54 protein-coding genes and 1 tRNA gene (1 of these 55 only partly in view) are annotated in these 57,453 nt (G+C 65.3%); 27 read left to right on the forward strand and 28 right to left on the reverse strand.

Going from position 1 to position 57,453, the window contains the following annotated elements; genetic code table 11:
• Nucleotides 1-1,694, reverse strand: a 1,694-nt coding sequence (locus GV790_RS10200; RefSeq protein WP_163812977.1) for an AMP-binding protein, incomplete at its 3' end; no start/stop codon positions are given.
• 173 nt (nt 1,695-1,867) lie between these two features.
• The gene (locus GV790_RS10205; protein WP_228805988.1) at nt 1,868-2,725 is read right to left on the reverse strand and encodes an RNA polymerase sigma factor SigF; all 858 of its coding nucleotides are present in this window, start codon (nt 2,723-2,725) and stop codon (nt 1,868-1,870) included.
• Nucleotides 2,726-2,949: 224 nt separating this feature from the next.
• On the opposite strand from GV790_RS10205, the gene GV790_RS10210 reads away from it, so the two are divergent.
• Nucleotides 2,950-3,522 (forward strand): DJ-1/PfpI/YhbO family deglycase/protease, encoded by a 573-nt coding sequence (locus GV790_RS10210; protein ID WP_163812978.1) that lies wholly within the window; start codon nt 2,950-2,952, stop codon nt 3,520-3,522.
• An 8-nt stretch (nt 3,523-3,530) separates the two neighbouring features.
• Here the strand turns inward: GV790_RS10210 and GV790_RS10215 are convergent, their stop codons facing one another.
• Complete coding sequence (locus GV790_RS10215; protein WP_163812980.1) at nt 3,531-3,848, reverse strand: MerR family transcriptional regulator; 318 nt, start codon at nt 3,846-3,848, stop codon at nt 3,531-3,533.
• 134 nt (nt 3,849-3,982) lie between these two features.
• Here GV790_RS10215 and GV790_RS10220 point away from each other — a divergent pair, with 134 nt between their 5' ends.
• Genes GV790_RS10220 through GV790_RS10230 form a run of 3 tightly spaced genes read left to right on the forward strand, consistent with a single transcriptional unit; the run spans nt 3,983 to nt 5,089 of the window.
• Nucleotides 3,983-4,417 (forward strand): Hsp20/alpha crystallin family protein, encoded by a 435-nt coding sequence (locus GV790_RS10220; protein ID WP_280211720.1) that lies wholly within the window; start codon nt 3,983-3,985, stop codon nt 4,415-4,417.
• 38 nt (nt 4,418-4,455) lie between these two features.
• A complete protein-coding gene (locus tag GV790_RS10225; protein ID WP_163812984.1) occupies nt 4,456-4,875 on the forward strand; it encodes a hypothetical protein in 420 nt (139 codons plus the stop codon).
• A gap of 4 nt (nt 4,876-4,879) precedes the next feature.
• Complete coding sequence (locus tag GV790_RS10230; protein ID WP_163812986.1) at nt 4,880-5,089, forward strand: hypothetical protein; 210 nt, start codon at nt 4,880-4,882, stop codon at nt 5,087-5,089.
• A gap of 19 nt (nt 5,090-5,108) precedes the next feature.
• Here GV790_RS10230 and GV790_RS10235 read toward each other — a convergent pair whose 3' ends face one another.
• A complete protein-coding gene (locus GV790_RS10235) occupies nt 5,109-6,281 on the reverse strand; it encodes an alkane 1-monooxygenase (RefSeq protein ID WP_163812988.1) in 1,173 nt (390 codons plus the stop codon).
• Between the two features lie 568 nt (nt 6,282-6,849).
• On the opposite strand from GV790_RS10235, the gene GV790_RS10240 reads away from it, so the two are divergent.
• Nucleotides 6,850-7,674, forward strand: a complete 825-nt coding sequence (locus GV790_RS10240; protein WP_163812990.1) for a hypothetical protein — start codon at nt 6,850-6,852, stop codon at nt 7,672-7,674.
• 414 nt (nt 7,675-8,088) lie between these two features.
• On the opposite strand, the gene GV790_RS10245 is transcribed toward GV790_RS10240, so the two are convergent.
• Both GV790_RS10245 and GV790_RS10250 read right to left on the reverse strand, forming a co-directional pair.
• A complete protein-coding gene (locus GV790_RS10245; RefSeq protein ID WP_163812992.1) occupies nt 8,089-9,690 on the reverse strand; it encodes a serine hydrolase in 1,602 nt (533 codons plus the stop codon).
• Nucleotides 9,691-9,772: 82 nt separating this feature from the next.
• Nucleotides 9,773-10,270, reverse strand: a complete 498-nt coding sequence (locus GV790_RS10250; RefSeq protein WP_163812994.1) for a MarR family transcriptional regulator — start codon at nt 10,268-10,270, stop codon at nt 9,773-9,775.
• Between the two features lie 100 nt (nt 10,271-10,370).
• Here GV790_RS10250 and GV790_RS10255 point away from each other — a divergent pair, with 100 nt between their 5' ends.
• Nucleotides 10,371-10,814 carry an SgcJ/EcaC family oxidoreductase gene (locus GV790_RS10255; protein WP_163812996.1) on the forward strand — a complete coding sequence of 148 codons (444 nt, stop codon included), beginning with the start codon at nt 10,371-10,373 and terminating at the stop codon, nt 10,812-10,814.
• 7 nt (nt 10,815-10,821) lie between these two features.
• On the opposite strand, the gene GV790_RS10260 is transcribed toward GV790_RS10255, so the two are convergent.
• Nucleotides 10,822-11,796 (reverse strand): helix-turn-helix transcriptional regulator, encoded by a 975-nt coding sequence (locus GV790_RS10260; RefSeq protein WP_163812998.1) that lies wholly within the window; start codon nt 11,794-11,796, stop codon nt 10,822-10,824.
• A 165-nt stretch (nt 11,797-11,961) separates the two neighbouring features.
• Between GV790_RS10260 and GV790_RS10265 the strand changes: the two genes are divergently transcribed.
• On the forward strand, nt 11,962-12,315 hold the full coding sequence (locus GV790_RS10265) for a RidA family protein (RefSeq protein WP_163813265.1): 354 nt from the start codon (nt 11,962-11,964) through the stop codon (nt 12,313-12,315).
• Between the two features lie 60 nt (nt 12,316-12,375).
• On the opposite strand, the gene GV790_RS10270 is transcribed toward GV790_RS10265, so the two are convergent.
• The gene (locus tag GV790_RS10270) at nt 12,376-13,032 is read right to left on the reverse strand and encodes an SDR family oxidoreductase (RefSeq protein WP_163813000.1); all 657 of its coding nucleotides are present in this window, start codon (nt 13,030-13,032) and stop codon (nt 12,376-12,378) included.
• Between the two features lie 285 nt (nt 13,033-13,317).
• Between GV790_RS10270 and GV790_RS10275 the strand changes: the two genes are divergently transcribed.
• Nucleotides 13,318-13,402, forward strand: a tRNA-Leu gene (locus GV790_RS10275).
• A gap of 86 nt (nt 13,403-13,488) precedes the next feature.
• Here the strand turns inward: GV790_RS10275 and GV790_RS10280 are convergent.
• Complete coding sequence (locus GV790_RS10280; RefSeq protein WP_163813003.1) at nt 13,489-13,863, reverse strand: hypothetical protein; 375 nt, start codon at nt 13,861-13,863, stop codon at nt 13,489-13,491.
• On the opposite strand from GV790_RS10280, the gene GV790_RS10285 reads away from it, so the two are divergent.
• Nucleotides 13,862-14,578, forward strand: coding sequence for an MmyB family transcriptional regulator (locus tag GV790_RS10285; protein ID WP_163813004.1), 717 nt, complete (start codon nt 13,862-13,864; stop codon nt 14,576-14,578). The genes GV790_RS10280 and GV790_RS10285 overlap by 2 nt on opposite strands.
• A gap of 258 nt (nt 14,579-14,836) precedes the next feature.
• On the opposite strand, the gene GV790_RS10290 is transcribed toward GV790_RS10285, so the two are convergent.
• The 4 genes from GV790_RS10290 to GV790_RS10305 form a co-directional block, all read right to left on the reverse strand.
• A complete protein-coding gene (locus GV790_RS10290; protein WP_178127773.1) occupies nt 14,837-15,589 on the reverse strand; it encodes an MBL fold metallo-hydrolase in 753 nt (250 codons plus the stop codon).
• 1,201 nt (nt 15,590-16,790) lie between these two features.
• The gene (locus tag GV790_RS10295) at nt 16,791-17,018 is read right to left on the reverse strand and encodes a hypothetical protein (RefSeq protein WP_163813008.1); all 228 of its coding nucleotides are present in this window, start codon (nt 17,016-17,018) and stop codon (nt 16,791-16,793) included.
• A gap of 446 nt (nt 17,019-17,464) precedes the next feature.
• Nucleotides 17,465-18,349 carry an SDR family NAD(P)-dependent oxidoreductase gene (locus tag GV790_RS10300; RefSeq protein WP_163813010.1) on the reverse strand — a complete coding sequence of 295 codons (885 nt, stop codon included), beginning with the start codon at nt 18,347-18,349 and terminating at the stop codon, nt 17,465-17,467.
• Nucleotides 18,350-18,626: 277 nt separating this feature from the next.
• Nucleotides 18,627-19,622, reverse strand: coding sequence for an alpha/beta hydrolase (locus GV790_RS10305; protein WP_163813012.1), 996 nt, complete (start codon nt 19,620-19,622; stop codon nt 18,627-18,629).
• A 176-nt stretch (nt 19,623-19,798) separates the two neighbouring features.
• Between GV790_RS10305 and GV790_RS10310 the strand changes: the two genes are divergently transcribed.
• The 4 genes from GV790_RS10310 to GV790_RS10325 all read left to right on the forward strand — a co-directional run bounded on the left by GV790_RS10310 (nt 19,799) and on the right by GV790_RS10325 (nt 24,708).
• Nucleotides 19,799-20,794 carry a TetR family transcriptional regulator gene (locus GV790_RS10310; protein ID WP_256673182.1) on the forward strand — a complete coding sequence of 332 codons (996 nt, stop codon included), beginning with the start codon at nt 19,799-19,801 and terminating at the stop codon, nt 20,792-20,794.
• Nucleotides 20,779-21,831, forward strand: a complete 1,053-nt coding sequence (locus tag GV790_RS10315) for a hypothetical protein (RefSeq protein WP_163813016.1) — start codon at nt 20,779-20,781, stop codon at nt 21,829-21,831. The genes GV790_RS10310 and GV790_RS10315 overlap by 16 nt, the downstream gene beginning before the upstream one ends.
• Before the next feature lie 706 nt (nt 21,832-22,537).
• Complete coding sequence (locus GV790_RS10320; protein WP_163813266.1) at nt 22,538-24,046, forward strand: LVIVD repeat-containing protein; 1,509 nt, start codon at nt 22,538-22,540, stop codon at nt 24,044-24,046.
• Nucleotides 23,986-24,708, forward strand: a complete 723-nt coding sequence (locus tag GV790_RS10325; protein ID WP_163813018.1) for a DUF305 domain-containing protein — start codon at nt 23,986-23,988, stop codon at nt 24,706-24,708. Before GV790_RS10320 ends, GV790_RS10325 begins: the two co-directional genes overlap by 61 nt.
• Nucleotides 24,709-24,994: 286 nt before the next feature.
• On the opposite strand, the gene GV790_RS10330 is transcribed toward GV790_RS10325, so the two are convergent.
• The 5 genes from GV790_RS10330 to GV790_RS10350 all read right to left on the reverse strand — a co-directional run bounded on the left by GV790_RS10330 (nt 24,995) and on the right by GV790_RS10350 (nt 30,848).
• Complete coding sequence (locus tag GV790_RS10330) at nt 24,995-25,987, reverse strand: NADPH:quinone oxidoreductase family protein (protein ID WP_163813020.1); 993 nt, start codon at nt 25,985-25,987, stop codon at nt 24,995-24,997.
• On the reverse strand, nt 25,984-27,195 hold the full coding sequence (locus tag GV790_RS10335) for an acyl-CoA dehydrogenase family protein (protein ID WP_163813022.1): 1,212 nt from the start codon (nt 27,193-27,195) through the stop codon (nt 25,984-25,986). Before GV790_RS10335 ends, GV790_RS10330 begins: the two co-directional genes overlap by 4 nt.
• 8 nt (nt 27,196-27,203) lie before the next feature.
• Nucleotides 27,204-27,938 carry an SDR family NAD(P)-dependent oxidoreductase gene (locus GV790_RS10340; RefSeq protein ID WP_163813024.1) on the reverse strand — a complete coding sequence of 245 codons (735 nt, stop codon included), beginning with the start codon at nt 27,936-27,938 and terminating at the stop codon, nt 27,204-27,206.
• Nucleotides 27,926-28,948 carry a phosphotransferase family protein gene (locus GV790_RS10345; protein WP_306042941.1) on the reverse strand — a complete coding sequence of 341 codons (1,023 nt, stop codon included), beginning with the start codon at nt 28,946-28,948 and terminating at the stop codon, nt 27,926-27,928. Before GV790_RS10345 ends, GV790_RS10340 begins: the two co-directional genes overlap by 13 nt.
• Nucleotides 28,949-29,243: 295 nt before the next feature.
• The gene (locus GV790_RS10350; protein ID WP_163813028.1) at nt 29,244-30,848 is read right to left on the reverse strand and encodes an MFS transporter; all 1,605 of its coding nucleotides are present in this window, start codon (nt 30,846-30,848) and stop codon (nt 29,244-29,246) included.
• A 1,091-nt stretch (nt 30,849-31,939) separates the two neighbouring features.
• On the opposite strand from GV790_RS10350, the gene GV790_RS10355 reads away from it, so the two are divergent.
• The 4 genes from GV790_RS10355 (at nt 31,940) to GV790_RS10370 (ending at nt 35,772) form a co-directional block, all read left to right on the forward strand.
• Nucleotides 31,940-32,974, forward strand: coding sequence for a phosphotransferase family protein (locus GV790_RS10355; protein WP_163813030.1), 1,035 nt, complete (start codon nt 31,940-31,942; stop codon nt 32,972-32,974).
• Nucleotides 32,956-33,426 (forward strand): hypothetical protein, encoded by a 471-nt coding sequence (locus GV790_RS10360; RefSeq protein WP_163813032.1) that lies wholly within the window; start codon nt 32,956-32,958, stop codon nt 33,424-33,426. The genes GV790_RS10355 and GV790_RS10360 overlap by 19 nt, the downstream gene beginning before the upstream one ends.
• Complete coding sequence (locus tag GV790_RS10365; RefSeq protein ID WP_163813034.1) at nt 33,423-34,511, forward strand: TIGR03857 family LLM class F420-dependent oxidoreductase; 1,089 nt, start codon at nt 33,423-33,425, stop codon at nt 34,509-34,511. The genes GV790_RS10360 and GV790_RS10365 overlap by 4 nt, the downstream gene beginning before the upstream one ends.
• 523 nt (nt 34,512-35,034) lie before the next feature.
• A complete protein-coding gene (locus tag GV790_RS10370) occupies nt 35,035-35,772 on the forward strand; it encodes a hypothetical protein (RefSeq protein ID WP_256673187.1) in 738 nt (245 codons plus the stop codon).
• Nucleotides 35,773-35,952: 180 nt separating this feature from the next.
• Here the strand turns inward: GV790_RS10370 and fadD5 are convergent, their stop codons facing one another.
• Entirely contained in the window at nt 35,953-37,560 is a 1,608-nt protein-coding gene (gene fadD5, locus GV790_RS10375; protein WP_163813036.1) for a fatty-acid--CoA ligase FadD5, read from the reverse strand.
• A gap of 234 nt (nt 37,561-37,794) precedes the next feature.
• On the opposite strand from fadD5, the gene GV790_RS10380 reads away from it, so the two are divergent.
• The gene (locus tag GV790_RS10380) at nt 37,795-38,988 is read left to right on the forward strand and encodes a cytochrome P450 (RefSeq protein ID WP_163813038.1); all 1,194 of its coding nucleotides are present in this window, start codon (nt 37,795-37,797) and stop codon (nt 38,986-38,988) included.
• Nucleotides 38,989-38,996: 8 nt separating this feature from the next.
• Complete coding sequence (locus GV790_RS10385) at nt 38,997-39,224, forward strand: ferredoxin (protein ID WP_218586398.1); 228 nt, start codon at nt 38,997-38,999, stop codon at nt 39,222-39,224.
• Between the two features lie 538 nt (nt 39,225-39,762).
• Here GV790_RS10385 and GV790_RS10390 read toward each other — a convergent pair.
• A complete protein-coding gene (locus GV790_RS10390; RefSeq protein WP_163813040.1) occupies nt 39,763-40,746 on the reverse strand; it encodes an NAD(P)H-dependent flavin oxidoreductase in 984 nt (327 codons plus the stop codon).
• A gap of 482 nt (nt 40,747-41,228) precedes the next feature.
• On the opposite strand from GV790_RS10390, the gene GV790_RS10395 reads away from it, so the two are divergent.
• The 3 genes from GV790_RS10395 (at nt 41,229) to GV790_RS10405 (ending at nt 43,912) form a co-directional block, all read left to right on the forward strand.
• Entirely contained in the window at nt 41,229-42,014 is a 786-nt protein-coding gene (locus GV790_RS10395; RefSeq protein ID WP_163813042.1) for an enoyl-CoA hydratase-related protein, read from the forward strand.
• On the forward strand, nt 42,011-43,111 hold the full coding sequence (locus GV790_RS10400; protein ID WP_163813044.1) for a CaiB/BaiF CoA transferase family protein: 1,101 nt from the start codon (nt 42,011-42,013) through the stop codon (nt 43,109-43,111). The genes GV790_RS10395 and GV790_RS10400 overlap by 4 nt, the downstream gene beginning before the upstream one ends.
• 117 nt (nt 43,112-43,228) lie before the next feature.
• The gene (locus tag GV790_RS10405) at nt 43,229-43,912 is read left to right on the forward strand and encodes a TetR/AcrR family transcriptional regulator (RefSeq protein WP_163813046.1); all 684 of its coding nucleotides are present in this window, start codon (nt 43,229-43,231) and stop codon (nt 43,910-43,912) included.
• A gap of 541 nt (nt 43,913-44,453) precedes the next feature.
• Here the strand turns inward: GV790_RS10405 and GV790_RS10410 are convergent.
• Entirely contained in the window at nt 44,454-45,623 is a 1,170-nt protein-coding gene (locus GV790_RS10410; RefSeq protein WP_163813048.1) for a serine hydrolase domain-containing protein, read from the reverse strand.
• Between the two features lie 262 nt (nt 45,624-45,885).
• On the opposite strand from GV790_RS10410, the gene GV790_RS10415 reads away from it, so the two are divergent.
• Nucleotides 45,886-46,713, forward strand: coding sequence for a mycofactocin-coupled SDR family oxidoreductase (locus GV790_RS10415; RefSeq protein WP_163813050.1), 828 nt, complete (start codon nt 45,886-45,888; stop codon nt 46,711-46,713).
• Between the two features lie 129 nt (nt 46,714-46,842).
• Here GV790_RS10415 and GV790_RS10420 read toward each other — a convergent pair whose 3' ends face one another.
• Complete coding sequence (locus GV790_RS10420; RefSeq protein ID WP_163813052.1) at nt 46,843-47,703, reverse strand: enoyl-CoA hydratase-related protein; 861 nt, start codon at nt 47,701-47,703, stop codon at nt 46,843-46,845.
• A 28-nt stretch (nt 47,704-47,731) separates the two neighbouring features.
• On the reverse strand, nt 47,732-48,874 hold the full coding sequence (locus GV790_RS10425; protein ID WP_163813054.1) for an acyl-CoA dehydrogenase family protein: 1,143 nt from the start codon (nt 48,872-48,874) through the stop codon (nt 47,732-47,734).
• Nucleotides 48,875-49,221: 347 nt separating this feature from the next.
• Here GV790_RS10425 and GV790_RS10430 point away from each other — a divergent pair, with 347 nt between their 5' ends.
• Complete coding sequence (locus GV790_RS10430; RefSeq protein ID WP_163813056.1) at nt 49,222-49,377, forward strand: hypothetical protein; 156 nt, start codon at nt 49,222-49,224, stop codon at nt 49,375-49,377.
• Nucleotides 49,378-49,394: 17 nt separating this feature from the next.
• Nucleotides 49,395-50,156, forward strand: a complete 762-nt coding sequence (locus GV790_RS10435) for a FadR/GntR family transcriptional regulator (RefSeq protein WP_163813059.1) — start codon at nt 49,395-49,397, stop codon at nt 50,154-50,156.
• 59 nt (nt 50,157-50,215) lie between these two features.
• Here GV790_RS10435 and GV790_RS10440 read toward each other — a convergent pair whose 3' ends face one another.
• From GV790_RS10440 to GV790_RS10450, 3 genes are read right to left on the reverse strand one after another with little or no spacing between them, the layout of a single operon-like run.
• Nucleotides 50,216-50,968 (reverse strand): SDR family NAD(P)-dependent oxidoreductase, encoded by a 753-nt coding sequence (locus GV790_RS10440; RefSeq protein ID WP_163813061.1) that lies wholly within the window; start codon nt 50,966-50,968, stop codon nt 50,216-50,218.
• A gap of 32 nt (nt 50,969-51,000) precedes the next feature.
• A complete protein-coding gene (locus GV790_RS10445; RefSeq protein WP_163813063.1) occupies nt 51,001-51,900 on the reverse strand; it encodes an alpha/beta fold hydrolase in 900 nt (299 codons plus the stop codon).
• A 2-nt stretch (nt 51,901-51,902) separates the two neighbouring features.
• A complete protein-coding gene (locus GV790_RS10450) occupies nt 51,903-53,075 on the reverse strand; it encodes a thiolase family protein (RefSeq protein WP_163813065.1) in 1,173 nt (390 codons plus the stop codon).
• 174 nt (nt 53,076-53,249) lie between these two features.
• On the opposite strand from GV790_RS10450, the gene GV790_RS10455 reads away from it, so the two are divergent.
• Nucleotides 53,250-53,546: a putative quinol monooxygenase gene (locus tag GV790_RS10455; protein ID WP_163813067.1), complete on the forward strand. Its 297-nt coding sequence runs from the start codon at nt 53,250-53,252 to the stop codon at nt 53,544-53,546.
• A 95-nt stretch (nt 53,547-53,641) separates the two neighbouring features.
• Nucleotides 53,642-54,103 (forward strand): hypothetical protein, encoded by a 462-nt coding sequence (locus tag GV790_RS10460; RefSeq protein ID WP_256673191.1) that lies wholly within the window; start codon nt 53,642-53,644, stop codon nt 54,101-54,103.
• A 234-nt stretch (nt 54,104-54,337) separates the two neighbouring features.
• Here GV790_RS10460 and GV790_RS10465 read toward each other — a convergent pair whose 3' ends face one another.
• On the reverse strand, nt 54,338-56,512 hold the full coding sequence (locus GV790_RS10465; protein WP_163813069.1) for a 3-hydroxyacyl-CoA dehydrogenase NAD-binding domain-containing protein: 2,175 nt from the start codon (nt 56,510-56,512) through the stop codon (nt 54,338-54,340).
• Nucleotides 56,513-56,544: 32 nt separating this feature from the next.
• Nucleotides 56,545-57,453, reverse strand: partial view of an acetyl-CoA C-acetyltransferase gene (locus tag GV790_RS10470; RefSeq protein ID WP_163813072.1) — the 3' portion only. The gene runs 303 nt beyond the window's last position; 909 of the gene's 1,212 nt are visible here — the last part of the coding sequence; the start codon falls outside the window, past its right edge; it ends in the stop codon at nt 56,545-56,547.

Below are 57,453 nucleotides of genomic sequence, written 5' to 3' on the forward strand. Positions count from 1 at the left end.
GCGATCGACGCCGTGAGCTCACCGGTGTTCGCTGCCGCGTCGATCGCGGCCTCGGTCGGCACCACCACCGCGAGCAGATAGGCGCGCACGCTGCTGCCGTAGACGAAGATCTGCCGGATCAGCGGGCTGCCCGCGAACACCGCCTCCAACTGCGCGACAGCGACGAACTCCCCTTGGGACAGCTTCAGCACATTATTGCGCCGATCCAGATACCGCAGCCGATCCGGGCCGATCTCGGCGACGATGTCGCCGGTGCGGTAGAAACCGTCGGCGTCGAAGACCTGCGCGGTGATATCGGGGCGCCGGTAATAGCCGGGGATCATGGTCGTGGTCTTGAGCAGCAGCTCACCACGCGGATGGGGGGTATCGGTGGTGCGGTAGCCGAGTTCGGGGACGTCGACGAGCTTGTAGTCGATCACCAGCGGCCTGCGCACCCGGTTGTCGACCACCAGACCACCACCGGCCTCGGTGGACCCATAGGCGTCGTGCACCTCGATCTCGAGCAGCGACTCCAGGAACGTCTTCAGCTCCGGCGCCAGCGGCGCGCTACCGGTCGACGCCGAAATCAGCCTGCCGCCGAGCACTTCGCGCCGCAGCTGCGCCCGCACCTGCTCCTCGGACCGGCCACCCGCCAACTCGCTCTGATACCGCTGGTAGATCATCTCGCTGACCCGCGGCACCAGCACCATCTCGGTGGGCCGCACCAGCGTGATGTCGTCGAACAACGTCGACATGTCCGCCGCGGCGGTGAAATACGCGGTGCCACCGCGCACCAGCACCCCGGCCAGGGCCAGCCGTCCGGCGAGATGACTCAACGGCATGTAGTTCACACTGATGGCCGGCGGGTTCGAGCCCGCCTTACGGGCCAGCCCCTGCAACCAGATCCCCGCGGCCAGCCGATCGGTGTACATCGCGCCCTTGGGCGTGCCGGTGCTGCCAGAGGTGTAGATCAGCATTGCCAGCGGGTCGGTATCCCGGTCCGCGAAATACGGTGCGACCCTGGGCATATCGCGGCCCGCCTCGATCACCTCGGCCAAGGTTTCGAGCGTGATCGACGTGCCGGCCAGTCGCTCCCGAGCCGTGGCCAGCGCGGACCGGTGCGCATCGAGCTCGGCGACGTGATCGATCACCACCAGCCGCCGCAGCCCCGGGCCGGCCAGCGCGCAGTCGACCGCACGGTCGAGCAGTTCGGGCGTGGATGCCAGCACCCGCGGTTCGGTCTCCGCGACGATCTGGGCCAGCGCCGGACTCGGCGCCCCTGCCTGCAGCGGCACCACCACCGCCCCGAGCCGCACGCAGGTCAGATCGACGATGGTCAACTCGACGCCGGTCACGCCGAGAACCGCGATCATCGTGCCTGCCTCGACTCCGGCCGTGCCCTGCCACGCGGCGGCTATCGCCTCGACTCGATCGGCCACTTCGGCATAGCTGAGGGTCTCGAAACGGTCGAGCCAGCGGCGTTCGGGCTGCCCGGTGACCGGATCGCGCACGATGTCGAACGCGCGCTGCCCGAGCGCGGGACGTTCGGCGTAGCCGGTGAGCACACTGGCCACGATCTGGGCGACACCGGTGCCGGGCGTCCGCACGGCATCGAGCACTGTCTCATCCGGCGCCGCCGCGCGGGCCTGGTGATCATCGCTGTACAGCTGAGCGATGCGCTGCCTGCGCCGAGCAGCCGGCGTCTCGATCGACATGGTGTTGGTGCCTCCCCTGGCCGGCCGAGCACGTCCTGAACGTTAGCGTGCCTAAGCAAGATGCCAGCCGGGGAGCGCTTACGCAGCCGCAATCGGGTGTGATACCAGTCACAAGGGTGCTGATGTCTCAAACGCGGCAGGGGGACCGGTCATTCGACCGAGCCGGGCACGAGCTAAGCGGCAGCCGGTTCGGCCAGTGCCTGCTCCCGCAGGCTCGCCAGCGTGCGCGACAAGATCCGCGACACCTGCATCTGGGACACACCGAGCCGTTCGGCGATCTGGTTCTGGGTCATCGACCCATAGAACCGCCACACCAGCACCTGACGTTCCCGCCGCGGCAGCGCGGCGATCAGCGGCCGCACCGCCATCGCATCCTCGAGCAGGCCGTAGCAGGGTTCCTCACTACCGAGCCTGCGCTGCACCGCACTGCCCGCGTCATCGTCGTCACGAGCGATCGACTCCAGCGAATTGCTCGTATGCCCATTCGCGGCGACCATCGCCTGCGTCAGCTGAGCCAGCTCCACCCCGAGCTCGGCGGCGACCTCACGGGCGGTCGGCACCCGTCCCAGCCGCTGCGACAGCGCTTCGGTGGCCGGACCTATCCGCAACTGAATGTCTTTCATCGTGCGCGGCACCCGCACCGCCCAGGTGCGGTCGCGGAAGTGGCGGCGCACCTCACCCATCATGGTTGGCACCGCATAAGCGAGAAACGTACTGCCGCGGCTGAGATCGAAACGATCCACGGCCTGGATCAAGCCCACCCTGGCCACCTGCTGCAAATCGTCGAAGGACTCACCGCGTCCACCGAAACGACGCGCGATGTGCTCGGCCAGCGGAAGGCACAGCTCGATGATTTCGTCGCGAACATGCGCGCGATGCGGATCGTCAGGGTCCAATGACTCGAGTTTGTCGAACCACGGCTCGATGTTCTCGTAACTGTCCGAAGAATCTCCGTATTTCCCCGCACCGGCACCGACTGATCGGGCCGCAGGAGCGGTTGTGGTGGTCTGAGCGTGCTTCGACTGGTTCATTGGGCCTCCTCGGTTCCCCAATCGGCTGACGTTCGGCTCGACCTGACTGAGGGGTACCCAATTTCCCGTAATCGAAAAGTGATCGCCCACGCCGCCGTTCGCCCCCGCGACGAACTGCACGGACGTGTCGGCGCCGCACACCCGGGTATGCCGGAAGCGAGTCGCATGATCCGCGACCAGAGCGCCGAACACGCGCACCGGGCATCGACAGGAAGGAACCGCGCATGGCAGGCACCGATCTCACCCAGCGCCGCATTCTGGCGATCGTCACCAATTACGGCGTCGAACAGGACGAACTCATGGTTCCCGTGCAGCATCTCCGCGACGCCGGCGCCACGGTCGACATCGCCGCCGAATCCGGCGACGCCATCCAGACCCTGGTGCACGACAAGAATCCCGGCACCACCGTCCAACCCACCGTCACCCTCGACGCGGTGAACCCGGCCGACTACGACCTACTGCTGATCCCCGGCGGCACCATCAACGCCGATTCGCTGCGCCTCAACGCCGCCGCCGTCGACATCACTCGCCGGATCGCGGCCGCGGGCACACCGATCGCCGCGATCTGCCACGGACCGTGGCTGCTCGTGGAAGCCGGCATCGTCGGCGACAAGACCCTCACCTCGTTCCCCTCCCTGAAAACCGATATCCACAACGCGGGCGCCGCCGACTGGGTGGACCGATCGGTCGTCTTCGACGACACCCACGGCTACCCGCTGATCACCTCACGCTCCCCCAAGGACATCGGCGACTTCATCGAACGCATCGGCCTCACCCTGGCCGAGCGAGCGGCCTGACCGCCCGCTCAGCCGTTGCCGCGACGACGCAGCCGCGCCAGATCGGCGTGCAGGGCGGCATTGGCGTCTTCGAGTTCGAGAATGCGGCCGATCCCGGCGAGGTTCACCCCATCGGCGGCCAGCGCCGCGATCCGATGCAGCCGCGCCAGATCGTCGCCGCTGTAGCGGCGGGTTCCGCCGTCGCTACGGGCCGGGGTGATCAGACCGTGCCGCTCGTACAGGCGCAGAGTCTGCACGCCGATGCCGGCCAGGTCGGCGGCCACCGAGATCGCATAGACCGCCTGCGTCGAGTCGGGGAGACGAGGCTCGAAACTCTCCTGCGTCATCCGTTCTCCTCACTCCTGCCATTCCTTTCAGATTTTCTATCCTAAGCCCTTGCGTTCATCTCACCGCCGAGCTATAACGAATCTATGTCAGATGACATAGGTTATCTGCTCATCGATACAGAGAATGGAGTGATCTGGAGGTGGCGACCATGCTGATGCGCACCGATCCGTTCCGTGATCTGGACCGACTGACGCAGCAGGTGTTCGGCACAGTGGCCCGCCCGGCCGTCATGCCGATGGACGCCTGGCGTGCGGGCGACGAATTCCTGGTCGAGTTCGACCTACCCGGCATCGACCCCGAATCGCTGGATCTCGATGTCGAACGCAATGTCGTGACAGTCCGCGCCACGCGTCCAGAACTGCAAGGCGACCGCGAGATGATCGCCGCAGAACGCTCCCGCGGCGTCTTCAGCCGACAGCTGTTCCTCGGCGACGGCCTCGACACCGACCACATCCGCGCCGACTACACCGACGGCGTACTGCGCCTGTCCATCCCGGTCGCGGAGAAGGCCAAACCCCGCAAGATCGCGGTCGAGCGGGCCGAACGGCGTCAGGCCATCGACGCCTGATCCGGCACGGCCCGGCACTCCTTCGAGGAGACAGGGCAATGATCGGAACGGACTCGCGCGAGGACCTGCTCGACACCGAACTGCTCCTGCTCGACCCCGACATCGAGCAGCTCTTCGCCGAAATGGACGCCATTGTGGCCGAAGCGCTGGCCCGTTGGCCCGCACCACAGCACCCCGGCCAACGGGTCCGGCCCGAGCGACCACCGCGCGCACCGACGCACCCCGCGCTCGTCGCGACGCTACGCCGGCGCATCCCGCCCGGCGTGCAGCCGACTCAGCGCGGCCCGCCGCACCGCGCGGTGTCCCCGCAACCGGCCGAGATCGACACGAGTGAGGTGATGCCCCTGTTCGACACGGACTCACAGCAACCCATCTCGAACACAGTCACTCTTCGCGGGGCGACCCGGAACCCTCCGGGCCGCCCCTGGCCCGTCACCCGATCGGACGCAGGGAGGTAACGCGATGACCCCGTTCCCCACCGGCAGCGACGCCGACCGCAGCGACCAGCACACCCTCGCCTACGCCACCGACGTCGACGCCGGACTCGACACCGCGGTACCCCCACTCACCACTCGCATCCGCGAAGCCTTCGACAACGCCGATACCGCCGACCGCATCGATCAAGCCTGGATCACCCCGCTGCCCGACGACGAGTACCCCCTCGCCTACTGACCGCGGGGACACCGGGCCATCAGCGATTCCCGGCCGCGACCCCGTGCTCCGCCAGAATCCGTTCGCGCTTACGCGGAGCGATATTGACCTTGGTGACATCACCGCCGTAATGCGCGAGCACCCGCGGATCCATCACCCGCCGCCACAGTGGAGGGACAGCGGCCAGCAAGATCATGGTGGCGTACCCCGCGGGCAGCTGCGGGGATTCGGCGGAACTACGCAGCGTCTGATACCGCCGCCCCGGGTTCGCGTGATGGTCGCTGTGGCGCTGCAAATGGAACAGGAAGATATTGGTCACCAACCGGTCGCTGTTCCAGCTGTCACGCGGCGAGCAGCGCTCGAACCGGCCGTTGGGGCGGCGCCTGCGCAGCAGACCGTAGTGCTCGACATAGTTGACCGTCTCCAGCAGGGCCGCGCCGATCACCGCCTGCAACAGCAGCCACGGCAACACCTCGAGCCCGAATGCCGCGATCAGCGAACCGAACAACACCACCGTCATCGCCCACGCCTGCACGATGTGGTTGTGCGGTGACCACCAGCCCTGGCCGTGCCGCTGCAACCGCTCACGTTCGAGCGCGATGGCCGAGCGGAACCCACCCGAGACGGTGCGCGGCAGGAACTCGTACAGCGACTCCCCCAGCCGCGCGCTCGCCGGATCCTCGGGCGTCGCCACCCGCACGTGATGACCGCGGTTGTGTTCGACGAAGAAATGCCCGTAACCGGATTGGGCCAAGGCGATCTTGGCCAGCCAGCGCTCCAGATGCTCGGCTCGATGCCCCAGCTCGTGTGCCGCATTGATCCCGATCCCGCTGACGAATCCCAGCGTGACCGCCAAGCCGAGCTTGTCGACGAAACTCAGCGCATCGCCCGCCCACATCGAGGACGCGATCACCAGTCCGAGCAATTGGATCGGCAGGAACATGTAGGTGCACCACCGGTAATAGTGGTTGTTCGACAGCGCCTCGTAGTCCTCGTCGCGGGGGTTGCTGCCGTCCTCGCCGACGATCAGATCGAGGACCGGAATCACGATCAAGACGATGATCGGACCGATCCACCAGAACACTTCGGATCCCGTGCGCAGCACCAACTGTGAGGGCAGCAGCGCACACCCCGGGGCAATCAGCCCCAATACCCACAGATAACGCTTCCGATCCTGAGGACCCCGCGATTCGCCCGCTTGCACTGAGACCAACTCCGAGTGTTGCCTTGTGGCCCCCCACAACGAATAAATCCGGATGCTCACCCGGCCCGTTACAGCCGGCGCAAATCATTGGCATCCCGATTCTCGCACCCGCGACTCGAGTAGATCAATACAGATGATCATGCCCCTTGGATCAACCAAGCGACCGTTCGGATAGGGCCCAATAAAAAGGACAGACGCCGTTCAATTTGCGGAACGGCGTATCGCCGGGCGCCCTACTTTTCCCGCAAACCCGCTGAGCCACATCGTGATCCAGTCGATACCGCTATATTTCGAAAAGATCCGTACCCACATCGACCGGTGCTTTGAAATGCGCGATCCGATCGGCACGCCCGGCGAGCTCAGCCGTGGGCGCCGCAATTATCCGCTCGTGCAGAAACCACACCCATACCACCGAATCGAGCCACCGGATCGTCGAGCAAACTACAGTTTGCAGTGAACGACGAAACCAAGGGGCCGAGACCGATCGCGCCCGACCGGCCGGGCACCCTCGGGAAGGGACCGCACCGATGCACCGCGGCCGAATCAGCACACCCGGGCGAGCTCCCGGAGCCCTCCCATGACCCGCTGGTTCACCGACACCATCGTCGACAACGGCCGCCTGCCGCTGCTGTTCATGATGGTTGCCTTCCTGCTGACGTTCCTGTTCATCCGGATGAGCACCCGGATGATCCGCGCCGAAGTCTCCTGGTGGCCCGGCAACGTCACCCCGGGCGGCCTGCACATCCACCACGTGATCTTCGGACTCGTCACCATGCTGGTCTCCGGCCTACTGCTGGTCGCGCTCGCCGCGCACGAAACACCGGTCCTCAACTGCGTGCTCGCCACCTTCTTCGGCATCGGATCCGCGCTGGTACTCGACGAATTCGCCCTCGTGCTGCATGTACGCGACGTCTACTGGAGCGAGGAAGGCCGCAGCAGCATCGACGCCGTCATGGTCGCCTTCGCCATCTCGGTGCTGTTCCTGCTCGGCATCCACCCCCTCGGCCTCGCCGACGACTTCGACGAATACACCGACGACGGCGAAGTCGCCACCCTCATCGCCTCGATCGCCGGTCTCACCATCCAATACGGCCTCGCCGCCATCACCCTGCTCAAAGGCAAATACTGGACCGGCTTCCTCGGCCTGTTCTTCCCACCACTGCTGATCGTCGGCGCCCTCCGGCTCAGCAGGCCGACCGCGCCCTGGGCGCGGTGGCGCTACCGCCCGGGCTCATCGAAACTCGCCAAAGCCACAGCCCGTGAAACCCGCTACCGGGAGCCGGTGGTCCGCGCGAAGATCACCGCCCAGGAATTCGTTTCGGGTCGCTTCACCACACCCGAACCGGCTGCCGAACCGGAGACGAGCAGAGTTGGGCGAACCGGCAGCGGACACGAACTCTGATGCGGCGAAGGCTCGGACCGTCCGGCGGCGGGCCGCCGACTAGGCGGTAGTCCGTACTCGACGCTCTCCTCCCCTCGCGGCATACTGTCCCGCCGGCTGTAGCTCGGCCCCTCGAGGACTTGGGCCGACCGATTCTGATGAACCGCACCAGGCCCTCACGCCTCTTTGCTGTTTTTACGGAGGGTCGTGTATGGGCGACGTTGGCTATTAGGGTGAGGCACATTCATAGATGCGCATATCTACGTATCGGCAAGATTAACACAGCGAGATTATCGGACCCCTTCTCATACCGAACTTCAGCCCCCACTCGCTCAAACCGGTAGCCGAGCTACGCCGGACCACACTTCCCTGGCCGACATAGTTTGAGTGTCCACCGCCCCTCCCCCATGTCGCCGTGGACGACAACTACACGCCTCAGCTCCCCCGGTCGAACGATCCGAGTCCCTCCTGGTCGTAATACTCGAGCGTGAGCTCATCACCGTCGAAGGTCGCCTTGGAGACCGAGCCGGGGGCGGCGTTCTCCCCGGAGGGTGTGAAGACGAAAGTGTCGCCATCCCAGTGAGTCAGCGGGAAGGCCGTATTCTTCGGGCCGAGCGTCAGGGTCAACGCGCCCGCGGTTTCGGTGATGGTCGCCGGGCCGTAGTACGGGTTGTCGTAGACGCCCGCGTAGTCGGTCAGCGGGCGGGCCGGAGCCGGGTCGGCGGGCGCGGTGGCTCCGGCCAGTTCGCCGGTGGGCGCGCTCATCGGCGCGAACGCTTCCCGGTAGAGGGCTCGCCAGTCCTGCCGGATCTCACCGAATTGCACCAGGTCGGCGAACTCGGCGTTGAGCGTCTCGGGTACGCCGATCGGTGCCGCGTTGGTCAGCGTCACGATGCCGACGTCGGCCGAGGGAATCAAGGTGAACGCGGTCGCCGCTCCGAGTTCGAATCCGCCGGAATGGCTGAGCATCACCCGTCCGGCCGCGGATTCGGAAACATTGAAACCGAAGCCGTAGAAGCTGGCGCGTGCGTCGGCCGATTGCGGTGGGTGCGCGACCGACTGCGGTGAGATCGCGGGCAGCAAGTCCTGCGGTTCGATCAAGGCGCGCCCGTTCACCGAGCCGTTCGCGAGCACCATCGTCATCCATTTCGCCATGTCCGTCACCGAGGAGCTCACTCCCCCGGCCGGCGATTGCGCGTCGGGCTGTCGTCCCGGATTGGTGACCCGGTATTCGCCGTCGACGAAGGTGTGACCGTCGGCCCGGTTCGCGCGTTCGGCGAATTCGCTGTAGCGCGAACTCGTGGCGGTCATGCCGAGCGGCTCGTACAACTCGCGGGCCGACAGTGTTTCCCAGTCGGTGCCACCGGCGCGCGCCACGGCCATGGCGGCGGCGGTGACCCCGAAGTTGGTGTACTCGTACGAATCGCGGAAGGGTCCGAGCGGCAGCAGACGCAATCGCTCGACGACCTGTTCGCGGTCATAGCCGAGATCCTCGAGCAGGTCACCGGCGTGATCGGGTAGTCCGGACCGATGGGCATACAGGTCGCCGACGGTGACATGGTCGGTCACGTAGGGGTCGCCGAGAGCGAAGGACGGCATCAGCTCCTCGAGCGGCGAATCCCACTCGACCTTGCCCGCCGACACTTGTTGCGCCACCACCGTCGCACCAACCGATTTCGACACCGACGCCAGCTGGAACACCGTGTCGGGCCCGACCTCGCTCTTGCTGTCGACATTGCCGACGCCGAAACCCTCGCTGTAGACCACCCTGCCGTCGTGCACGATGGCCACCGCCATCCCGGGGATTCCGGAGGATGCCATCAGCTCCTCGGCCAGCCCACCGACCCGATCGACCGCCTCGCCGACTCGGCCATCCGGGATCGCGACACCCGCGACCTGGTTGGGCAAGACCGAATCGGTCGCCGACGGCGTCGTACTCGCCGACTCCGCCGGTTCCTCACTCCCGCAACCGCTCACCACTAGTCCCGCGGCGACAACAGCCGCGAGAGCCCCGAACCTCGACCGCCGACGCTTCATTACGTCGCCTCCTGGGTGTGGCACGCCCCCGTCCGACAGTAATGCACCCGGGTACCCGGCGGAAGATCATCGATGCGGGCCGCTACGCCGGTGACGTCCTCGACCGACCCCGGCGGCTACCGGCGCTGTGTGCCCGGATCTCTTCGGTGGCCGCTCGGAAAGCAGGTGCGGCCCGAGCGAAATAGTCGAACAACAGGGCGCGCTGCTCGGGGGTGTAGTGGTCGAGGACTTCGGCCAGGTGCCGGCGGGCAGGGCCGACGACCTGCTGGATGCGATCGAGGGCTTCGGGCACCGGCTCGACGAGCACACGCCTGCGGTCATTCGGGTCCGCCGTTCGGCGGGCGAAACCGGACTTCTCCAGCCGGTCGATCAGGCGGGTGGTGGCGCCTGTGGTGAGCCCGGCCCGGGTGGCGAGCTCCCCCGAGGACAGGGCGCCGTGGAACGCGATCAGGCTCAGCGCGTACCACTCCGAGGTGTGCAGACCTGCGGCCTCCGCGCTGGCGAGGCCTTGCAGGCCCACCGCGTCCAGGTACTGCCGGAAGATCACATGTTCGCGGTCACCATCCGCCGTACTTGCCATCAGGTCGCCTCGCCTCGTACATTCAATTTATCTGCATCTGAGCAGATACTTCTTGCATGCAGTATCTGCGCCATTCTAACCACCGAGGGAGTGATTCACCATGCAGCAGGACATCGCCGCGGTGAGAGCGGTCATCGACGGTCTGGTCGCCGCCTGGGCCGCCCACGACGCCGAGGCCTACGGCGCACTGTTCACTGAGGACGCGAGCTACATCAGCTTCGTCGGCACCGTCTACCGCGGCCGACGCGATATCGTGAGCAGCCATCGCGCGCTGTTCGCGAAGTTTCTCGCGGGCACGAAACTCGCCGACGAGGTTCTCGACATCCGATTCTGCGGAACCGATACAGCCGTGGTCACCAGCCGGGGCGATACCTACAAAGGCGGGCGGCCGCGCAAGCTGAGCAAGGTCCAGACCTACACGATGGTCCGTGACACCGACGGACAGTGGCGCGTGGCCGCCTTCCAGAACACCCAGCGCAAACCGGTCATGGAGAAGATCTCGTTCCTCGTCTCCCCCGACACCGTCCCCCGGGCACAGCAGTGATCATTTCTCAGGACGGTTGTCCATAACAGGCGACCAGCGCGGCTGCGCGATCGTGAAGACGGGTGCGCAGCCATTGCGGCGCAAGAGCTTCCGCGTCCGTGGCGAGCTGCCACAGGGCCCATTCCGCGTGCCGGGCATCTTGGAAACTCACCTCGAGGCGTAGTCGACCGTCCGTGTCGGAGTCCTCGGCATGCACGGCCAGGGCGGTAGCGACCAGGTCCTCGCGCCGTGCCGGATCCACCAGCGCCCGCACGGTGACCTGGTCGCCACCGGCACGAAAACGTGTGCTGCGCTCCTGCCAGACACGATCCAGATCGACCCGGCCCGCCCGCTGCGCGGGTTCGGGCAGTTGCTCGGCGGCCAGCACTCGCGACAGCCGATAGGTGCGATCCGCACCCGCTCGGGTGGCCAGCAGATAGACGTGATCGCGCACAGTGACCAGGCCGATCGGGTCCACCGTTCGCCACGTCGGGGCCTGGTCCACGGCGGCGTAGTGGATGCGCAGTTTGTGTCCGGTGAACACAGCACGGCGAACCTCGGCGGCCACGGCCTCGGGCACCTCGTCCTCGACCAGCCGACGTGAGAGCAGATCGGTCTCGGGATCGACGAGCAGCCGCCCGGCCACCTCGTCGGCGGTGGCCCGGTAGCTGTCCGGCAGCGCATCGACCACCTTGAGCATTGCCGAAGCCAACGCCGAGCCGAGACCGAATACCTGTGCGCCACGCCGGGATCCGGCCACCAGCAGGGCGAGTGCCTCGTCATGGTTGAGTCCGGTGAGCTCGGTCCGGAATCCCGGTAACAGCGCGAAACCGCCGTGTCTGCCGCGTTCGGCGTACACCGGGACGCCCGCCGTCGACAGCGCTTCGATGTCGCGCAGGACCGTGCGCGTCGATACCTCGAGCTCGTCGGCCAGCTCCGCCGCCGTCAGCCGGCCACGCCGGCGCAGCAGCAGCACCAGCGATACCAGCCGATCAGCGCGCACACCGGAAATCTTCCCAGAAATACCTGACACAGGATGTCGTGAATCGTTGGAAGGCTCGTCAACACGGCGCCTAGAACAGGCGGCGGTAGGTACCTCGACAATGCGAATGGAGCTGAAGTGGTAGCGCAACGAACGGCAGTGAACCCGGTGACGTGGTCGCTGGAGATGGGGTTCAACCAGGGCGAACTCGTTTCCGGGCACACCCGGACGCTGTACTGCTCCGGCCAGACCGCGATGGGCGAGGACGGCACTCCCCAGCACGACGGCGACATGGCGGCGCAGTTGGCCCTGAGTCTCGACAATGTCGAAGCCGTGCTCGGCAAGGCAGGAATGTCGCTGGCGAACCTGGTCCGGCTCAACGTTTATACGACCGACGTCGACCTGCTCTTCCAGCATTACGGCGTGCTGGCCGCGCGATTGGGCGCCGCCCAGGTAGCCCCGGCCACCACGATGCTCGGCGTCACCCGCCTCGCGATCCCCGGCCAGCTGGTCGAACTCGAGGCGACCGCCGTCGACTGATGCTCGCCCCGTCGCCTCTGGTTGCGATGCCGGAGGCGGCGGGTAGCCGGAAGGTGACGATCACCCGTCGTACGACACGTGGGGCGTCCAGTCGTCATCGGGCCGCTGCACCGCTGCCCACATGGCTTCCGCGATGGGCGGCGGGGAGAACGGACCCGTCTCGGCCAGCAGGCCGTTGATCTGGACGGCGACGGCCCTGATCCCTTCACCAGCCAGGGCGGTGTCGAGACTGGTGACGAGATTGCGTACGCCGGCCTTCTGCACACCGAGCGAAGCCGCGCCGTGCCACGGCTTGTCGGCGGCCGCGCTGCCCGTCACCAGGATGCGCGCCCCGCGCGACATGAAGCGGTATGCCGCCTGTACCGCGGGCAGCAGTGCCGCGACACCGAAAGTGACGTCCTCGAGCAGTTCGGCCACGGTCAGGTGCAGCGGATCCTTCTCCCGCCACGCGCTGGGATTGAAATGCAGCAGATCGATGCGGCCGTGGCGGGACCCGATCTCGGCCACCACGCGGCTGATGTCGTCCGCATCGAGCAAGTCGATGGCGGCGCCCTCGGCAGAGAGGCCGTCGGCGGTGAGCATGTCCGCCAGTCCGGCGGCATCCTCGGTGGTGCGGGCGGTGAGCGCCGCATGGTAGCCCGCGCGGGCGAATCGGCGCGCGACCGCGACACCGAGACCGGGCCCTGCGCCGATCGTCAGATGGACGGGAGTGGTCATCCCGCCAGGCTAAGTCGCCGGAGCCACTCCTGCGAGGACGCTCCCCGCGCCGGTTACTTTCACACGCGTGAGCGCTCCCCCAAGGCAAGCTGGCGGCAGGGCCCACCACCTACCGCCCGGATCGCCGGCATCGATGACTCCGCAGCCGAGCAATCCCACTCGCAGCCACCCCGGCGCCGACAGACGCCCGGTACGCACCCCAAGCCCCTCTCCCCAACAAACCACCAGGTCAGGGCGCGATTTGGCGCTTACCCTGAGCATCCGATAATCTTGCTGGGCACACCGGTCCGGGTGGCGGAATGGCAGACGCGCTAGCTTGAGGTGCTAGTGCCCTTTATCGGGCGTGGGGGTTCAAGTCCCCCTCCGGACACAGACACTACGCACACGGGTGGTTGTGGATTCGTTTCAGCAACCACCGTCCGTGTGGTGTGGTCGTAGGTCAGCTTCAGGCCGAGCTCACGGTAGATCTCGAGTTTTTCGTCTGGTTCGGCCCTCCGCAGAATTTTTTGCCATCCCGCCCATCGCTTCATCGAGGCGAGAGATCTCATCGCGTGTCATCGAGTGACCGCCCTCGTGCTTCGGGTCCAACTCACGAATCCGCGCTTCGACAAGATTTCGTTCCGCCTGCACTTCGCCGATCCACTGACTGACCACGAGAGTGCCAGCGTCGAGCGCGGAGCGGTACCTCTGCAGCTTCCGATCCAACACCGCCAACGACTCGCGCCCCGCAGTCAGGGCTGTCGACTGGTCGGGTTGAGCCGCTTCCATCATCGCCAATGAATGTTCGAGGCCATCGGGATGGAACACCTCCACCAGCCAGTGCCGGCTCATGCGTGAAGAACTCGGCTTGTCGCGGTCGCGTGCCTACATCAGGCACGGGGTCAGCGCCTCCTATCTGTCCGCCATCGAATCCGACGCCGTGGTCCCTAGAATCGAGATGGTCGAGGCCATCATCTCGGGCTATCGCCTCGGCCCGCTGAATGCGCGCTACCTGCGTGACCTACACGCACCACCTCGACCCCTCGAGCCCCTCGACGTGCTCCGATCCCACGTCGCATCGAATGCAGGGCTTGTCGCTCAACTCAACGAACTCGAACAACGCGGTACGCCCGCGGTCCTCGTTGACCCCTTCTGGAATACCCTGGCCAGCAATGACGCGTTCCTGCGCATGCTTCCCGGGATCGACGAATTCGGCTCCATTACCAGCTGGCTGTCCGGACCGGACGCTCGCAGGGTATTGATCGACTGGAATCGGGAGGTCGCCCACTCGATCGCGTCGACAAAATCAGTACTCGCCCGCTACCGCGACTCCCAGCAGGCCCACGATCTCATCCGCGAGTTCCAACACAACAGCGTTTTCAGCCACGCATGGCAATCCCACACCGACATCGGCTACGGCCGAGACTCAACCGACCTCATGCACTGCCTCTCACCCACCGGCGAACCCATCTCCTACCGAGTCGCAATTGCCGAACCCGGCCAGGCACCCGACGTGCAACTCCTCATGGCCCTACCCAGGCCATACACAGGCCCTGAACTCCCGTGACCAACGCCCCGCGACACGCGAACACGACACGCCCGGGGCCGCACCAGCGACGACCACGTGATCGGTTGCGGTCCAGAAGCTGCCCCACCCAAGGACAACCCACCCCGTCACATCGACCGGTAAACACTCCGGCAGACAGCAACACCGCAGCAGAATGGACCAGGCGCCGATTAATCATGGCGCCTGTACGAACTTCGATCAGTCGCCGCAGCATTATTTTTCGCCCATCTCGAACCTGGGCAGTGCGGCGATCGACACCTACGAGGCGGTAGCGCGGCGACCCGCCAGGCGATCGAACTCCACAGCACAATGCGCGGAGAAAACCGTCACCGAATCCGCGTGATCACGAACCAACGCCCGCAACCGGCGCTGGTTTTCCCGCCGCAACCCACGATCCGTGTCCACCGACAGCTGGAACAACGCCGCCCCGATCGGAAGATGAGGCTTCGTCGCCATCTGCCCGTGATAGGTGTACGCGTCGCCGGCGTGAAGCAGCCAGCCCGTACCCGACTCGACAGCCACCCCGACGTGACCGCGGGTATGGCCCGCCAACGGCACCAACACTAATCCGGCCGGTACGCCCCGAAGCCGACCGACTGCCGGGAACCCGAACCAGCTCGCCTCAGTGATATCCCCGTCGTCGTAGACGGCCCACCGCGGTTCATGCGCAACCTGCACCGACCGGTAACGAAACCGTTCCCGGCGACCGAGATCACCTGAGATCGCGGCCAGCTCATCGCAATGCACATGGACTGTCGCCCAAGGGAAGTCAGCCAAACCACCGGCGTGGTCGAGATCGAGATGCGTGAGGACAATGTCACGAACGTCCCGGCGCGAATATCCGAGCGCCTCGACCTGCCGGGCGATCGGCTGATCCAACACCGGGTTCGTCTGCTTGACCACCTTCCGGCCCACCCACAACTCAGGCTCGTCGGAGGCCCGCTCCCCATAACCAGTGTCTACCAGCAGCAATCCATCATCGTGTTCGACCAGTAGGCAGTGCGCCACCATCCGGGCCGACCGGAAAATTCCTGGCCTACCGTCGACGACCCTTCCCCGGAAGGGCCGCGTCCCACCACCATCCAGATGCTGCACTCGCACCGCCGCTCCCCTCTCACCACGACGGGCACAACCGTACCTGTGATCGCGATCGGCCACAGTCCGAACGCCCAGAGCATCGGGGGAATTGCCACCATCGGTGCCTGGCAGCGCTCCTGACGTTTGCCATTTCCGAACTGGAGCTGGCAGGAACGCTGGCCGTTGAGGCCCTGGCTATTCCCAAGAGCTGATGGCTCAATCACGACCCGCCGCAGTGATCCAAAACCGCTGTGCACTAACGCCCTCGGCCCCAACGCACCTGCGCTCCACGAATTCGACGCCGCCCTCGCGGTCTGAGCGCAGCCGAATACAACCGTCACTGCGCTAAGGGGCGTCGCCTGGTGCCCGCTCGGTGCCGACAGCGTGTACGTCCGATCCTTCGCCGAGGGGGTCTGCCGGGGGCGGCATGTATGGGAACCGTCTGATGCTGGGCCCGCGTGCGGGCGTCAATGTTCGAGCATCCACACGAGGTTGCCCGCATTGCGACCGTTGACGGTCGGCGAGCACACGATCGGACGGACGGCCGTACGGATCGACCCACCGGCACCCGCGTCGAGACAGTCGCTGCCGGGCCGCACCGCGTTGTGCGGATCGACAGGCAGCGGGTCCGGAGTCGGCGACCATACGCATGCGTCGGTATGGGAGACCTGCACGCAATAGGCGGTCGCACCGTCGGCGGTGTGACCTCTAGTGACCTACGGTGAGGTCGACCCGCAGTAGTCGCCGTACTTCACGGTCGGTCCGGAGGGCGCCGCCGGGGCGGCGGACCCGGCAGATCCGGCGGCGAACGGCAGGGCCCCAGCGATCGGACTGGCCAACGCAAGGCCGATGATCGCGATCACGAGCATGGACGGAAGACGCATAAGACGAACCGCCTGGTGGAGTGGTTTACGTGTCCGCATCCCCCGACCGATGCGTTCCTCATCCTGCGCCCCGAAGGGGTAGCTGGCAATACCCCGCCAATGCTCCACGCCACTGCCACGCCCGTTGCTCCGCCAGCCACAACCGCCCCCGATGGCGGGTGGGGTCGAACGCTGGCAGTGCGGGTCCACAGCGGCACTGCCACCTCGAGGCGGCGGGCCTGCACCGCGCGCCCGCTGCCCGCAAGGACCCGTCACGCCGGTTCTGCCACTGCGTTTCCCGGGTCCTCCACACTCCGCGTCGATCCCATCATCGTGCGCATCGGCAGCCCGGCCGCAAGAGGCGCGCGATCCACATCAGCGAACCCGAACCCGCAACGCTTCCCGATCAGCTTCAACTCGAAGTCGATCAACCCCAGCTCGATCTCGAAACACCCCAACTCGGCCAACCGGGCGGCGGCCTCGCACCCCACGCCGTCCACGTCTCAGCGACCGCGACCGTCAAGCCACGGTGATCGACGAGATCAGCAAGCTCCTTCGCGGCCTCGACCATTGTCTCCCCCGCCCTTCACGCCTCGCCCGGCCCTCGCTCCCCATCGCAGCCCGGAGCCCCGCGCGTGCGCATGGCTCATCGTTCTGCGCTGAGCTGCAGGAACCTTCGACTCGCCGACAGGCGACTAGCAGACATTGCCGTCCTGGGTCACGACGCCCAATGTGTGGGGTGTTCAGCCGCGCATGCGGAGGGCAAGGAGCGTTGAGCCCGCGAGACGAGCAGCGCTCGCCTGACCGGCCCTGCTCGGGGTCACGCTGCCATCGCTTCAGCGAGTAGCAGCGCGACCACACCTCCCACCCCGGTTACGACAGTCAAAGCGACCCTGGCCGGGGCCGATCGGCGCGGCCGCTGCGTTGCCCGCGCGCGTCACCAACCTCAGACGTCGATGACCTGCTGGCCCTCGAGAATCATCAGCGGGATCTGGTCCACACCGTGGCGACCGTCGAAGTCCGCGAACATCTGGTGGACCTCATCGTGCACCCGGGTGACGAGCGGCTCCCACTCACGGGCCGTGATGATGCCGAATTGCCGGTTCTGCATGGCCTCCAGGACCTGCTCGCCCACCTTGTCCGGATCGGCGCCGAACTGCGCGAGACGCGCCTGGTTGGCAGCGACCATCTTCTCGTCGAACTCGCGACCGAGCAGTTTGGCCTGCACCTCCTCGGCGGTGGCGGAGAGCCGGGTCGCGACCGACCCCGGGAAAAGGATCGAGACGTCGATGTCGCTGTCCCTCAGCTCCTCGCGCAGCACAAGCGCCATACCGAAGCCACCCCACTTCGAGGCGGCATAGGCGCCGTTGTCGCGCATCGGAGCGAGTCCGGCCATCGAGTTCGTCATCATGACATGGGCCCGCCCGCCCCGCTTGCGGAAGCGCGGCACGAAGGTCTTGATGCCGAAGAACTGCGACTCCAGGTTGACATTGAGGATCCAGCGCCAGACCTCCAGCGTCAGATTCTCCAGCGCGGTGCCGCCACTGACCCCGGCGTTGCTGACCAATATCGAGATCGGCCCGATCGCTGCCTCGGCCTCATCGGCCGCCGACTCCCAGCGCTCCGGGTCACCCACGTCCATCTGGATCGCGACGGCCGAACCCGCGCCGCTCCTGTCATTGATCTCCCGGACGACGTCGGCGAGCCGATCGCCGTCGCGGTCGACGACCGCGACCTTGGCGCCGGCGGCAACCAGCGCGCGTACGATGCCGAGTCCCATCCCCGACGCCCCGCCGGTGACAAATGCCGATTCTCCGTGTGGCCAGACCATTGTGTTCTCCTTCATCGTTGTGTGTGAAAGTCGCGCCTTCGGTCATGGCGCGAGTTGTCCTATTCGTTGATTGCGAAGGCCTGCGTCCAGCAGCAATCTGACCAACACCTGGTTGAGATCGGCCGCCCAGTCCATGCGGGCTTGTTCGGCCCAGAAACCGGGCCGGAGCCGTTGCGGCGCCGCCGTGCCGCGCGCAACGGCATTCGCCTGTGTGGCAAGTCCTCGGACTGGGCGTGCATCGCTCTCGGTCGACGAATGCCTTCCGTGGTCCGGCTTCCTATCGTTCCAGCGCCCGGCGGATGAATGCGTCCCGGACCGCAATAGACGTCTGACAGATGGCCGGTTGGCGCACGCCGATGTCGAACCCGTGGAACCCGCCACCCCACATGTGCAGATCGACGCTGACACCGGCCTGGCTCAGTCGCTGGGCGAAATCGATCGCCTCGTCGCGGAAGCCCTCGACCGATCCGACGTCGATGTATGTGCGCGGCAGCCCCGACAGGTCCTGTGCGCGGGCAGGCGCCGCGTACGGGCTCACCTCGTCGGTGCCGCGGCGGTCGCCGAGCAGGGCGGTCCAGCCGAACAGATTCTCGTTGCGGTCGAACACGCCTTCGCCGTCGAGCATCTGGGCACTCTGGGTGCGCAGGCGGTCGTCGAGCATGGGGCAGCCCAGGATCTGGTGGGACAGCGCCGGGAAGCCCTTGTCGCGTGCCATCAGCGCGATGGCCGCGACTAGACCGCCACCGGCGCTGAAACCCATGGCAATGATGTGATCGGGGTCGATCCCCAGCAGGTCCGCATTCTGCGCCACCCAGCACAGTCCGGCGTAGCAGTCCTCGACCGGCGCCGGATGCGGATGCTCCGGAGCGAGCCGGTATTCGATGGACGCCACGACAGCCTTGCCCTCCTCGACATAAGGCAACACCTCGTCGAGCGCGAAGTACCGGTCGCCGGCGACCATGCCGCCGCCGTGAACGCAGTACAGCAGGGGCCACGGGCCCGTTCCGACCGTCGGCGTGAGCACGATCAGGTTCATCTCCTGGGCCGGGCCGGGGATCGTACGCTCATCGACACGGACCTTGCCGCCGGCGGTCAGATCGGGTGAGGGCCGGCCGGGGAAACCGTCCTTCACCGACAGTTTGCGAACTTCCTCCAGGGTGTCGGAGCTGAGCCGGGGCAGGACGGAACGCATCGCTTGCAATACGGGAACCAGCTCGGGGTCGTATGACGGCCGGACCGGGATGCTGCTGGTGAAAGGTGTTGTCAGAGTCATAGGGTTCAGTCAATCTGTTGCTCCAGGATCGCCGCATCCGCCAAGGGGCGACACTTGACGCTCGGAAATACCGCCAATTGGCGGTATGTGTCGCCACTTATCCGACACTGTTGACGTGACGGGCGACACACATCTAGGCTTCGGCCTATAAAGGTCAATCCTATAGATCAAACCACATGAGCGCGACGAAGAACCTCCGGATGAGCGATCGAGGCGTTCGGGCCGTCGACCGCCCCCATCAGGTGGAAGACACCTTCACCGATGAGCACAGGGCCGGCGGCCTCGTCGCCACCCCGGCTGAGCCGCGCCCTGCCCGCCCGACAGCGGTGCACATTGCACGGTCACGACCACGTGGTCGACATGTCCCGCCCGATCGAGCGGCCGCATGCCGGCTGCCTCGAGCCGGTTGGGGACGCGCATCCGACCAGCAACTCCAGCATTTGACCATACCAAACAGTTTGGTTTGGTATGGTCGGAGAGTGGCTACCACCGCTGACGCTGATACCACACGCGACCGCATACTCGCTGCCGCGACGGACGAGTTCGCCCAGTACGGCATCGCGGGGGCTCGTATCGATCGGATCGCGCGCCGCGCGAAGACGAGCAAGGAACGGCTCTACGCGTACTTTCGCAGCAAACAGCAGCTCTACCGGTTCGTCGCAGAGCATGAGCTCGCAACGATGACGGAAGCCACCCACATGGACGCGATGGACCTGCCCGGTTACGCGGGGCGGGTGCACGACTATTTCATGGCCCATCCAGATCACCTGCGATTGATGTACTGGAGCGTGCTGGAGGTCGCCGAGGGCGAAGCTCCCGGAGACCCTTTTCAGGAAGCCATCCGGAAGACCGTGCGTATCGCTATCGAGCAGCTGAGTCAGGCACAGGCGGCCGGGCATCTGGATTCATCCTGGGACCCGATCGACATCATGGTCCTGGTCAATCAGATCGCTCTGACCTGGGCGTGGCAACCCGGCGTCGTCGCATACGCCGACGGGCAGGTCCGCGACCCTTCCCCGGCGGCGCGCCGGGCCGCGATCGTCGCCGCGGTCGCAGGGCTGTTTCCCGCGGCTACCGGCGCGACAACGCCACCGGCGAATCCCGGTGCCGAGGACACGGACCCGAGTCCTGTGCGTGAAATTCGAGGAGGCCGTTCGTGCGGGCGTGGATAGTCAAGCTCAACACGATCGATGGCGGCGCGGCCGAAGCGCTGCGGGTGATCGAACATTTCGACACGCTGGTCGATCAACGATCATCGGCGCTGGCCATGCTCCGCGCCGCAGCGGTCCTGGCCGATTGCCCGGCCGGGCTCGAAGACCCGGAACGCGGTCTTCGAGTGGGCGTGGACGCGGCCGGCCGAACCCTGGCCGATGTGGGCACAGGGCCGGCGTCGCGTCAGGTACAGCGATTCCAGGAAATCACGGTCTGGCTGGACCGAGACGGACCGCCGTGGCCCCTGGACGATCTGATCCTCGAACGATGCGCCCGTAGCCTGCACGCGGTCAAGAAGTCTCGCGACAGTTCGCCGGTGGCGGCCGCCGTGCGCATCGTGTGCGATCCGAATGCGGCTCCAGCCGAACGTGACAACGCGCTGCGCCGCCTGGGCGTGGGGTCGAGCGTGGCTGTCGTGGTGACCCACGCCGTCGACGCGCGGCGGATGCCACCCGGACTGATCATCGATGAACATCAGATCAATCTCTTCCCCGGACCCATGGCGCCGGACACGATCCCACGAGATATCGCTGCCGGTATTCACCTCTGTAGTGCCGCCGAAGTCCCCACTGGGTGGCGGCACGCCCGGACGGCCTTGCGTATCGCGGTCGAAGTCACCACCGGTGAGCCCACCCACGTGTTCTACGACCAGCTAGGCAGTATCGCCACCATCGTGGAAAGCGTCGACGCGGAGGCAGCCGCACAAGCCCCCGATGTCCGCCGGGTGATCGACCTGCAAGCCCAGCGGCCGTGGGTCGCCGCCACTCTCGAGGCAGTACTGAGCCACAGCAGCATCCGCGAGGTCGCCCGTCTGCAGAATCTGCACCATTCGACCATGCGCCAGCGCATCGATTGGCTCGGGCGACAGCTCGGGTATCCCCCACTCAGCAGCCGCGGTTACGCCCGGGCGAGTACCACTTTGACGCTCTGGCGCATTGTGATGGCCGCAGAACGCCAACATCCGGCCGGTACGCCGGTAACCGCCGTCTGCCGGTGATCGAAGTAGTGGTCGCGCCACATCGATCCCTGACGCCTACCGTCTGCGCGTCGAGCCGTCACCCATCAACGTCATCAGCGCCGGCGGTGGGCCGACCCTCTGTCACCCGCGCGTAGCGCACGATCCAGAGGCCCGGAGCGCGTTCCAGGCGGCCTCCCTGCCCACGAGGCACCGAATCACGGCTCCGCGCACCGAGCGGCGACGAAACAGTCGAGCAGAGGCGGCACCTCGCCGACCGGGCCGTCGCTATCGGCGAGCTCGAAGCCGACATCGTCGAGGGCACCCCGAACGCACGCTTACCACACGTCGGGGCCGGCATCGCTCGCTCAGGTCATCCCGAGCGGTCTGATGGGTGCGGAGAACTGCGATCTCACGCAACGGCATCCGGTGCGGCATCCTCCAGCTCACCAGCGTCATTGCCGCTCCTACATATCGCCAATTGGCGGTATGTGACGCAACCCCCGGCGACCTGTTGACGTGACGGGAAACACACATCTACACTTCGGCCATACAGATCAATCCTGTAGATAAATCTACAGCGAGGGCGCCGAGGAGACTCCGCACGCGCGATCGAGGCGTTCACGCCCTCAACGGCTTCCACCAGGCCAAGGCATATCCGCCCATAAGCCGCGGGCGCCAGGCCCACCAGCTGACGCAAACCCGAGCCGCGCTGCCGGCCAAGTCCCGATCGTGAGGAATAACAATGATGCGCAAACTGTCCGGTCGTCGTGAGGGCAGAAGAGCCGCGGGGCTGGCAGTCGCCGCGGCCACGGTTGTGCTCATAACCCCCACCGGTGTGGCCGCGGGTGACCCGACCGCAGCCACCCCTGCGGTGTGCGGGCCCGGATCCAGTCCGGAAACAGGTATCCAAGGGGAAGTGACGCAGGCCGATCGAACGAGTGGCCGCAGCGCCTATTCGTGCAATCTCCGCCTCGTCGGCCGATATGCCGGTAACGGAAGCAGCTGGGTCAGCCCTTCTTTCGAATCATGTGCGTACATGTCTGCCGCGTGGCCGTCGAATACGACCGGATCCGCGCCCGGTGTGCACGTTGTGGAGGTCTCTGATCCGGTTCATCCCCGGCTGAGTACTCGGTTGGCAGAGCCGGCGATGGAATCTACGTGGGAATCGTTGAAGGTTAACAAACCGCGAGGACTGTTGGCGGGCGTCTCCTCGGGTCCCGGACTCGGTGCGGGATACTTCTCGGTCTATGACATCGGCACCGACTGCGCGCATCCGCGGCTACTCAACACCGGTGCCGGTAGCAGAATCGACGTGCCCATCCCGGTCATCGGACACGAGGGCGAGTTCTCCCCGGACGGCAGAACGTATTGGGCATCCTCTGCTGCCGGAGGGGTCCTCACAGCGATCGACATCACGGATCCGGCGAATCCCCGGGTTGCCTGGCAGGGCACGGTCGGGATCGCCGCTTCGCACGGATTCAGCTTCAGCCCCGACGGAAATCGGATGTATCTGGCGAATACGACTCCTGCCGGAGTGACCATTCTGGACACGTCCTCCGTGCAGCGCAGAGATCCGCTCCCCGCGGTCACCCAGGTATCCAATATGAATTGGACAGACGGATTGGCCACCCAGCACACGATCCCAGTCACCGTGCAGGGACGGCCCTATCTGATCGTTCCGGACGAAGCGGGTTCCGGAGGTGTGAAGTTCATCGATATCGAGGATGACCGGGCTCCCCGTCGTGTGGGCGGTGTCAGACTAGACATCAATCTGCCGACGAATATTTCGAAGTGGCTCGGAACGTCGATGACGAATGGCATCTTCAGCTACGACTCCCATTACTGCGCCGTGGACCGCGCGGCCGATCCGACCACTCTGGCATGCAGCTGGTTCCAGTCCGGGGTTCGCGTGTTCGATATCCGAGACATGCAGCATCCCCGGGAAATCGCGTATTACAATCCACCCGGTCAGGCCGACAGGCGGGCGCAGCTGACCAATTCCGAACACGCGTCCGGAGTCCTGGGCGCTCATGTCGCGCCAGCGATGACCGGCAGCCTCTATGTCGCACAGGTGCTGGCAGGTGGCAATGTCGACCTGTCGAAGATTGCGCTCAACCCGCCGGCGAACCCCTTGCAGACCGACCTCACCGCCGACTGGTGTTCCTCACCGCCGGAATTCCACGGCGATGAGCTGTGGGTGACGTGCCAGGACAACGGATTCATGGTGCTGAAGTTCGAGAACGGCGTCCACTGATGACGGCCCGCCGGTTCCGGATCCGCGCCGGAGATGCCGCGGTCGTCTTCGCCGCGGCCATCCTGATGATCTTTGGTGGTTCGGTCGGGTATACGATCCGCGGCTCCGCTCAGGGCGCCGATTCGGGCCTGCCGAGCAGCCACGAGGTGCAATTCGTTCGAGATATGGCCGCACATCACCAGCAGGCCATCATGCTGGTGGACTCGCTCGACCCATCGGCGGACGAGGGCACCGCGCGCATCGCGCGCCAGATCCGCGACGCGCAGTTGTTCGAGGTCGGACAGCTGCGAGGGTGGTTGCAAGTGTGGGGTGAGAATCAGGTGAGCGAACCGGCGATAACCGCCTCCACCCCCCATCACGGCGCTCACGCCGTGTCGGCCACCGCCGATTCGCACGCCATCATGAGCGGCATGGCCACGGTCGAGGAGATTCGGCAATTACAGGGGGCCCACGGCACGGCGGCAGAGAAGCTGTTCCTGCAGTTGATGATTCGGCATCATCAAGGCGCACTCGCCATGGCACAGCCGATGCTGGTCGATGAATCGGTGGGCCGCTTGGTGCGCGGTATGGCCGCGAAGATCTGCGCCGACCAGATGGACGAGATCACGCTGATGCATCCGAGGTTGCAAGAACTCGGTGCACAACCTCTCACCTTTCCGTGATCACAGCGAACAAGGGCCCCTTTTCGGCCGGTCCACTGCTCCGCCGAATTGCGGACCGTACAAAACGATCACCGACGTCGAGTGCGCCACCTCCGGCTGGGTCGGCCGGCGGAACTGCCGACGGTTCCATTCGAGCATCGGGATGGTCCCCCAGCGAGTTCGCTGGATGACCACTACGGTGCTCTCGAACCCGAGCTGAAGTCCGCATAGGAACGGCAGAGAACCTGGCGTGCTTCAGCGTCGGCCCGCGGTTCTTGTCGGGACCGTTGATGATCGGGTGGCGCCCTCAGCCCGCAGCGCGGACGATCATCTTGCCGGGCTGCGGGTCTTCCCGGAGCGCGGCGATGGCCGAGGGCACCTCGTCGAACGACCAGACGCGGCTGATCGGTGTGCGGACGTGTCCGTCGTTCGCCATCCGCTCGAGTGCGGCGAAAGTGGCGCGGTCACGGGCGGGTCCCATGGCACCGGCGAACACGCCGACGATCGTGTGGTTGGCGAGAGCGGTGCGCTCGCCGTCGGGCTGGTGCCAGCTGCCGCTCGCGTAACCCACCACCATGATGCGACCGTGCGGAGCGAGCACGGATACCGCGGAGTCGCTGGCCGCGCCGCCGACCGGGTCGAAGATCGCATCGACGGTTCCGTTGCCGCGCAGCGCCCGCACCGCCTCGTCGATGGGTGTCTCGCGGCGATCGATCACGTCGTCGGCGCCCATCGCACGGCAGAAGTCCGCGGATTGGCGGCCGGCGGCTACCGCGATCACGTGAGCGCCGAGCGCCTTGCCGACCTGGATAGCGGTGGCTCCGCTGCTGCCGGATCCACCCAGTACCAGCAACGTTTCACCGGCCCCGACCCCGCCGCGGTGAACGAGCGCCCCGTAGGCCGTGCGGAAGGGGATGAAGAAGCCGGCGGCCTGTTCGTCGCTCAGCACGTCGGGGGCGCGGCAGACACGATAGTCGTAGGCCAGGCAGTGGTCGGAGAAGCCGCCCCAGCCCTCGGCGTACTGTGTCAACGCCAGCACCCGGTCGCCCGGCCGGAACGCGGAACGCGGCCCGGCCGCGACGACGTCACCGACGACCTCCTGGCCCGGGGATACCGGCGGCGTCTTCACCAGCGGGTACCCGCCCTGGGTCATGAGCAGATCGGGCAGCCCGACGCCGGTTGCGCGGACCCGGATCATGACGCCTTCGTCGGGCACCTCGGGCGCGTCGAGAGTCTGTACCTCGAGAACGGCGCGCGGAGATCCGAATCGTTCGGCCCGCCAGCCTCGAACGGTAGTCACAGCGCTGTCACCTCGCGGGTTTTGAACTCCAGCCGGGCGACCGTGCGGGCATGCACCTCGTCGGGTCCATCGGCGATGCTGACCCAGCGCGCGGTGCGATAGAGCTCGGGTAGCCGGAAGTCGTCGGTGAGACCCGCCGCACCGAATGCCTGGATCGCCTGATCGGTAACCTTTCGCGCCATCCGAGGCACGGCGACCTTGATCATCGCGACCTTGGCAAGAGCTGCCTTGATACCGCGGTTGTCGATCGTATCGGCGGCGTCGAGCGTCAAGAGGCGGGCCATGTCGATATCGATGCGGGCCTGCGCTACTTGCTGCTGCCAATGCTCATTGTCCGACAACCGTCGACCGAAAGCGGTGCGGTCGAGCAGTCGATCACACATCGCCTCGAGCGCCCGCTCGGCCAGCCCGATCGTGCGCATGCAGTGATGGATCCGACCGGGACCGAGCCGGCCCTGCGAGATCTCGAACCCCCGCCCCTCGCCGAGAATCACGTTCTCGGCCGGCACGCGTACGTTGTCGAGCTCGACCTCGGCGTGACCGGTATAGCCCTCGAGTACTCCGAGTACGGGCAGCGGGCGCACGATCCTGACACCGGGAGCGTCGGGCTCCACCAGAATCTGGGTGTGCTGGGCGTGCCGCGGGCCGTCGGTGCTCGAGCGTCCCATGACGATCCAGATCGAGCAAGCAGGGTTGAGAACACCGGTCGCAAACCACTTGCGGCCGTTTATCACATAGGAATCACCGTCGCGCGTGATCGTCGTCTCGATGTTGGTCGCGTCCGAGGAGGCAACATGCGGCTCGGTCATCAGGTATGCCGAGCGGATCTCACCGGCGAGCAACGGCACCATCCAGCGCTGCTTCTGCTCCTCGGTACCGTACTTCCAGAGCAGCTCCATGTTTCCCGTGTCCGGGGCGCTGCAGTTGAAAACCTCTGCTGCCCAGAGGGTTCGGCCCATCGCCTCGGCCAACGGCGCATACTCGAGATTGCTCAGTCCCGCGCCCACTTCCGGGTCGGGGAGGAACAAGTTCCACAGGCCGGCGGCCCGAGCCTTGGCAGCGAGTTCGGTAACGACGGGTGGTGTCGACTTGTTCTCGGTCCGGATCTCCGCGTCCCATTGTTTCTCCGCGGGCTGCACGTGTTCGTCCATGAAAGCACGCACACGGTGCAGCAGGTCGTCCGGAGGGGTGATGTCCCGTAATGACATATCGCTCCTCAGCGAAGGGTGGATCCACCATCTACCAGGAGCATCTGCCCGGTGATGTATGACGATTGGAAGGAGGCGAGGAACAGTGCCGCAGCGCCCATTTCCTCGACAGTGCCCCAGCGACGAAGTGGGATCTTCGCCAACGAGGCGGTGTAGACGTCCTCGCGTTCACGACTTGTCGCCGTCAGCCGGGTCGCGACGAAACCGGGTGCGATGCCGTTGACGCGAATGCCGTCACGGGCCCACGCATCGGCGAGCGACTTGGTGAGTGTGCGAAGGGCGCCCTTGCTGGCGCTGTACGCCGGCTGGCCGGGTGTCGAAATGAAAGAGGATGTCGAGCCGACATTCACCACCGCACCGCCGGCTGCGGCGAGGTCGTCGTGAAATCGCACGCAGCATCGCATCACGCCGTTGAGATTGACGTCGACCACCCGCGCGAACGTCGCCGGTTCGTATTCGGCGCGGCCGTAAGCGACGGTTCCGACGCTGTTGACCAGGATGGCGACCCTGACACCGGGATCGAACTCTGCGACAGCCTCGGCCGAACTGACATCCAGGCAGTGATAGGTGAGGCCATCCAGATCGGAACCGTCGACGTCCGCATAATTCGCGGCAGCCGGCCGCGTCCCGGTGACGTGGACAGTGGCGCCCTGGGCGAGGAACGCTCGTGCGATACCGTTGCCGATCCCGCTCGACCCTCCGGTCACCAGAACGGGCACGTCGGCGAGTCCTAGATCGAGCATGCGGCCACCTCTCGTTGTGCTTGCCGGATGAGTCCCATCGAGGTCCGATGAAATTGCCTGCCGAGCTCGGCCGATGCCTCTCCGCGTTCTGCGCGTACCGACGTACCTTCGAGCAGCACCGCCAACCGGAACGCCGCGAGCACCTTGAACCACGGCAGCGCGTCGACACTTCGTCCCGTCTTCTCCGCATAGCGGTCGACGATCTCCGATTCGGTGGCCAGCCCGGCGAGGGGTGAAACCGGCATGATGTTGCCGAAAGCGTCGTTCCCTTCGGTCCCGGGCCAGCACACCAAGAATTGGGCAAGATCCAGGAGAGGGTCCCCGATCGTGGCCAGTTCCCAGTCGACGATGGCGGTCACATCCCCGGTCTCGGGTGCCAGCACAAGGTTGCCCAGGTGGAAATCGCCGTGCACGATTCCTTTCGATTCGGTTGTGGGGCAATTCTCTTGAAGCCAACCCGCCAGTGTCGACACCGCAGTCGCCGGCAGTGCGTGAGCCGGCTCGTACGAATCGAGCTGCCACTGCCACCGCGATACCTGGCGTTCGACGAAACTCCCGGGACGTCCGAGGTCGGCGAGCCCCACAGCGGCGTAGTCCACGGCAGCGAGTTCGGCGAGCGCTTCCGCTGCGGCGAGACCGACGCGCCGGACCCGCTCCGGCGCGTCGGTGAAGCCCGGCGGCCACCCCGATGGCGCGCTGAAGCCGTCGATTTCCTCCATGAGGTAGAACGCGCTACCGGTCAGAGCGGTATCGAGTTCGGCAGCTACCAGTCGAGGATGCGGAACGGCCGTGCCGCCGAGTGCGGCAAGGATCCGCGCCTCGCGCCGCATGGTGTCGTCGCTATTGGGCCGCTTGACCTCTGGCGGCATCCGCAAGACGAATCGATGTCCGCCGCGTCCGAGGCTCAACAGCTGATTCTGGGTGCCGCCACTCAACGCCCGGACGTCAGCGATCGTCCCGGCGCCGACGCGGTGTTTGTCCATCCATTCGATAAGCCAGGTAGGTTCCATAGCCCTAGATCAGTCTCGATCCGGCATCAATCCGGATAACAATTCGGGTTTCGGGGCCGGGGCGGGCTTGCCGCACCACACCCGGTGGCGGGAACGCTACCACGCCGCAGCTCAAATAGATATATCATTGCGCTGATTACACTCTTGATGCCGCTTCACGGGCCGGACTCGAGGACGAGAACCGAGGCCGGGTAGCCTCGGCGCCCCGCCGTGGTCGACCGGCCGGCATCATGGCTGCTACGGAGTCAGCGGAAGGCGGTTCCACAGCCGACCGGAACAGCTGCTCCCGTGTTCGTCACGACCATTCTTTCGTGAGGGGCGCGGACGCGGTGCCCTGAGCCACACATCCTGTGTCGTCCCTCGATTCGCTGGACGACCGGTCGGCCGGCGACTCCGTACCCGAATCCTGCCGGTCGACGAGGTTCTTGGAAGCCTCGCGGCGAAGGGTCTGCCCGACGTCCTTGTCGGCCCGGGTGGATCGCAGAACGGCCGCCGCGATGACCCCGACAACTGTGATCCCGATCGGGATCACCATGCCGGCCCCGAAGGCCGCTGAGTTGTAGACGGTGACACCCGTCGTTGGATCCACTGTTCCTAGCGCGTTCATCACAGCGAACACAGCTACCGAAATGATCGACGTCAGAAGATTCGCGGACAGCGATACCGTCGAGGACATGACCGCCTGCCGTTCCGGCTTTATGACGCGAATGACCATCATGTAGGCGGTGATCATGGCCATGGCGCCGCCGAGATTGACGGTGAACACGGTGACGATGAACAGCGGCACCGTTGTCCTGGCGAAAACACCGATGACGAATCCGCCGATCACGAGAACCAGTGTCCACATGGCAGTCGTGCCGGGCGACTTCTTCCGTAGCACGAATGCGGTCGCCCAACCGGCGATTCCGGTGGCCAATGCGGCGACGGCCGCTATCTGCGTCTGGTGTTGAGGAGTGAGCCCCAATCCGCCGACAGCCGTCGGCGAGAGCGCGAACACAGGGAGAAAGGCCTGGGTCCACGCGGTCATGGCGGTACCGATAGCGGCGGACAAGAGCATCATCGAGATGGGCACGCTGGTGAGTTCGCGGAGGTCGACCAACGGATAGTCACTACGGCCGGCCTGGGCGAACCAGGCGATCAGCAGCAGGATTCCGGCGATGGCGGCCCCGACGACTCGCGGCGACCCCCACCCCCACGTCGGCCCGAAACTGACGGCGACCAGAACGAGGGCGACGCCACCGCCGAGCAGCGTGGCACCGACGAAGTCGATCCTTCCGGCCCGTTCGCGGATCGACGATTCGGGCACAAACGTCAACACCAGCACGAGAAGGACAACCGACATGATCGCGGGGAGCCAGAAGACATTTCTGAAGCCCAGACGCTCGATGAGGTCGCCGGCGAAGACCTGGAGGGGCACGCCGAGCAACCCGGCACCAGTGATGGCGACCGAGGCCGCCAACGGCATGATCCGGGTCGGGAAGATGTCTCGGCACAGCGATGGCACCAGGAACGGGAATGTCAGTATCGGCGCCTGAAGGACTCGTCCGAGCAGAAGTAGGCCGAAAGTCGGCGCGAACGCACTCACGACAAACCCTACGGACGCCACGGTAAGGGCGATCGCGATGAGCCGACGTTTTCCATACCGATCGGCAAGGGTGCCCGTCATCGGGGCCAGCAGCGCTGCTACCAGGAAGTAGAGTGTCGGGACCCACGCAATCTGCGACGTCCGGTAGTGCTCGCCGATCTGCGGTAGGGCGTTCAGTACGTACACCGAGGCCATCAATCCCAACTCCGCCAAGAAGACCAGGATAGTCAGCAGAATGACGTAGCGAGCATTCCAGCCGCCAGGGCGGTAGGTATCACTGACCGCGGCGTCGACGTCCGAAGGAAGAGAAGGCATATCAGTACCCCATCGCCGATCTGGCCCGCCCGCATTCCGCGGTACGCACGGCCGAGAAGAACTTCGTGAAGACGGCGGCAGGGGCTCGCCTCTTCGCCACCGCGTCGCCTGGTAGCCACCGCGCCGCCTCCGCGCGCCGCATCGGCGCCCAACGCAACGTCTTTTCCAACCTGCCCACGGCAACCTCCATGTTCGATACGAGGATGACTCCCCGGCGCAGCCGAACCAACAGTGCGGAAATCACATTCGACGCCGGCGGAAGCCAGCTGCTCAGGGAATGCCAGCGGAATAATGCTCAGTAGGTTCGGACTGAGGCGGCAAGCACGCACATACAGATAGTCCGCTCGAGAAGCGTGATCATCATGTCCTGGTCGTGCACACCGTCGCCGGGCTTTGCGCCGGGCGAGCCGCCTGCGGGCCATCGTATACCCGAAACCACCGAACATATATAGGTTTAACTTGATTCTTCTTAAATGAGGTCGCGCGGCCGGTTGATGGCGAGGGCCCGCCTTCGCTGTCGAACCGGCGGAACGGGGATTCGTCGTCACGTCGGTCAAAGAGGCAACACCCGTCGATGCGAGCGGATCGGCAACACGCGGCGCAGACGGGCGGTGGCTTCACGCTTCCACACTCTTCCGCGCGGCGTCGCGCCGGATCGATCCGAACAACGGTCGCGTGCGCGCATGCAAGATCGCCCCCCGATATCACCGAGACCCGCTGCGGCACCGTGGCATCCATGTCGGCGGCCACCAGCATCGACGCCGGAAGCGGGCGACGCACGGTGAGGGCGCGTGCCCACCTGGCCGACAGAAGGTCACTTCGACCGAAACCCTCCAGACCGTTGACAGACACTGTGACCCAGCCTACATTCAGACCAACCATCTATAGGTTTAGACAGTTAGACAGCTAGGGAGAGCCCTAATTGACGAGCTCAGGGTCGAAATCGCTCGAGCCAATAGGTGCCCAGCACCCTTCGCCGAGCATGGACTTTCTGATCCGGACGGAGGCCGCGTCTCGCCGATCGCACCCAGCGGAGCCTGCGCGGGCGAGTCGAGCAGGAGCCATTCGCGCTAGAAGTGGACGGTACTAGGGTGACCTCGATAGATATCAGCGATGTGCTTGTTCGCCTCGAGCGGTTGCTTCATGCACAGTTGCCGGACGCCGAAAAGGTCACCGTAACCGAGGGTGAGCAGATCACCGGTGGATTCAGCGCGGTTACAATAAAAGCGAAGGCGTCGATAGACGGTGTAACGCAGAAATTCGTGGTTCGTAGAGACCCACCGCCGGGCCAGCGCGCGAATACATTCGACAGAGAACGCGAATGGGCCATACTTCGAGCTCTTACCGGCGTGGTGTCGGTGCCCCTTCCGGCCACGCGGTTCTATGACGACGGCACCTACTTCGACAGTCCCACGATCGTTGTCGACTTCGTCGAGGGAGAGCCCCTTCTCCGCACCCTTCAGAGCGCGTCGGATGAATTCGCCGACCGCGCGGCCGATGATTTCGCCGACCTCATCGCAATGGTCCACGACACGAACGTCGCTGCTCTTCCCGCAGACTTCGGGCATCCGGGCTCGTGGGACGACCACATCGACGCATCCATCGAGGGGTGGCGGCGCGCAGAAGAGGCCCTGCCTGCCAGGGATCCGTTTTTTCGCTTCGTTGCTTCATGGCTCGACAAACACCGGCCTCCACCGGTGCCACTATGTCTCGATCATGGAGACATTCAGGCGGGCAATATCCTCGTGACCCCCGACGCCGACTTCGTCGTCGTGGACTGGGAATGTGCACACATCGGGGACCCACGCGAAGACCTCGGTTGGTCGTGGATGATGGAGGCATTGGCACCCCCCGCAATCGTCGGCCGGAACATCGAAGCTTTTTGCGCGCGGTACCGCAAGCGCACCGGACTCTCCGAGGATCAGATCAATCCTGCAACCCTCGCGTACGGCGCTTTGCTCGGCTTCGGCCGCATGGTCGGATCGTCCTGCGGGACGATTTCGGCGGCTGCGGAAGGTAATAATCGCTCCATCATCACGGCGTACTCCGCTACCAGCTTTCCAGGAATACATAGTCGGTGGCTGTCGATGATCAAAATCAGCGAGGAATGGCAAGCACGCAGATGAACAACCAGATACCAATTCAACATCTGCTCCACACAGTTGCGGAGACGCTGCGAACTCGAGTAGCGCCAGACGTCTCCAGCGCGGCAGCGACGGCCGCATTGCAAATGGCGGCAGGCATCGTAGATAGTGTCGCCGACCGCAGCGAACGAGAAACCGAGATCATGCGCACACAGATACCTCGAATAGAGACGTTGGCGAAAGAGATCGTCAGCAGTGGTCTCGACGCCGGCCCGCTGCCAGAGTTGCTCCGCGAGTACGAAACGGGTAAGACTTCCGGCCGAGACTCGCTGCACGATGACTACAACGCTGCCACCGCGGTTTTCATCGCATGCATCGAGGTGACAATCGGTCGCGACGACGCGTTCGAGGCGAAAACGCGCGCGGTTCTCGAAGAAATGCTGCTCGACGAGATCGGCGAGGATCCGTCTATGGCGCTTGTGGGGCGCGGATGAACGCCCCCGTAGTTCTCGATGATTTCAGTGCTTGCGTACTGTCCGGGCGCGTCGCATCAACAGAAGGCGGTGAATCTCGGACGGACCGAACCGTTGAGCAGGGGTTGGCGGATGCGGTAGAGGCCGAGCAACTCGGTTTCCGTCGCATCCTGGTTCCTGAGCGGTACAACCTCAAGGAGGCGGGGGCCTTCCTCGGGGGCGTGGGCGCTCTAACGTCGCGTATCGGTTTCGGCACCGGGGCGATGGGGGTGCGGTCGCGCCACCCATTGGTCGCAGCGGGCATGGCCGCAACCATGCAAGCGGCCTACGGGCCGCGATTCGTTCTGGGCTTGGGTCGCTCCCTCGACCTGCTGCTGGGTAAGCCGGGGCATGCTTCGTATCAGGAAATGATCGATTTCTCTACCATTCTCAAGCAGCTCTGGCGTGGGGAAACTGTGACTTACGAGGGCCCAGCCGGGAAGTTCGATGAGATCTCACTCGGTGACGTGCACCCAGGACCACCTCCCGAGATCTGGATTACGATGCTGGGCGGACCGCTGGGGTCGGAGGCCGCGGCGAATCCGGCGTTCGATGGCGTCTTGTTGTACAACATGATGACTCCTGAGGCCACGCACTTGGCGGTGTGGCGGATACACCGCGCCTGCGAGAAGGCCGGCCGGGATCCATCGACTATTCGGATCTGCCAGCCGGTTGTGACCGCGCCGGATATGGATGATTACGAAACGCGGGCCTTGGCACATGCGCGGTTTCTCACCTACATTTCCCAACCACGCGAGTTCATGGCCATCGCGATGAATGGATGGGATCGCGATATCGCATTCGGCATACGGGACCAGATATTTGCCATGATGCAGGGGCAGAATGCCGACCTGGCCTTTCACCGTGAGCAGCTGATCGAACAGACTCGGCTGGTACCGGACTCGTGGGTACGGGACTCATGTGCAACCGGCTCCAGCCGGGACTGCTTCGAGATGCTCCGTGAGTACAGGCGGGCCGGAGCTGATGAGATCCTGACATACGGCAGTTCTCCCGGGCAGAACGCCGGGATCGTAGCCCTCTGGAAGGAGGCAGCAAGCGCTGTGTGATGGTCTGCTGCGGCCGTCACATGGACGACGGCCCGAGTGACCCCAGCGGCGTTGAGGGCATTCTGTTCTGGCCTGCCGGCATCTCCTACGTTTCGCTGGTGTCCAGGCTGAGATCGCGGGCAGTACGAGCGATTTCATCTGTTGCGCCGTGAAGAGAGGGCGAGAAGCCTTGGCCGACAACGCATATGCAAACTTTCGCTCAACCAGATAGAGGTTGACCGCTACTCGCCGTGCGCCGTGCATCATTCGTGGCTTGCGCGGCCTCCTGGAGACACCTGCACATGGGGCCAGGTGCGCAAGCGCTCGATGGAGGTCGACCAGATGAATCCGCACGTGGCCGTGCCCTCGAGGGGCAATCGCCGACGAGATCGGCCACCCGGTTCTCGGTCGATATCCCATCGCCGCAGCTCCACTGTCGAGCCACGGCGCGCCCGAACATCAGCGGTGCCCAACGGACAGCACTCGCGGGTCGGCGCTATCCCTACCGCGCCGGGAGGCACCGGACCGATCACGGCTGCACCGGATGATCCGAACCCCTAGCCACCTCGAACCAGCAACGCCAATTCAGGAGCGCCTTCAAGGACGAGGGCAGAAAGAGGAGAAAATGAACACTACAATGAAAGTTACCGCGATCGCGGCACTCACCGGCGCGGCGATTGCCGGCGCGGCCGGTATCGCCAACGCAACACCCCAGCAGCCCGCACCCAACGCACCACATCCGGTGACTGTCGCGCTGGCCCCTGGCGTTCAGTACACCAGCGACAGCGGCAGCGGCTCTGCGGAGCTGGTCACGCCGTTCGGCGTGGTCAAACAGCAGGCGAGCCAGGTCGCGGTGGCCGATAACGCCGGAAACACGCTGTACGGCATACCAAATGTCACCACCCCCGAACATGCCACGCCGGCTCAGAGCGCACAGACCGACGCTGCTCTTCCGGCTCCGAACGCCGCCAGTGCGCCGAAGACCCCGGCTGAGAAGCAGGCAGCCATCATGGCCGCCATCCGTACCGCCGGCGGTGATATGGGCATGGCCACCGGTCTCGGCGCCGCGGTGGGCGGAGTGAGTGGCATGTTGATCGGCTGTGCATTCGGCGGCGCGCTCGGGATCGTTGCTGGACCCGCATCACTCGCTACCTGCATGCTCGGCGCCGCCACAGTAGGCGGTCTCGGAGCAATGATCGGTGGCGCTGTAGTCGGTGTGCCCGTGGGTATCTCGTCGGCGGCATACCAGTACGGACAACTCGTGGCAGACGGCGTCCTGTGACAACCGGCCATTCTCGGTAGTCACGCCTTCCACGTGACCGGTCGGGCCGGATGAATCCATCCGGCCCGACCGACTCCTTTCGCTCTGCGAGGACCACCGATGGCGACGCCAGGAATCCCCCACGACGCTCAGCACAAACCGGCCTGATGTCGTGGTAGGAGGACTGCTGAACGACCGCGCTCAGCGCGACAGTCCAGCGTCCTTGCTCCCGTAGGCGTCGCGGAGCTGCGGTTTCATCACCTTGCCGCTGGCGTTTCGCGGCAGCTCGGAAACGATGACGAGGTCCTTGGGCTGCTTGAATCGGGCAAGGTTCTCGTTGAGGAAGTCGGCCATCTCTCCCAGGGTCAGAGCGTCGACGCCGGGAGCGAGGACCACCACGGCGACGGGCACCTCACCCCACTTCTCATGCGCGCGACCGATGACAGCCGCCTCGGCAATGGCGGGATGGTTACAGAGGACGTTCTCCACCTCGCTGCAGTAGACGTTCTCGCCGCCGGAGATGATCATGTCTTTTGCTCGATCGACGACGTACAGGAAGCCTTCCTCATCCTCGCGCACCAGGTCGCCCGAATGAAACCAGCCTCCACGGAAGGCCTCGGCCGTCGCCTCGGGATTCTGCCAGTACCCTTTCATCAGAGTCGGCCCCCGGTAGATGATCTCCCCGACCTCACCCGGTGCCACGTCGTTCATCATGGGATCAACGATTCGTGCGGTGACGGCCGGAACGACCTTGCCGATCGAGCCGATCTTGCGCCGGGCATCCTCTCCTCGCAGCACGCACGTGATCGGCGACATCTCCGTCTGCCCGAACCCGGTCATGTTCAGAGCGTCGGGAAAGGTCTCATTCATCGCTCGCAACACTGCGTCCGTGGCAGGCGCCGCACCCCAGCTGATAGTGCGGAGCTTCAGCGAACGAGGACGGGCCCGCTGGGCCGCACAGACGGCCTGCCACTGAGCCGGCACCATGAACACCATCGTCGTACCTTCGCGCTCGAGTGTGTCGAGCATGTCGTCGGGATCGAACGCGCCGAGCGGATGAATAACGGCAGGAGAACCGAGGTAGAACCCCGGCGCGAACGAAGCCAGGCCCGCGATGTGGAAGATCGGCGGCACAACGGACGTCACGTCATGGTCGGCAGGACTCGCCCCGGTGCTCATGTTCGTCATCATCTGCGCCTGCAGGTTGATATGCGTGAGCATCGCACCCTTCGGATTGCCGGTGGTCCCCGACGTGTACATGATGACCGCAACGGTGTCCTCTGGGACATCGACGTCGGGAAGCCCGTCCGCGCCGCGGGCGATGAGTTCCTCGTAGTCGAGATGTCCGGGCTTACCACCGCCACCGACGACGATCACCGAGTCGATGACATCGGTAGCCGCCCGGGACGCATCCACCAGACCCGCGAGCGTGGTATCGGTAACCACGACCTTCGAACCGCTGTCGTTGACGAGGTAGGCGACTTCGGCGGGGCTCAGACGGATGTTCACCGGCACGGCGATCGCGCCGATCAGATTCACGCCGAGCACCGCTTCCATGTACTCGGTGCGATTGAGCATGGCGATCATGACGCGGTCACCGAAACCGACCCCGAGCCTGGTCAACGCGGCCGCGAAACTCCGCGACCGAGCATCTAGATCCCGCCACGTCGTCACGGTGTCGAGGTATTTCAACGCCGGCGCATCCGGCTTCATCAGCGCATGCCGCCTTATCTGGTTGTTCCAATGGTTGCGCCGGGACCGCATCGGCTCGGTCGCCAAGTCATCGCGCGAGTTAAGGGCGGTGCTCATCTGATTGCGATTCCTTCCTCACCGGCCGCCGGGTTTGCCTGTATGCACTCACAACTCGCCCAGAAGGCCGCTCTCTATCGGGCGGCGCCGAACGAGCCGCCGACCGTAACGCTACACGAGGCCCGTTGAATATGTATAGGATTATCTTGATTCCACTAGACGGGATGTCAAAACCGGGTTAACCTGCGGTGAACCCGTCGCCACACAGCCACAAGCACGAGAGAGAGCGCTTCGATGACGAACGAATCACCATCCCGTCCTGGATCCGATTTCACCCACTGCAGCCCCGAATGGGCGACCAGCGCGGGCACGATGACCAAGCCGTTGCGCGATGAGGACTCACTCGGCTTCAGCGAGGAATTCGGCGGCTTCCACATCGCCTCCAGATACGAAGATGTCTGCAAGATTGCCCGCGACGCGATGACCTTCTCCAGCGCTAGTGGGACGACAGTGCCGCCACTGGGTGTACCGATGCCGCCCGTCACTGCCGACCCGCCGGTGCATCTGGACTACCGCAAGATCCTCAACTCGTTCTTCGCCCCAGCTCGGGTGGGCCGGTATCTCGACTGGACCACGGAGTACGTGCGCAACTTGGCCAACACCTTGTTCGCCCGTGAGAAGTTCGAGCTCGTCCACGAATTCGCCAACGAACTGACCCGTTCCCTGACGTTCCACGTCCTGGGTATCCCGAACGAGCGGGTGACAGACGAGGTGAGCGAGTGGGTCGACGACTTCGTCTTCCAGCGGCCGGGCATGGCAGAGTCGGCCGGCAAGATGAGCGCCTTCTTTCTGGACGAGTTCGCCGAGCGCAGGGCGAACCCCGGCGACGACGTGCTGACGGCGGTGGTCCAGGCCGAAGTGCAGGGTCGGCCACTCGATGACGTGGAGCTCGTCGGGGTCGGGATGCTGTTGATGCTCGCCGGACTCGACACCACCAATGGGGCCATCTCCGGGGGGACCCACTACTTCATGAACCACCCGGAAGCGCGCGCGGAGCTCATCGATGCCGACGACCGCACATGGAAGCTGGCGATGGATGAGATCGTGCGGTGGACGAGCCCGGCGTCGGCCAACGGCCGCCTGGTCACGCAGGACACCGAGGTCCGCGGTTGCCCGATGAAATCGGGCGATCGGTTGATGCTGCTGTGGGCCTCGGCGAACCGGGACGAACGCGAGTTCTTCGATCCGGACGAGGTCGTGCTCGACCGTTCCCCGAACCGTCACGTCGGGTTCGGCATGGGCCCGCACCGTTGCCTCGGCAGCCACTTGGCCAAGCAGACCCTGCAGGTCTACTTCGAGAACGTGCTGCCGCGCCTCGACGGGTGGAAGGTATCCGACGAGCCGGATGCCGTGGAGTGGGAGGGTCGCGAGTCCCGCGGAATGACCCGGCTCGTGCTCGAGCGGGTCGACGCGACTCGGAATCAATGAGCGGAGCGATGGCAATGGTGAGCAACCCTGGCGAAGGCCATGCGGTCGAGGTAGATGTCGAGCGTTGTGCCGGCCACGGCCGTTGTTGCCTCGACGCACCTGAGATCTTCGGCTACGACGACAACACCGGACAAGCATTCGTCTACCCGAACGCAGACTTCGCGACGAATACCGCGGAGATCGACATGGCGATCGACGGATGCCCCGAAGCAGCGATCCGACGCATCAGGCCGTGATGCCGGACGTCAGAAAGCAGGCTGCGACGCTGCCGAGGAATCCCGGACAGCGTCGCAGTTTGATTCTGAACCGGGTTCGCAACCGACGCCGGTGTCGGCCGGCATAGTGCCACGACCCGCATGCTCAACCTCGACGGCGACTCCCCCGACTCCGCGAACACCCAGGTTCGGTCGGAGACCCCCGCAAATCACGACCGGCTCGCCAAACGCTGCCGTGATCACCGCATCGTGTCGGGTGTGTAGCCGTCACCCGGGCTGGCGCCGGCAGCCTGCCGGATACTGACTGCCGGCGAATGGCCGACCGGGTTCGAAGGCCGGTCCGGCCTTGCCTAGTACCACCACGCCACCGCCGTCACCGCCGCTCCCCTGTTCATGAGAGCCCACGGCCGACCACCGCGAGAACCGATGGGAAGAACTGACTCGCCACGGCATCATCGGAGAAATCCGACGCGCACGTGCCACCCGGATCGGCACCTTCCCGCAATGCCATGACATGTTCCGACCCCGCCAAGGGCTACTGGAGCGCAAGCCCCTCGGGTCAGACGTCGACGCGGGCCAGGCGGCCCGACAGACGCTCGGTGATGACGGTTTCGGCGTCCGCGACGATCCGGTCGACGAGCTCGCCGACGGTCGGGATGTCGTGAATCAAGCCCTGCACAGTGCCGGCGGTCCAGATACCGCCATCGAGATCGCCGGTCTCGAGGACCTTGCGCCCGCGCGTGCCTGCGACGAGGTCACGGACGTCCTCGAACTTCCCTCCCTTGTTGAGAATGTCCACGACCTCGAGACTCACGGCGTTGCGCGCCACCCGCGCGGTGTTGCGTAGCGGTCGGAATATCAGCTCGGTGTCCGTTTCGCGCCCGGCGACGATCGCTTCCTTGACCGCTCGATGGATCGGTGCCTCCTGTGTGCACATGAACCTGGTACCCATGTTGATGCCGTCGGCGCCGAGTGCGAGGGCGGCGACCAGGCCTCGACCATCGGCGAAGCCGCCGGAGGCGATCATGGGAATCGTGAGGTGCTCGGCGGCCGCGGCGATGAGCACGAGGCCGGGAACGTCGTCTTCGCCGGGATGCCCGGCGCATTCGAAGCCGTCGATGCTGATCGCGTCCACACCGGCGTCCTGCGCTTTGACGGCGTGCCGGACACTCGTGCACTTGTGCAGCACCTTGATGCCGGCAGCGTGGAAATCAGGCAGGTGCGGGGCCGGGTTCGACCCGGCCGTCTCCACGATCTTGACGCCGGAATCGATGATCACTTGGCGGTATTCATCGTAAGGCGGTGGGGTGATGGCGGGCAGGATGGTGAGGTTGACCCCGAACGGCTGATCGGTGAGCTCGCGGGTGCGAACGATCTCCTTGGCCAGGTCTTCCGGGGTGGGTTGGGTCAGCGCGGTGATCATGCCCAGTGCGCCGGCGTTGGCGACGGCGGCGACGAGTTCGGCGCGCCCGACCCATTGCATGCCGCCCTGCACGATGGGATGGCGTATGCCGAACGTCTCGGTGAAGGCGGTAGACAGCACGAGGGCTCCTTGTCGAGGTTTCAGTTGGGGGTCGATGGCCGGCAATTCGGCCGGTGAGCAGCCACCAGGACCGGGCGAATCACAGTTCCCGTTGTCAGCGCCCGCGGACGTTCGGGGTTGATGTACGCGACGGTTCCGCGGCGCGCTCGGACACGGCGGCGGGCGCGGTGGTGGTCGGTTCGTCGGCCAGTTGTTTCCTTCGAAGACAGCGCTACTTATTTAACGCTCGCTAAACTGGCTATCACGACGACGGTGACGCGGTCAATGGCATTCATATCTAGCGATCGCTAAGTCGATCTGGTAAGCATTGGAGCACGCCACTGACGCCGACCGTGGCTCGGCCGACTCCGCGAGAGGTCGACCGGCGCTGTTGGATTCGCTGCAATGTCGAGCGGTGACGCGGTGCGACTTCCTCGAGACTCGTTCCGCCCCTCGAAGTGATCCCCCGGCATCCGCAACCCGAGCAACCGAAGGAGCTCATCGTGACAATCACCGAGTCGGGTGTCATCCGCACCGTCGAGGACGGTGTCCTGCGCGTCACCATCGACCGCCCCGCGAGCATGAACGCGGTCCGGATCGAGACACTGGACGCTATCGCGAATGCGTTCGAGGACCACTTCCTCGATTCCGATGTGCGGGTAGCTGTGCTGTCGGGCGCCGGGCGCGCGTTCTGCGCCGGCGCCGACCTGGCAGGCCTCGACCTCTCCGCCGAGCCGTCGGCCGAGACGATCGATGCCGCCAACCGGGTTGTCGACAGCGTTCGAGCGTTCCCGCGGCCGGTGATCGGAGCCGTCCGAGGACCAGCCGCGGGAGTGGGCGTATCGCTGGCGCTGGCGTGCGACCTCACGGTGATCTCCGAATCCAGTTACTTCTTGCTGGCTTTCACCAGAATCGGGCTGATGCCCGACGGCGGTGCCACGGCACTCGTCGCGGCATCGGTGGGCAGGGCGCGGGCGATGGCACTGGCACTGTTGGCGGAGCGTCTCGAGGCGGCCGACGCCTTCCGGGCAGGACTCGTCGCCAAGATGTTTGCGGACGACGAATTCGAGGCGGAAGTCGAGTCTCTCGCGAAGCGCCTGGCGGCCGGCCCCGGTGATGCCTACCGCCGGACCAAGGGGGCGATCAACGACGCGACCCTCGGCCAGCTCGCCGCGGCCTTCGAACGCGAGCGAGCCGGGCAACTCGAGTTACTCGTCGCACCGGACTTCGCCGAGGGTGTGGACGCGTTCGAGAACAAGCGTCCGGCGCGATTCGGAGGCCGCTCGTGACCGGGCCCCTCCACGGACTGCGCGTGATCGAGCTCGCCGGCATCGGGCCGGGACCGCACGCCGCGATGATCCTCGGTGACCTCGGCGCCGACGTCGTGCGCATCGAGCGGCCGAGTTCGACCGCCCCCGACATCTTCGACGGCGAACCGGATCACGGACTGCGCAATCGCCGTTCGCTGTCCGCGGACCTGAAGAACAGCGCCGACCGCGCCCTTGTGCTCGACCTGATCGCGAAGGCCGACGTGCTGATCGAGGGATACCGGCCCGGAGTTGCCGAGCGCCTCGGACTCGGGCCCGACGACTGCGCTGGGGTCAATCCGGGGCTCGTCTACGCCCGAATGACGGGCTGGGGACAGACCGGGGCGATGGCTGCCCGGGCCGGCCACGACATCAACTACATTTCGCTGACCGGCGTGCTGCATGCGATCGGGCGGCGTGGAGAGCGACCCGTACCGCCGCTCAACCTCGTGGGTGATTTCGGTGGCGGCTCGATGTTCCTGTTGGTGGGAATCCTGTCCGCATTGTTCGAGCGGCAGCGATCGGGGCTCGGACAGGTGATCGATGCCGCCATGGTCGACGGGGTGAGCGTCCTGTCCCAAATGATGTGGGCGCTGCGCGGTTCCGGTAAATGGTCGCCGGACGCGGGGACGAATCTACTCGACGGCGGTGCGCCATTTTACGACACATACGCCTGCTCGGACGGAGCCTACGTGGCGGTCGGCGCCATCGAACCGCAGTTCTATGCGGCTCTGCTCGACGGTCTCGGGCTCGCGGACGCGGACCTCCCGGATCAGAACGACCGATCAACGTGGCCGATGTTGCGGGAACGGTTCACCGAAGTATTCGCTTCCAAGGACCGCGATCACTGGACGATGGTGTTCGAAGGCACGGATGCGTGCGTGACACCGGTGTTGTCCTTCGACGAGGTCGCCGGTGACTCCTACCTCCGCGAGCGAGGTAGCCTCCTCGACCTGGACGGAGTCACGCAGGCTGCGCCGGCCCCGCGGTTCTCGCGCAGCACTCCGGCGCCGCCGACACCTCCCCGGCGGGTGGTCACCGATGTCACGGAGCTGTTGCGCGAGTGGTCGAGTCGGTAGCGGCCTACGACCGCGCGGGAAGAAGCGCCGCCCGGTGGTGGTCGAGTCCTCCGAACGTGGGGCGAGTCGACGTAGTCTTGGACCGTCGATGAGCGTGAACGATAGGTGTGGGATCAGGTGACGAAGGTGCCGACAGACGTGGCCGACAGGGCGGATGGGCCCACCGACTGGCGCAGTGTCGAGGGGTTGGAACTGGCCCCTATTCTGTCGGCCTCGCTGGACGCGTTCTTCGAGTTCGGATTTCACGGTGCGTCCGTTCGAGAGATTGCCCGTCGAGTGGGGGTCACCGTTCCCTCGCTGTACTACCACTACCAGAGCAAGGAGGGGCTGCTCATTGCACTCCTCGAACGCTCGATAAGTGACCTGCGCTCGCGGGCACGTGCCGCGAATGCCGCCGGCGACGGCGATCCGGTGCAGCGATTGGCGAACGTGATCTTCACGATCGTGTTGCAGATGACGAACCAGGCCCGGCTGGCTGCCCTCGAAGGCGAGGCGAGGTACCTGTGCCCCGAGAACTGGGAACGGTACCGTGCGATGCGCAAGAGCATCGAGACGCTGGTACTCGAGACCGTCCGCGACGGAAATTCGGCCGGCGACTTCGCCGTGGACGATCCCGCGGAGACCACACGAGCGATTCTTGGTATGTGTCAGGCGATCCCACGCTGGTATCAAACCGAGGGCAAGCTCAGCCCAGCTGCCGTTGCCGGCAAGTATGTCGTCATCACGCTCAAGATGGTCGGCGCTGTCCGACGGCCCGTTATGCCCCGCAGCACCAACAGGACTCGCCTGACACGCGCATAGCTCGCCTGACCACGCGCATTGGCTCGCAGGCCAGCGAATCGTCGACGAACATCGGGTAGCGCGATCCGGGGCCGCTGTGGGGAGTTGACCGCGAAGTCTCGTTCGGGTCGGGCGTGCTGTTCGCGCCGACGGAGGTAGGCATCGATCGCGGCGTCTTGTCCGGCGTGGCTGCGGTGGTCGGCGCCGTTGTCGGCGCATCTGATCGCTCACCAGCGCAGGCGGCCGGCGCTGGTGGTAACGCCCGGACAGGGGACGGACTGTTCCGGCGCACGACTGTGCGAGGCGAGGCCCGGGTGCCGCGGGTCGTGGCACCCGGGCCCGCCCGGATGGCGTTGCGGAGGATCCGGTCGTATCCGTCGGCAGCAAACCGTGCTGACCTGCGGCGGCGCGGGATCACAGCGAGGATCCGCAGCAACGCCGACCAGGCCCCCTGGCCACTGTCCGCGTCGCCGCGATCAACCTGTGGCTGTCCGGCCGCAGCTGATGAAACCCGGCCGAGCACTGCCGGGACCGAGGTTGCCCCCAGTCCCGGGGGACGACGTCACCGCCCGCGCGACCAGAAACCGTAACCGTGGTTGGTGGCGCCCAGCGAACGGTACGTCGCGTCCACGAGCGCCTGACCGCGAGCGTTCAGCGCGGTTCCCATGCCGTGCTTGTTCATCGTGTAGGCGAAGGCCAAGCGGTGCGAGGGGTCGGCGAACCCGGTCTGCCCGCCGAGCCCGGTGTACCCGAACGCGTCCTCGCCGAAGATTTGAGAGCCGTCCGGGACCGCCGGGTTCCACCACGACTTGGCGAAGCCGCGACTGAAGGCCGTCGAAATGCCGAGGACCAAGTCCTTGCCGACCGCGGTCCGGTGATAGCGCATCGCATCGATCGTGGGCGGCGACACGAAACGCACACCGTTGAACGAGCCGTCGAGGGAGAACGGGACGTACGCCCCGGCGAGGCCTCGAGCGTTGGTGAGGGCGCCGACCGGGTTCTCGGCCGCGTGCGCCTGCGGGAGGTCGCAACGATCTGGTACCCACCCGCCCCCATTGGTGGCCAGCCGCACGCTGAGTGCGTCCGGGTTCGCCAGCTGCTCGGCAAAGAACTCCGGCGGCATATCGGCCGGATCGAAGGTGATCACCTTCGCGGCGCGACCCTCGAGTTCCGGCGGAAGGCCGATCCACGCCTCCAGACCACCGAGCGGCTCGGCGATCTCCTCACGGAAGAACGTTCCGATCGAACGTCCGTCGATCCGTCGCACCAGCTCACCGATCAGCCAGCCGAACATCATGCCGTGATAGCCGGCGGCGGTCCCGGGTTCCCACGCAGGGCGGGTGCGCTCGAGGAGCCCGATCATGAGGTCCCAGTCGTTGAAGCCGTCGAGGGGAATGATGTCGTCCACGTGAAACACACCGGAGGTGTGATTGAGCGCGTACTTGACCGGGATGTTCTCCTTGCCCTGCTGCGCGAACTCCGGCCAGTAGTGAGCAATCGGCTTCTCCGGGTCCAGCAGCCCGCGGTCGATGAGCATGTTCGCGCACATCGATACGAAACCCTTCGTGCAGGAGAAGACCACTCCGATGGTGTCCTCGGCCCAGGCCTCGCCGGTCGAAGCGTTCTTGGTGCCACCCCACAGGTCGACGACCGGCTTCCCGTCGACGTACACACACACTGATGCGCCGACCTCCCCGCGCTCGGCGAAGTTGCGCTCGAACTCCTCGCGCACAGCCGCGAACCGCGGCTCACAACTCCCCTGCACAGTCTGCCCTGCACTCACAACAAACCTCCGATGATCGAACTCGTCGTCGACGCGCGACCCCGGGCGAGTCGCTTGCGGGCCATCGTATACCCGAAACCATCGAACATGTATAGGATTAGCTCAATTCGCTGGACTGGCGGCACACTGTCGGTTAACGTCGAGGTCATCCCCTTCACAGCCGTTCCGGTCGAACGGGGGTGTCGCCGTCACGTCGATCATGGAGGTTGTCATGGGCAGTTTGGATGGGAAAGTCGCGTTCATCACCGGTGCGGCGCGGGGACAGGGCCGTAGTCATGCGGTGATGTTGGCCGAGCAGGGCGCCGACATCATCGGGGTCGATATCAGCAAGCAGGTGTCGACGGTGCCGTACCCGACGGCTCAGCCGGGCGATCTCGAGGAAACCGTGCGGCTGGTGGAGGCGACCGGTCGTCGGATGCTGGCCTCGGACGTCGATGTGCGGGACCTGGCGGGCTTGCGCGAGGCGGTCGACCGCGGTGTCGCCGAGTTCGGGCGCCTCGACATCGTCATCGCCAACGCCGGCATCAACACCGCGGCGCCGACCATCGAGATGGAGGAGGAGATGTGGAACGAGATGATCGACATCAACCTCACCGGAGTCTGGAAGACGGTCCGCGCAGCCGTGCCGCACATCGTGGCCGGCGGACGCGGCGGATCGGTTCTCCTGATCAGCTCGATCGTGACGGAGATGCCCAACAACAACATCGCTCACTACGCGGCCGCCAAGCACGGTGTCGTCGGACTGATGCGCGTCCTCACGAAAGAGCTGGGGCAGCACAATATCCGGGTCAACTCCATCCACCCGACGACGGTGGCCACCGATATGGTGCTCAACGACATGACCTACCGGCTGTTCCGTCCCGAGCTGGAGAACCCGACCCGGGAGGACTTCGAGAGCGCGCTGTCGGCGATGTATCGGTTGCCGATCCGGATCGTCGAGCCGGTCGACATCTCCAACGCCGTGCTGTACCTGGTCGGCGACACCGGCCGCTACGTCACCGGCGCCACACACTACGTCGACGCCGGCGGGCACCTGTAGATTCGTCCGCGACGCCCCTCCGCTGACAAGAGAAGCCGGACCTCACGGTCCGGCTTCTCTCATTCTGTCGGTTTACCGACGGCGGCGGGAATCGACCCGATGCCGGGCACCAGCTCGCCCGGCACGACGTCAGCGAATAGGTAGCGATCCGGGTTCCAGCGGCATGTCGTCGATGGAGCGCAACGGCGCGAACTGCGGCGCACGCCGCTCGAGGAATGCGGAGACACCCTCGGTGAAATCCGGCGACGCGATGAGATACTCCAGCAACTGCGACTCGAGGCGGTGGGCCTTCTCCATGCCACCCGATTCAGCCATCGCCCACAACATCCGTTTTGCCGCGGCGAATGCCAGCGGCGAGACGTTCTGCGCGATCTCTCCCGCGATCGAGTACGCGGTGTCCAAGAGCTCGTCCTCCGCACAGACGCGGGAGACCAGACCCCCCGACAACGCCTCGTCCGCACCGAAGACGCGACCGGTCGCGATCCACTCCATCGCTCGGGACATGCCGACCAGCCGTGGCAGCACAAAGGTCGAAATGGTTTCGGGCGGGAGACACCGCCGGGCGAACACGAAACCGAACTTCGCCTTCTCAGACGCGATCCGGATGTCCATCGGCAGTGTCATCGTCGATCCCACACCGACCGCCGGACCGTTGATCGCCGCGATGACCGGCTTGTTCAGCTTGGCGAAGGCCAGGCCGACGAGCCCGCCCGCGTCACGCGGCAGACCGTCGTCGAAGAACTCGCCGTCGTAGCTCATCTTGTCGAACTCAGCGGCTTCCGGATCGAGGTCCGCGCCCGCGCAGAACGCGCGGCCGCTCCCGGTGACCACCACGACCCGAACGGCCTCATCAGTGGCGATCGAGTCGCAGGCGCTGGCCAGTTCGCGCGCCATCCGGTAGGTGTAGGCGTTGAGCCGTTCCGGACGATTCAGCGTGATCGTCGCGATGCCGCCGTCGGACACCGAGTAGTCGATTTGTTCGAAGTCCATGCTTCGGCCTTTCCCTAGTTCGTCAGTTCTACAGCCCGAGGGATTTCGCGATGATGTCCCGCTGGACCTCGGCGACGCCGGCCCCGAACGTCAGGGCCATCGCGCGACGGAACTGCCCCTCCATCCCGAACTCGACGGCATAACCCGCTCCGCCCATCAGCTGCATGGCCTCCAACGTGGCGCGCCTGGCCAGATCCGCGGACTGGAGCTTGGCCATCGACGCCTCCCGCGGGAAGGTCTGGCCGGGATTCGCATCGACCAGGCGAGCAACACCGTAGATGAGGTACCGCGTCGATTCGATCGCTCCGGCGAGGTCGGCGAGACGGTGGCGTACCGATTGGAAGCTCCCGATCGACCTACCGAACTGGTGACGCTGCTTGACGTACTCGACCACGTCGTCGAACGCGCGCTGCGCCAAGCCGAGTCCCTGCGCCGCGCCGATGAGGCGCTCGAGGTTCAGGCCGGCCATCAACTGCCGCCATCCGTTGCCCGGCGTGCCGAGCAGACGCTTCTCGGGAACCTCGACGTCGGTGAAGAACAGCTCGTTCACCTCACTGTCGCCCATGGTTTCGATCCCCCGGATCTCGAGACCGTCCGACGAGGTGGGCACGCTGATCATGCTGAGCCCGTCGTGACGAGAGGCGGCCGGGTCGGTGCGGCACACGAGGAGGATGTGCTCTGCCACGTGCGCGGCGGTGGTCCACATCTTCTGCCCGTTGGCCACGTAGGTGCCGTTGTCGAGCAGTGCTCGGGTCTTCATGGCGGCGACGTCCGAACCCGCTTCCGGCTCGCTCATCGCGATCGCCTCGACCCGCCCGGCGCAGATGCCGCCGAGGATCTCTTGCTTCTGTTCCTCCGTACCGAACATCAGATACGGCCCCGCAACGATCGTGCTGACCGCGAGCCCGGCCACCGGCAACTGGCCGCGAGCCACCTCTTCCAGCATCAAGCAGAGCTCGACCGCTCCGCCGCCTCCACCTCCGTAGGCCTCCGGGATGGCGACTCCAACGAATCCCGCCTCGGCCAGCTTCGTGTACAGCTCCTGGTTATGGCCCCGATTGCTCGCGGCCTGCAGCGCCCGAAGCTGCTCGGTAGTGCCGGCCTCCCGTTGGCAGAAAGCGCGGACGGACTCCGCGAAGAGCTTCTCCTCTGGAGACAGAATTACCGACATCGACCCTCCTAGTGATGAGTATATGTACCGGACCGTACACAGACTGGTGCCGAAAGTATATAGGATTGGCCTAATTGATCGCCTTTGAGGTGAGTGGCCGGACAGGGTCGTAGTTGCCCTTGCCGATGTGTCCAGCGGGGGTCGAACGATGCTCGTGAGGAGGGCGCTGCGGGGGAACCGCGCGTCATTGACCGCCCGGCGTTGCAGGCCCGGATGCCCGAGGGCGCCCTGCCGACCAGAGCGATCGAACGAGGCGCCGCTGGGCCGCCGCTGGCAGAACGTGCCGACGCTCGGCTCGATGGACAGCGACCGAGGTGCACGCCGACGTGATAGCGCCGGCAGCCCTCGTGAACCGGGAACCGGCGTCCGGCATCCGGGTGACGCCGTTCCTCCCGAACCTCGTGGCCGCGGCGAGAGCACGCTATGGCGGTGTCGACCTCGACCCGGACGAGACCGACACCGGCCCGACACCCGCCGGGCCGTGGGCGCGCAGCGCCTATTAGTCCATTACACTAAAGGAATGGCGAGGACCAAAACCATGAAGACCGATTCTGCGCACGTGCGAGTGCCCAAGACCGCAGACGTGGTCGCGGCTGCGCTGCGTCGGGAGATCATCCGCGGCGGGTTCTTCGACGGTCAGGTACTGCCTACCGAAGCGGAATTGATGGCCCGATACGGGGTTTCGCGCCCCTCCCTGCGTGAGGCATTACGCATCCTGGAGTCCGAGAAGCTCGTCCACGTGCGGCGCGGGAATCAGGGCGGTGTGCAGGCGTGCAGGCCCAGCATTTCGGTCGCAGCGAACTACCTGGGCATGATCATGGAGTCCGAACGGGTGACGCTTGCCGACGTCTTCGTCGCGCGCGCCGCCATCGAGCCGGTCGCCGTACGGATGCTGGCGACTTCCCGGCAGCGCGACAAGGCAGTCGCCGAGTTGCGCGAGATCCTGGCGCAGGAAGCTGAGGCGCTCGACGATGCCGAAGCCTACGCAGCTGCGACACAGCATTTCCACCATCGACTCGTCGAGCTGTCCGGCAACAAGACCATCGGTCTTCTGTGGGGTGCGCTGCAGTACGTCGTCGCCGCCGAGGTTCGCGATATCGGGATGAACCGGAGCGCGCCTCGGCGCGCCGAGCGGGTGGAGGCGGTGGAGCACATGCTCTCACTCGTCGAAGCGGGCGAGGCCGACGCCGCCGAGACCCTGTGGCGCGATCTGATGGCGGGAATCGCCAAGAAGATCTTGGCCAAGCACGGAAGCAAGACCCTGATCGACGTTCTCGGCTAGGAAACACCACCCCGACGCGACATAAGGCGCGCCCGGCGCCTTATGTCGCGTTCGTACGGTTACAGCACGCCGCCATCCACGCGGATGACCGATCCTGTGGTGTAGCTACTGGCGTCCGAGGCACAGTAGACCGCGGTTCCGATGATCTCGCTCGCGTCGCCAACTCGTCCGAGCGGCGTGGCCGCAGCGGCGATATCGAACATCTCTGGCGTCCATGCCCTGGTGATATCGGTGCGGAATACTCCGCACTGGATGGCGTTGACCCTGACGGCGGGACCGAGGGTCCGGGCCAATCCCACGGTCAGTGCGTTCAGGCCGGCCTTCGCGGCCGCATACGGAAGAACCGTTTCATCCGGTCGGATCGAGGCGATCGAGGAAATGTTGATGATCGATCCCGCTCCAGCCGCCACCATGCGCGTTCCAATTGTTGCCGAGAGTCGGAACGGACCTTTGAGGTTGACACCGAACACTTTGTCGTACAGATCCTCGCTCACCTTGTCGACACTCGGGTACACCGGCGACAATCCGGCATTGTTGACCAGCACATCGACGCGTCCGAACTCGGCGTACGCGGTTTCCACCAGGGCGTCACACTGATCCCAGTCACCCACGTTCACCGCGACCGGCAACGCGCGTCGACCGTAGCGCTCGCGAACTTCCTCGGCGAGGGATTCGCACGACTCCAGCTTACGACTGGCGATGATCACGTCGGCGCCACGCTCCGCGAACCCGAGCACCATCGCGCGGCCGAGTCCGCGACTGCCCCCGGTAACCAGAGAAACCTTGTCGGTGAGGTCGAATCTATCGGGCATCTCTGTTCTCCGCTCCATGTGATCGGTTCATATCAAGCAGTGGACTCGCCGCCTTGGGGACGCGTGCGCGACCAGGAGTCGAGCACCGCACGGAGGGCAGCGATGAGGGGAAGGGGCTGGTCCAGCATGGGGTGATGACCGGCGTCGACCAGCTCGACGTACGGGCCGTTCATTCCGAGGACAGAGCGCAGTCGACCAGCCATAGGGGCGGACGCCTGGCCTTTTTCACAGCGAACATAACCCATCCGATCCGTCAAACGGGTCGGCAACGGCTCCAGTCGGTCGAAGGCCGCCGACGGCATCGGGTCGCGGAGGTGGTCGCCGAATGCCGCCGGATCGAACTTCCACGTCCACTCGCCGCCGATGGGTTCGACCGATTCTGCGGCAATGTGTTCGGCGACGTACGGTAGCACGGTTCGCTGCGCCGGGAACGGCGCGAATCGACGGACGATCTCGGCCTTCGATCCGTAGCGCTTGTGATTGCGATTCTGGATACGCTCGTTCTCGGGGACCTCATCCCACGGCGGCGAATCGATGATGAGCACGCTATCGATTCGATCGGCGAAGGACCGAGCCGCCGCCGCCGCGATCCATCCGCCCAGACTGTGCCCGACGATGGTGGGCCGGCGCGGACCGCTCATCGCCTGTGCGACGGCGAACACTTCGCTCGCCCACGTCTGGACCGCGTAGGAGTCTCGCACGTCGCTGTCGCCGTGCCCGGACAGATCTGGGGCGATGACATAGTGTGTGCCCGTCAGGTACGGCGCGATATGGTTCCACCAGCCCGAGTGGGCACCGCCGCCGTGTACGAGGACGACCGGAAGTGCGGCCGGGTCGCCCCAGGTCCGCACATGAATGCCGACTCCGTCCAGATCGATGTCGTGGCGCTCCGGAACGGTAGCGACCGCATCGGCAAACCACCCTGGGATCATCGTCAGAGCAGCTCGAGGATCGTAGCGTTGGCCATGCCGCCGCCCTCACACATCGACTGAAGGCCGTAGCGAATCCCGTTGTCCTTCATGTGATGCACGAGGGTGGTCATGATGCGCACACCAGATGCGCCCAGCGGGTGCCCCAACGCCATGGCGCCCCCATTCGGATTGAGCCGCTCATAGGACGCACCGGTCTGCTTCTGCCAGCCGAGCGAAACCGAGGCGAACGCCTCGTTGATTTCGTATACCCCGACCTCGTCGAGCGCGAGTCCGGCACGCTTCAGCGCCTTCTGCGTCGCCGGAATCGGGGCGGTGAGCATCCTGACCGGATCGGCGCCAACGACAGTTCCGGTATGGAACCGGGCGATCGGATTCCACCCATGACGTGCGGCGATCTCACTGGTGGTGATGAGCAGCGCCGCTGCGCCGTCGGAGATCTGCGACGCGTTGCCTGCGGTGATGACGCCGTCGGACTTGAATACTGGCGCGAGCTTGCCCAGCGTTTCCAGCGAGCCTCCCCGCCGGACGCCTTCGTCGGTGTCGAAGACACGGCGGGCGCCCTCGGCATCGGTGACCTCGACGGGGACGATCTGCGACTTGAATCTGCCTTCGTCGATCGCCGCTGCGGCTCGCTCGTGAGAATCGAGCGCATGCTGATCGAGCTCGGTACGACTGAGTCCGAAGTCCCCAGCGATCAATTCAGCACCGATGCCCTGGTTGAAGGTGACGTGGTTGTAGCGCTCCGAGACCAGGGGCCCGCCGGGACGGCCGAACGATTCGTCGACCGAGGCCGAACCCATCGGTACCCGTGACATCAACTCGACGCCGCCGGCCACCGCGACGTCGTACTGGCCCGAAATGACGCCGGCCACAGCCTGATGAACAGCCTGCTGAGAAGATCCACACTGTCGATCGATGGTGAGTCCGGGAACGTGCTCGGGCCAACCTGCCGCCAGCACGGCGAACCGGCCGATGCACCCGGACTGGTCGCCGACCTGGGTGACACACCCCCAGACCACGTCGTCGACCAGGGCCGGGTCCAGGCCGGTGCGTTCGGCAAGCGCCGTCAGCACATGGGCCGAGAGGTCGGTCGGATGAATTCCCGACAGCGTACCGCCGGGCTTGCCTTTGGCAATGGGGGTACGGACCGCATCCACGATCACCGCGTCTCGCATCGGAAAAATCCTCCAGAATCGCAAACAGATAGATGATTGATCTGTACGGTAAGATCCTTCCGACATCGTGTCAAGGATCCATCAGCCGCGCCCTCCGCGACGCATTCGTTCACTCCCGGGCGCATCCGAAGTGGATTAGTATGCGTGCAACCATATATAGGATTGAGGTTCAGAATGACTGTGCTCGTGTTGCTCGAGTGCCACACCAAGCCGGACAGGACAGAGGACTGCCTCGCGTATCTGCGGGGCATCCTCGCCGACACGCGTGGATATGAAGGCCACGTGTCGTTGAGCGCGGTGCGCAACATCGACGACCCGGCTCACCTCGTACTCGTCGAGCAGTGGGCTCGCCTCGAGGACCAGAAGGCTTACCTGGCGTGGCGCGCCAAAAGCGGGGCCCTGGACGAGATAGCCGAATTCATGGCCGCTCCCCCGTCGATCACGGTATTCGACTACAGCGCCGGCATCTGAGACGCACGAGAACCCAGCACCGCACACGACGTTCTCCGCGGCAGCCTTCGCCGAACCAGGTTCTGGCGGAACACGAGACTCGCATCTACGACTACGTGGAAAGCGAACGGCGGTCCAACTCTTCGCTTCAGCTCGCCACATTGTCGGTGACCTATTCGGCATCGTGCAGTCGGTCCAGCGACGTCATCGTCCGTCCGCTGATCACCGAGCACTGGATCACCTCGGAGCCACCCATGGAAATTCTCGTCGAAGCACACACGGTCCGTGTCCGGGATTGGACGGATCTTCGACGCATCGATGTCCGCACCACTGTGAACGAATCCGACACATGCGAGCGCTTACGGCAGCGCGGTATCGGCTACGTCGATGGTAACTCCGCCTATATCAACGCGTTCTGGCTGCAGTCGGCGAGCGACAGTCCTGTGTGGCACGACGCGGTCCGCGAATTGTTGTCGTTTGCCGAATGCCACGGGTGGTTCGACGGCGTGTATCTGCGTTTGAACTTCGCTTATGTTCGTGGTGCCCGTCCGAGGATCGCTTCGCGGGCATTGACGTGACCGGCACACCCGTGCGCGCGTTTCGTTCTGTGGCGAGCACCTGACCAGTCGTTCGACCCCGCTTCGGCCACAGGTTTGCGACGGTGAGGGCGCCGTCGACCAGCAGACGCTGCTCCACCCGGTCGGGCTCTCGCAGAAGAGGACAACTCCCACGCCGAAAGGCGTGGGAGTTGTCCCGTATTGCTGGTTTTGCGCTATCTGACCAGGTGTTGATCCTGGTCAGCACCGTGTCGGTCAGTATTTCTCGCCCTTGGCGGCCTTCTCGACCAGCGAAGCCGGCGGCTCGAAGTGCTTGCCGTACTTCGACGCCAGGTCGCGTGCGCGGTCCACGAAGCCCTGCAGGCCGCCCTCGTATCCGTTGATGTACTGGATGACACCACCGGTCCATGCAGGGAAGCCGATGCCATAGATCGAGCCGATATTGGCGTCCGGGACGGAGGTGAGGACACCCTCGTCGAAGCACTTCACGGTCTCGATGGCTTCGCCGAAGAGCATGCGCTCCTTCATGTCCTCGAACGGAATCTCCTTGGAACCCGACTCGAAGTGCTCCCGCAGACCCGGCCAGAGCCGGGTGCGCTTGCCGTTCTCGTCGTAATCGTAGAAGCCTTTGCCGTCCTTCCTCGCGGTGCGGCCGTTCTCGATCATCCAGTCGATCACGGCGTTCGAACCGTGGTAGGGGATTTCCTTGCCCTCGGCCTCGAGCGCCGCCTCGGTCTCCTTACGGATCTTCTGCGGCAGGGTCAAGGTGAGCTCGTCCATGAGCTGCAGCGGCGCGGCCGGGTACCCGGCCCGGGTGCCCGCACGCTCGATGAACGCCGGCTCGATACCTTCGCCGACGGCCGCGATGGCCTCGTTGACGAAGGCGCCGATGACACGGCTGGTGAAGAAGCCGCGGCTGTCGTTGACCACGATCGGGGTCTTGCGGATCTGCAGGGTGTAGTCGATCACCTTGGCGAGCACCGCGTCCGAGGTCTTCTCGCCCTTGATGATCTCGACCAGCGGCATCTTGTCGACCGGTGAGAAGAAGTGGATGCCGATGAAGTCCTCGGGGCGCTTCACACCCTCGGCGAGGATGGTGATCGGCAGCGTGGAGGTGTTGGAACCCAGGACGGCGTCGGGCTCGACGATGTCCTCGATCTCCTGGAACACCTTGTGCTTGACCTCGACCGACTCGAAAGCGGCCTCGATGACGAGATCGACACCCTTGAAGTCGGCGGCGTCGACGGTCGGGTGGATGCGAGCGAGCAGCGCATCGCTCTTCTCCTGGGTGGTCTTGCCCTTGGCGACAGCCTTCGCCTCGAGCGTCTCCGAGTATCCCTTACCGCGCTCGGCGGCCGCGAGGTCGATGTCCTTGAGGACGACCTCGATGCCTGCCTTCGCCGAGACGTAGGCGATGGCCGCACCCATCATTCCGGCGCCGATGACGCCGACCTTCTTGGCGGTGAACTTGTCGTAGCGCGCAGGCCGCGAGCCGCCGCTCTTGATGTGCTGCAGATCGAAGAAGAACGCCTTGATCATGTTCTGCGCCACCTGACCGGTGACCAGCGAGACGAAGTAGCGGGTCTCGATGATGTCGGCGGTGTCGATGTCGACGTAGGCACCCTCGACGGCGGCGGCAAGGATGGCGCGCGGAGCAGGCATGTTGGCACCCTTGATCTGCTTGCGCAGCAGGGCGGGCAGAGCAGGCAGGTTCGCGGCGAACGCCGGGTCGGTGGGGGCACCACCGGGGATCTTGTAGCCCTTGACGTCGAACGGCTGCTGGGCCTCGGGGTTCTCCTTGATCCATGCCTTGGCGGCGGGGATCAGTTCCTCGATGGAGCCGACGACCTCGTGGATCAGCCCGGTCTCCTTGGCCTCGGTCGGGTTGAAGCGCCGGCCCGTGAACAGGACCTTGGTGAGGGCGTTGTGGATACCGAGCAGGCGAACGGTACGGACGACCCCGCCGCCACCCGGCAACAGGCCGAGATTTGCCTCGGGCAGACCGATCTGGACACCCTTGACGTCGGCCGCGATGCGATAGTGGGTGTGCAGCGCGATCTCCAGTCCACCGCCCAGCGCGGCACCGTTGATGGCCGCGACGACGGGTTTGCCCAGGGTCTCGAGGCGGCGCAGTACCTTCTTCATGCCGTTGGTCGTCTCGGCGATCATCGCGGCGATCTCCGCCTTGGACAGGCCTCCGTGGTCGCTCGACATGTCCTTGAGGTCGCCACCGGCGAAGAAGGTCTTCTTCGCCGACGTGATGATGACGCCGGTGATCTCCTCCCGCTCCGCCTCGAGGCGGTCGACGACCGCCGCCGTCGAGTCCATGAACCGCTGGTTCATGGTGTTGGCGCCCTGGTTGGGGTCGTCCATGGTCAGGATGACGACGCCGTCGGCATCCTTCTCCCAATTGATGACGTTGTCACTCATAGTGTTCGAGTTCTTTCTGGTGAAGTGGGAGGTCAGAGACGCTCGATGATGGTCGCGATGCCCATGCCGCCACCGACGCAGAGGGTGATCAGGCCGTAGCGGCCGCCGGTGCGCTCGAGCTCGTCGAGGCAGGTGCCGTAGATCATCGCGCCGGTGGCGCCGAGCGGGTGCCCCATGGCGATCGCGCCACCGTTGACGTTGACCTTCTCGTGCGGGATCTTCAGATCCTTCATCCACTTCAGCACGACCGACGCGAACGCCTCGTTCAGCTCGAAGACGTCGATGTCGTCGACGCTCAGGCCGGCCTTCTTCAGCGCCAGCTCGGTAGCCGGGGTGGGGCCGGTGAGCATGATGGTGGGCTCGCTGCCGATCTGGGCGAAAGTGACGACGCGGGCACGCGGGGTCAGCCCGTTTCGCTCGCCCGCCTGTTCGCTGCCGATGAGCACGAGGCTCGAACCGTCGACGATGCCGGAGCTGTTGCCTCCGGTGTGGACGTGGTTGATCTTCTCGACGCTCGGGTACTTCTGCAGCGCGACATCGTCAAAGCCGGCCATGTCCGCGAGGGCGGCGAAGGCAGGTTTCAGCTTCCCGAGGCTCTCGACGGTCGAACCCGGACGGCGATGCTCGTCGTGGTCGAGGATGGTGACGCCGTTGATATCCTTGACCGGCACGATGGATTTGGCGAAGTAGCCACTGGCCCAGGCCTTCTCGGCGCGATTCTGGGATTCGGCCGCGTAGGCGTCGACGTCCTCGCGGGAGAAGCCCTCGATGGTGGCGATCAGGTCGGCACTGACGCCCTGCGGAACGATGTGGTGGTCGAACGCGGTGGCGGGGTCGGCGAAGAGCGCTCCCCCGTCGGTGCCCATCGGGACGCGCGACATCGACTCGACACCACCGGCGAGAACCAGGTCGTCGAAGCCGGATGCCACCTTGGCCGAGGC

This window comes from Nocardia cyriacigeorgica, assembly GCF_010858045.1.
GTDB classification, from domain to species: Bacteria; Actinomycetota; Actinomycetes; order Mycobacteriales; family Mycobacteriaceae; genus Nocardia; species Nocardia cyriacigeorgica_E.

Excerpts from the sequence above, each read along its gene's own strand:
- GV790_RS10205 (WP_228805988.1), bottom strand. The coding sequence starts at position 2,725 with ATGAACCAGTCGAAGCACGCTCAGACCACCACAACCGCTCCTGCGGCC.
- GV790_RS10210 (WP_163812978.1), top strand. The coding sequence starts at position 2,950 with ATGGCAGGCACCGATCTCACCCAGCGCCGCATTCTGGCGATCGTCACC.
- GV790_RS10215 (WP_163812980.1), bottom strand. The coding sequence starts at position 3,848 with ATGACGCAGGAGAGTTTCGAGCCTCGTCTCCCCGACTCGACGCAGGCG.
- GV790_RS10225 (WP_163812984.1), top strand. The coding sequence starts at position 4,456 with ATGATCGGAACGGACTCGCGCGAGGACCTGCTCGACACCGAACTGCTC.
- GV790_RS10230 (WP_163812986.1), top strand. The coding sequence starts at position 4,880 with ATGACCCCGTTCCCCACCGGCAGCGACGCCGACCGCAGCGACCAGCAC.
- GV790_RS10240 (WP_163812990.1), top strand. The coding sequence starts at position 6,850 with ATGACCCGCTGGTTCACCGACACCATCGTCGACAACGGCCGCCTGCCG.
- GV790_RS10245 (WP_163812992.1), bottom strand. The coding sequence starts at position 9,690 with ATGAAGCGTCGGCGGTCGAGGTTCGGGGCTCTCGCGGCTGTTGTCGCC.
- GV790_RS10250 (WP_163812994.1), bottom strand. The coding sequence starts at position 10,270 with ATGGCAAGTACGGCGGATGGTGACCGCGAACATGTGATCTTCCGGCAG.
- GV790_RS10255 (WP_163812996.1), top strand. The coding sequence starts at position 10,371 with ATGCAGCAGGACATCGCCGCGGTGAGAGCGGTCATCGACGGTCTGGTC.
- GV790_RS10265 (WP_163813265.1), top strand. The coding sequence starts at position 11,962 with ATGGGGTTCAACCAGGGCGAACTCGTTTCCGGGCACACCCGGACGCTG.
- GV790_RS10270 (WP_163813000.1), bottom strand. The coding sequence starts at position 13,032 with ATGACCACTCCCGTCCATCTGACGATCGGCGCAGGGCCCGGTCTCGGT.
- GV790_RS10285 (WP_163813004.1), top strand. The coding sequence starts at position 13,862 with ATGCGTGAAGAACTCGGCTTGTCGCGGTCGCGTGCCTACATCAGGCAC.
- GV790_RS10280 (WP_163813003.1), bottom strand. The coding sequence starts at position 13,863 with ATGAGCCGGCACTGGCTGGTGGAGGTGTTCCATCCCGATGGCCTCGAA.
- GV790_RS10290 (WP_178127773.1), bottom strand. The coding sequence starts at position 15,589 with ATGGTGGCGCACTGCCTACTGGTCGAACACGATGATGGATTGCTGCTG.
- GV790_RS10300 (WP_163813010.1), bottom strand. The coding sequence starts at position 18,349 with ATGGTCTGGCCACACGGAGAATCGGCATTTGTCACCGGCGGGGCGTCG.
- GV790_RS10305 (WP_163813012.1), bottom strand. The coding sequence starts at position 19,622 with ATGACTCTGACAACACCTTTCACCAGCAGCATCCCGGTCCGGCCGTCA.
- GV790_RS10310 (WP_256673182.1), top strand. The coding sequence starts at position 19,799 with ATGAGCGCGACGAAGAACCTCCGGATGAGCGATCGAGGCGTTCGGGCC.
- GV790_RS10320 (WP_163813266.1), top strand. The coding sequence starts at position 22,538 with ATGCGCAAACTGTCCGGTCGTCGTGAGGGCAGAAGAGCCGCGGGGCTG.
- GV790_RS10335 (WP_163813022.1), bottom strand. The coding sequence starts at position 27,195 with ATGTCATTACGGGACATCACCCCTCCGGACGACCTGCTGCACCGTGTG.
- GV790_RS10340 (WP_163813024.1), bottom strand. The coding sequence starts at position 27,938 with ATGCTCGATCTAGGACTCGCCGACGTGCCCGTTCTGGTGACCGGAGGG.
- GV790_RS10345 (WP_306042941.1), bottom strand. The coding sequence starts at position 28,948 with ATGGAACCTACCTGGCTTATCGAATGGATGGACAAACACCGCGTCGGC.
- GV790_RS10350 (WP_163813028.1), bottom strand. The coding sequence starts at position 30,848 with ATGCCTTCTCTTCCTTCGGACGTCGACGCCGCGGTCAGTGATACCTAC.
- GV790_RS10360 (WP_163813032.1), top strand. The coding sequence starts at position 32,956 with ATGGCAAGCACGCAGATGAACAACCAGATACCAATTCAACATCTGCTC.
- GV790_RS10365 (WP_163813034.1), top strand. The coding sequence starts at position 33,423 with ATGAACGCCCCCGTAGTTCTCGATGATTTCAGTGCTTGCGTACTGTCC.
- GV790_RS10370 (WP_256673187.1), top strand. The coding sequence starts at position 35,035 with ATGATCCGAACCCCTAGCCACCTCGAACCAGCAACGCCAATTCAGGAG.
- fadD5 (WP_163813036.1), bottom strand. The coding sequence starts at position 37,560 with ATGAGCACCGCCCTTAACTCGCGCGATGACTTGGCGACCGAGCCGATG.
- GV790_RS10380 (WP_163813038.1), top strand. The coding sequence starts at position 37,795 with ATGACGAACGAATCACCATCCCGTCCTGGATCCGATTTCACCCACTGC.
- GV790_RS10385 (WP_218586398.1), top strand. The coding sequence starts at position 38,997 with ATGGCAATGGTGAGCAACCCTGGCGAAGGCCATGCGGTCGAGGTAGAT.
- GV790_RS10415 (WP_163813050.1), top strand. The coding sequence starts at position 45,886 with ATGGGCAGTTTGGATGGGAAAGTCGCGTTCATCACCGGTGCGGCGCGG.
- GV790_RS10420 (WP_163813052.1), bottom strand. The coding sequence starts at position 47,703 with ATGGACTTCGAACAAATCGACTACTCGGTGTCCGACGGCGGCATCGCG.
- GV790_RS10425 (WP_163813054.1), bottom strand. The coding sequence starts at position 48,874 with ATGTCGGTAATTCTGTCTCCAGAGGAGAAGCTCTTCGCGGAGTCCGTC.
- GV790_RS10435 (WP_163813059.1), top strand. The coding sequence starts at position 49,395 with ATGGCGAGGACCAAAACCATGAAGACCGATTCTGCGCACGTGCGAGTG.
- GV790_RS10440 (WP_163813061.1), bottom strand. The coding sequence starts at position 50,968 with ATGCCCGATAGATTCGACCTCACCGACAAGGTTTCTCTGGTTACCGGG.
- GV790_RS10445 (WP_163813063.1), bottom strand. The coding sequence starts at position 51,900 with ATGATCCCAGGGTGGTTTGCCGATGCGGTCGCTACCGTTCCGGAGCGC.
- GV790_RS10450 (WP_163813065.1), bottom strand. The coding sequence starts at position 53,075 with ATGCGAGACGCGGTGATCGTGGATGCGGTCCGTACCCCCATTGCCAAA.
- GV790_RS10455 (WP_163813067.1), top strand. The coding sequence starts at position 53,250 with ATGACTGTGCTCGTGTTGCTCGAGTGCCACACCAAGCCGGACAGGACA.
- GV790_RS10465 (WP_163813069.1), bottom strand. The coding sequence starts at position 56,512 with ATGAGTGACAACGTCATCAATTGGGAGAAGGATGCCGACGGCGTCGTC.